Source organism: Halovulum marinum (assembly GCF_009697225.1).
Classification (GTDB): domain Bacteria; phylum Pseudomonadota; class Alphaproteobacteria; order Rhodobacterales; family Rhodobacteraceae; genus Halovulum; species Halovulum marinum.
The window spans coordinates 441471-496949 of sequence record NZ_WIND01000001.1; the positions used below are offsets into that span (position 1 = coordinate 441471).

At 67.8% G+C, this 55479-nt stretch carries 57 protein-coding genes (2 of these 57 running past the window's edge); 26 read left to right on the top strand and 31 right to left on the bottom strand.

Features of this window, described 5'->3' with window-relative positions:
• Positions 1 to 376 carry the 3' end of a transketolase-like TK C-terminal-containing protein gene (locus tag GE300_RS02250; RefSeq protein ID WP_154444486.1) on the top strand. 1982 nt of this gene lie to the left of the window's left edge, so only the last 376 of its 2358 coding nucleotides appear in the window; the start codon falls outside the window, past its left edge; the stop codon is at positions 374 to 376.
• 3 nt (positions 377 to 379) lie between these two features.
• Here GE300_RS02250 and GE300_RS02255 read toward each other — a convergent pair whose 3' ends face one another.
• The 7 genes from GE300_RS02255 to GE300_RS02285 all read right to left on the bottom strand — a co-directional run bounded on the left by GE300_RS02255 (position 380) and on the right by GE300_RS02285 (position 6822).
• Positions 380 to 1111, bottom strand: a complete 732-nt coding sequence (locus GE300_RS02255; RefSeq protein WP_154444488.1) for an SDR family oxidoreductase — start codon at positions 1109 to 1111, stop codon at positions 380 to 382.
• A gap of 28 nt (positions 1112 to 1139) precedes the next feature.
• On the bottom strand, positions 1140 to 1868 hold the full coding sequence (locus tag GE300_RS02260) for an SDR family oxidoreductase (RefSeq protein WP_154444490.1): 729 nt from the start codon (positions 1866 to 1868) through the stop codon (positions 1140 to 1142).
• Between the two features lie 87 nt (positions 1869 to 1955).
• Complete coding sequence (locus tag GE300_RS02265; RefSeq protein WP_154444492.1) at positions 1956 to 2714, bottom strand: SDR family NAD(P)-dependent oxidoreductase; 759 nt, start codon at positions 2712 to 2714, stop codon at positions 1956 to 1958.
• Positions 2689 to 4002, bottom strand: coding sequence for a class II D-tagatose-bisphosphate aldolase non-catalytic subunit (locus GE300_RS02270; protein WP_154444493.1), 1314 nt, complete (start codon positions 4000 to 4002; stop codon positions 2689 to 2691). The genes GE300_RS02265 and GE300_RS02270 overlap by 26 nt, the downstream gene beginning before the upstream one ends.
• On the bottom strand, positions 3999 to 4967 hold the full coding sequence (locus GE300_RS02275; protein WP_154444494.1) for a tagatose kinase: 969 nt from the start codon (positions 4965 to 4967) through the stop codon (positions 3999 to 4001). The genes GE300_RS02270 and GE300_RS02275 overlap by 4 nt, the downstream gene beginning before the upstream one ends.
• Positions 4967 to 5851 carry a sugar phosphate isomerase/epimerase family protein gene (locus tag GE300_RS02280; protein ID WP_154444495.1) on the bottom strand — a complete coding sequence of 295 codons (885 nt, stop codon included), beginning with the start codon at positions 5849 to 5851 and terminating at the stop codon, positions 4967 to 4969. The genes GE300_RS02275 and GE300_RS02280 overlap by 1 nt, the downstream gene beginning before the upstream one ends.
• Positions 5848 to 6822 carry a sugar-binding transcriptional regulator gene (locus GE300_RS02285; protein WP_154444496.1) on the bottom strand — a complete coding sequence of 325 codons (975 nt, stop codon included), beginning with the start codon at positions 6820 to 6822 and terminating at the stop codon, positions 5848 to 5850. The genes GE300_RS02280 and GE300_RS02285 overlap by 4 nt, the downstream gene beginning before the upstream one ends.
• Before the next feature lie 214 nt (positions 6823 to 7036).
• Here GE300_RS02285 and GE300_RS02290 point away from each other — a divergent pair, with 214 nt between their 5' ends.
• The 8 genes from GE300_RS02290 to GE300_RS02325 all read left to right on the top strand — a co-directional run bounded on the left by GE300_RS02290 (position 7037) and on the right by GE300_RS02325 (position 14188).
• Positions 7037 to 8488: an extracellular solute-binding protein gene (locus tag GE300_RS02290; protein ID WP_154444497.1), complete on the top strand. Its 1452-nt coding sequence runs from the start codon at positions 7037 to 7039 to the stop codon at positions 8486 to 8488.
• 144 nt (positions 8489 to 8632) lie between these two features.
• On the top strand, positions 8633 to 9505 hold the full coding sequence (locus GE300_RS02295; protein WP_154444498.1) for a carbohydrate ABC transporter permease: 873 nt from the start codon (positions 8633 to 8635) through the stop codon (positions 9503 to 9505).
• Positions 9506 to 9516: 11 nt separating this feature from the next.
• Positions 9517 to 10353, top strand: coding sequence for a carbohydrate ABC transporter permease (locus tag GE300_RS02300; RefSeq protein WP_154444499.1), 837 nt, complete (start codon positions 9517 to 9519; stop codon positions 10351 to 10353).
• Between the two features lie 4 nt (positions 10354 to 10357).
• Positions 10358 to 10609 carry a DUF2160 family membrane protein gene (locus GE300_RS02305; RefSeq protein ID WP_154444500.1) on the top strand — a complete coding sequence of 84 codons (252 nt, stop codon included), beginning with the start codon at positions 10358 to 10360 and terminating at the stop codon, positions 10607 to 10609.
• A 4-nt stretch (positions 10610 to 10613) separates the two neighbouring features.
• Positions 10614 to 11666 (top strand): NAD(P)-dependent alcohol dehydrogenase, encoded by a 1053-nt coding sequence (locus tag GE300_RS02310; RefSeq protein WP_154444501.1) that lies wholly within the window; start codon positions 10614 to 10616, stop codon positions 11664 to 11666.
• An 11-nt stretch (positions 11667 to 11677) separates the two neighbouring features.
• Positions 11678 to 12739, top strand: a complete 1062-nt coding sequence (locus GE300_RS02315; RefSeq protein ID WP_325063065.1) for an ABC transporter ATP-binding protein — start codon at positions 11678 to 11680, stop codon at positions 12737 to 12739.
• A gap of 32 nt (positions 12740 to 12771) precedes the next feature.
• Positions 12772 to 13482: an HAD family hydrolase gene (locus GE300_RS02320; RefSeq protein ID WP_154444502.1), complete on the top strand. Its 711-nt coding sequence runs from the start codon at positions 12772 to 12774 to the stop codon at positions 13480 to 13482.
• Positions 13483 to 13687: 205 nt separating this feature from the next.
• Positions 13688 to 14188: a DUF302 domain-containing protein gene (locus GE300_RS02325; protein WP_154444503.1), complete on the top strand. Its 501-nt coding sequence runs from the start codon at positions 13688 to 13690 to the stop codon at positions 14186 to 14188.
• Between the two features lie 335 nt (positions 14189 to 14523).
• Here the strand turns inward: GE300_RS02325 and GE300_RS02330 are convergent, their stop codons facing one another.
• From GE300_RS02330 to GE300_RS02340, 3 genes are all read right to left on the bottom strand, one after another.
• Complete coding sequence (locus tag GE300_RS02330) at positions 14524 to 15741, bottom strand: MFS transporter (protein WP_154444504.1); 1218 nt, start codon at positions 15739 to 15741, stop codon at positions 14524 to 14526.
• Between the two features lie 107 nt (positions 15742 to 15848).
• Entirely contained in the window at positions 15849 to 16331 is a 483-nt protein-coding gene (locus tag GE300_RS02335; RefSeq protein WP_154444505.1) for a cupin domain-containing protein, read from the bottom strand.
• A 145-nt stretch (positions 16332 to 16476) separates the two neighbouring features.
• On the bottom strand, positions 16477 to 17406 hold the full coding sequence (locus GE300_RS02340; RefSeq protein WP_154444506.1) for a LysR family transcriptional regulator: 930 nt from the start codon (positions 17404 to 17406) through the stop codon (positions 16477 to 16479).
• Between the two features lie 233 nt (positions 17407 to 17639).
• Here GE300_RS02340 and GE300_RS02345 point away from each other — a divergent pair, with 233 nt between their 5' ends.
• The 4 genes from GE300_RS02345 (at position 17640) to GE300_RS02360 (ending at position 21467) form a co-directional block, all read left to right on the top strand.
• The gene (locus GE300_RS02345) at positions 17640 to 18428 is read left to right on the top strand and encodes a sensor histidine kinase (protein ID WP_154444507.1); all 789 of its coding nucleotides are present in this window, start codon (positions 17640 to 17642) and stop codon (positions 18426 to 18428) included.
• A gap of 66 nt (positions 18429 to 18494) precedes the next feature.
• On the top strand, positions 18495 to 19331 hold the full coding sequence (locus tag GE300_RS02350) for a 3-hydroxybutyrate dehydrogenase (RefSeq protein WP_154444508.1): 837 nt from the start codon (positions 18495 to 18497) through the stop codon (positions 19329 to 19331).
• A gap of 96 nt (positions 19332 to 19427) precedes the next feature.
• Positions 19428 to 20225, top strand: coding sequence for a 3-hydroxybutyrate dehydrogenase (locus GE300_RS02355; protein WP_154444802.1), 798 nt, complete (start codon positions 19428 to 19430; stop codon positions 20223 to 20225).
• Positions 20226 to 20297: 72 nt separating this feature from the next.
• On the top strand, positions 20298 to 21467 hold the full coding sequence (locus GE300_RS02360) for a patatin-like phospholipase family protein (RefSeq protein ID WP_154444509.1): 1170 nt from the start codon (positions 20298 to 20300) through the stop codon (positions 21465 to 21467).
• Positions 21468 to 21504: 37 nt separating this feature from the next.
• Here the strand turns inward: GE300_RS02360 and GE300_RS02365 are convergent, their stop codons facing one another.
• Positions 21505 to 22176, bottom strand: a complete 672-nt coding sequence (locus GE300_RS02365) for a peroxiredoxin-like family protein (RefSeq protein ID WP_233416707.1) — start codon at positions 22174 to 22176, stop codon at positions 21505 to 21507.
• A gap of 53 nt (positions 22177 to 22229) precedes the next feature.
• Positions 22230 to 23153 (bottom strand): LysR family transcriptional regulator, encoded by a 924-nt coding sequence (locus GE300_RS02370; RefSeq protein ID WP_325063066.1) that lies wholly within the window; start codon positions 23151 to 23153, stop codon positions 22230 to 22232.
• Positions 23154 to 23193: 40 nt separating this feature from the next.
• Between GE300_RS02370 and GE300_RS02375 the strand changes: the two genes are divergently transcribed.
• Together GE300_RS02375 and GE300_RS02380 are read left to right on the top strand one after the other, a co-directional pair.
• Complete coding sequence (locus GE300_RS02375; RefSeq protein ID WP_233416708.1) at positions 23194 to 23844, top strand: RNA polymerase sigma factor; 651 nt, start codon at positions 23194 to 23196, stop codon at positions 23842 to 23844.
• Entirely contained in the window at positions 23841 to 24584 is a 744-nt protein-coding gene (locus GE300_RS02380; RefSeq protein WP_154444512.1) for a hypothetical protein, read from the top strand. The genes GE300_RS02375 and GE300_RS02380 overlap by 4 nt, the downstream gene beginning before the upstream one ends.
• Positions 24585 to 24609: 25 nt before the next feature.
• Here the strand turns inward: GE300_RS02380 and GE300_RS02385 are convergent, their stop codons facing one another.
• From GE300_RS02385 to GE300_RS02405, 5 genes are all read right to left on the bottom strand, one after another.
• Positions 24610 to 25317 (bottom strand): c-type cytochrome, encoded by a 708-nt coding sequence (locus GE300_RS02385; protein WP_154444513.1) that lies wholly within the window; start codon positions 25315 to 25317, stop codon positions 24610 to 24612.
• A gap of 57 nt (positions 25318 to 25374) precedes the next feature.
• Positions 25375 to 26670, bottom strand: coding sequence for a sulfite oxidase (locus GE300_RS02390; protein ID WP_154444514.1), 1296 nt, complete (start codon positions 26668 to 26670; stop codon positions 25375 to 25377).
• Between the two features lie 235 nt (positions 26671 to 26905).
• Positions 26906 to 28210, bottom strand: a complete 1305-nt coding sequence (locus GE300_RS02395; RefSeq protein ID WP_154444515.1) for a TRAP transporter large permease — start codon at positions 28208 to 28210, stop codon at positions 26906 to 26908.
• Positions 28197 to 28691 carry a TRAP transporter small permease gene (locus GE300_RS02400; RefSeq protein WP_154444516.1) on the bottom strand — a complete coding sequence of 165 codons (495 nt, stop codon included), beginning with the start codon at positions 28689 to 28691 and terminating at the stop codon, positions 28197 to 28199. The genes GE300_RS02395 and GE300_RS02400 overlap by 14 nt, the downstream gene beginning before the upstream one ends.
• Positions 28692 to 28767: 76 nt before the next feature.
• On the bottom strand, positions 28768 to 29748 hold the full coding sequence (locus GE300_RS02405; protein ID WP_154444517.1) for a TRAP transporter substrate-binding protein: 981 nt from the start codon (positions 29746 to 29748) through the stop codon (positions 28768 to 28770).
• 277 nt (positions 29749 to 30025) lie between these two features.
• On the opposite strand from GE300_RS02405, the gene GE300_RS02410 reads away from it, so the two are divergent.
• Positions 30026 to 30805, top strand: coding sequence for an SDR family NAD(P)-dependent oxidoreductase (locus GE300_RS02410; RefSeq protein WP_154444518.1), 780 nt, complete (start codon positions 30026 to 30028; stop codon positions 30803 to 30805).
• 187 nt (positions 30806 to 30992) lie between these two features.
• Here GE300_RS02410 and GE300_RS02415 read toward each other — a convergent pair whose 3' ends face one another.
• The 7 genes from GE300_RS02415 to GE300_RS02445 all read right to left on the bottom strand — a co-directional run bounded on the left by GE300_RS02415 (position 30993) and on the right by GE300_RS02445 (position 38808).
• Positions 30993 to 32192, bottom strand: a complete 1200-nt coding sequence (locus GE300_RS02415) for a mandelate racemase/muconate lactonizing enzyme family protein (RefSeq protein ID WP_325063067.1) — start codon at positions 32190 to 32192, stop codon at positions 30993 to 30995.
• Between the two features lie 55 nt (positions 32193 to 32247).
• Positions 32248 to 32991, bottom strand: coding sequence for a ribonuclease activity regulator RraA (locus GE300_RS02420; RefSeq protein ID WP_154444519.1), 744 nt, complete (start codon positions 32989 to 32991; stop codon positions 32248 to 32250).
• Positions 32988 to 34187, bottom strand: coding sequence for a mandelate racemase/muconate lactonizing enzyme family protein (locus GE300_RS02425; protein ID WP_154444520.1), 1200 nt, complete (start codon positions 34185 to 34187; stop codon positions 32988 to 32990). The genes GE300_RS02420 and GE300_RS02425 overlap by 4 nt, the downstream gene beginning before the upstream one ends.
• Positions 34188 to 34308: 121 nt before the next feature.
• Positions 34309 to 35403 (bottom strand): ABC transporter ATP-binding protein, encoded by a 1095-nt coding sequence (locus tag GE300_RS02430; protein WP_154444521.1) that lies wholly within the window; start codon positions 35401 to 35403, stop codon positions 34309 to 34311.
• 27 nt (positions 35404 to 35430) lie between these two features.
• Positions 35431 to 36282: a carbohydrate ABC transporter permease gene (locus GE300_RS02435; protein ID WP_154444522.1), complete on the bottom strand. Its 852-nt coding sequence runs from the start codon at positions 36280 to 36282 to the stop codon at positions 35431 to 35433.
• Entirely contained in the window at positions 36282 to 37217 is a 936-nt protein-coding gene (locus GE300_RS02440; protein ID WP_154444523.1) for a carbohydrate ABC transporter permease, read from the bottom strand. Before GE300_RS02440 ends, GE300_RS02435 begins: the two co-directional genes overlap by 1 nt.
• A 100-nt stretch (positions 37218 to 37317) precedes the next feature.
• Positions 37318 to 38808, bottom strand: coding sequence for an extracellular solute-binding protein (locus tag GE300_RS02445; protein ID WP_154444524.1), 1491 nt, complete (start codon positions 38806 to 38808; stop codon positions 37318 to 37320).
• 209 nt (positions 38809 to 39017) lie between these two features.
• Between GE300_RS02445 and GE300_RS02450 the strand changes: the two genes are divergently transcribed.
• Entirely contained in the window at positions 39018 to 39674 is a 657-nt protein-coding gene (locus GE300_RS02450) for a GntR family transcriptional regulator (protein ID WP_233416709.1), read from the top strand.
• A 301-nt stretch (positions 39675 to 39975) separates the two neighbouring features.
• Here the strand turns inward: GE300_RS02450 and GE300_RS02455 are convergent, their stop codons facing one another.
• Complete coding sequence (locus GE300_RS02455) at positions 39976 to 42093, bottom strand: protein-disulfide reductase DsbD family protein (RefSeq protein ID WP_233416710.1); 2118 nt, start codon at positions 42091 to 42093, stop codon at positions 39976 to 39978.
• A gap of 608 nt (positions 42094 to 42701) precedes the next feature.
• Positions 42702 to 42989, bottom strand: coding sequence for a DUF2933 domain-containing protein (locus GE300_RS02460; RefSeq protein WP_154444527.1), 288 nt, complete (start codon positions 42987 to 42989; stop codon positions 42702 to 42704).
• A 759-nt stretch (positions 42990 to 43748) separates the two neighbouring features.
• Here GE300_RS02460 and GE300_RS02465 point away from each other — a divergent pair.
• The 7 genes from GE300_RS02465 to GE300_RS02495 all read left to right on the top strand — a co-directional run bounded on the left by GE300_RS02465 (position 43749) and on the right by GE300_RS02495 (position 48559).
• Positions 43749 to 44207 carry a c-type cytochrome gene (locus GE300_RS02465; protein ID WP_154444528.1) on the top strand — a complete coding sequence of 153 codons (459 nt, stop codon included), beginning with the start codon at positions 43749 to 43751 and terminating at the stop codon, positions 44205 to 44207.
• 28 nt (positions 44208 to 44235) lie between these two features.
• Positions 44236 to 44568: a hypothetical protein gene (locus tag GE300_RS02470; RefSeq protein WP_154444529.1), complete on the top strand. Its 333-nt coding sequence runs from the start codon at positions 44236 to 44238 to the stop codon at positions 44566 to 44568.
• 38 nt (positions 44569 to 44606) lie between these two features.
• Positions 44607 to 45143 (top strand): cupredoxin domain-containing protein, encoded by a 537-nt coding sequence (locus GE300_RS02475; RefSeq protein WP_154444530.1) that lies wholly within the window; start codon positions 44607 to 44609, stop codon positions 45141 to 45143.
• A gap of 181 nt (positions 45144 to 45324) precedes the next feature.
• Positions 45325 to 45861, top strand: coding sequence for a cupredoxin domain-containing protein (locus GE300_RS02480; RefSeq protein WP_154444808.1), 537 nt, complete (start codon positions 45325 to 45327; stop codon positions 45859 to 45861).
• A 94-nt stretch (positions 45862 to 45955) separates the two neighbouring features.
• A complete protein-coding gene (locus tag GE300_RS02485; RefSeq protein ID WP_154444811.1) occupies positions 45956 to 47347 on the top strand; it encodes a multicopper oxidase family protein in 1392 nt (463 codons plus the stop codon).
• Positions 47344 to 47826 (top strand): c-type cytochrome, encoded by a 483-nt coding sequence (locus tag GE300_RS02490; RefSeq protein WP_407647662.1) that lies wholly within the window; start codon positions 47344 to 47346, stop codon positions 47824 to 47826. Before GE300_RS02485 ends, GE300_RS02490 begins: the two co-directional genes overlap by 4 nt.
• A gap of 1 nt (position 47827) precedes the next feature.
• Positions 47828 to 48559, top strand: coding sequence for a DsbA family protein (locus tag GE300_RS02495; RefSeq protein ID WP_154444531.1), 732 nt, complete (start codon positions 47828 to 47830; stop codon positions 48557 to 48559).
• Positions 48560 to 48591: 32 nt separating this feature from the next.
• Here the strand turns inward: GE300_RS02495 and GE300_RS02500 are convergent, their stop codons facing one another.
• Complete coding sequence (locus tag GE300_RS02500; RefSeq protein ID WP_154444532.1) at positions 48592 to 48798, bottom strand: heavy-metal-associated domain-containing protein; 207 nt, start codon at positions 48796 to 48798, stop codon at positions 48592 to 48594.
• Positions 48799 to 48937: 139 nt separating this feature from the next.
• Between GE300_RS02500 and GE300_RS02505 the strand changes: the two genes are divergently transcribed.
• Both GE300_RS02505 and cueR read left to right on the top strand, forming a co-directional pair.
• Entirely contained in the window at positions 48938 to 51454 is a 2517-nt protein-coding gene (locus GE300_RS02505) for a heavy metal translocating P-type ATPase (RefSeq protein WP_154444533.1), read from the top strand.
• Between the two features lie 13 nt (positions 51455 to 51467).
• Complete coding sequence (gene cueR / locus GE300_RS02510) at positions 51468 to 51887, top strand: Cu(I)-responsive transcriptional regulator (RefSeq protein WP_154444534.1); 420 nt, start codon at positions 51468 to 51470, stop codon at positions 51885 to 51887.
• A gap of 158 nt (positions 51888 to 52045) precedes the next feature.
• Here cueR and GE300_RS02515 read toward each other — a convergent pair whose 3' ends face one another.
• The 4 genes from GE300_RS02515 to GE300_RS02530 all read right to left on the bottom strand — a co-directional run.
• Positions 52046 to 53230: a M20 metallopeptidase family protein gene (locus tag GE300_RS02515; protein ID WP_154444535.1), complete on the bottom strand. Its 1185-nt coding sequence runs from the start codon at positions 53228 to 53230 to the stop codon at positions 52046 to 52048.
• 73 nt (positions 53231 to 53303) lie between these two features.
• Positions 53304 to 54260 (bottom strand): TRAP transporter substrate-binding protein, encoded by a 957-nt coding sequence (locus tag GE300_RS02520; RefSeq protein ID WP_154444536.1) that lies wholly within the window; start codon positions 54258 to 54260, stop codon positions 53304 to 53306.
• Positions 54261 to 54262: 2 nt separating this feature from the next.
• Positions 54263 to 55087, bottom strand: a complete 825-nt coding sequence (locus tag GE300_RS02525) for a creatininase family protein (RefSeq protein ID WP_154444537.1) — start codon at positions 55085 to 55087, stop codon at positions 54263 to 54265.
• 17 nt (positions 55088 to 55104) lie between these two features.
• Positions 55105 to 55479, bottom strand: the end of a protein-coding gene (locus GE300_RS02530) for a TRAP transporter large permease (protein ID WP_154444538.1). Its footprint extends 903 nt past the window's final position; the window shows 375 of its 1278 coding nt (coding positions 904-1278); the start codon falls outside the window, past its right edge — the gene reads right to left on this strand; the stop codon is at positions 55105 to 55107.

Here is a 55479-nt window from a genome sequence, read left to right on the forward strand (position 1 = left end):
CGAGGCCATCGCCGCCGCCGGGATGATCGGCGAGACGCGCCGCGACATCGGCGTGCTGGCGGTCACCTCGGCCGACCGGCTGAACGCGGGCTGGACCGCGGCGCAGCGCGAGCGCGCCCGCGGCAACGCCGCCGCCCGGTCCCATGCCGAGACGCTGCTGGGTGCGCTGCCCCGCCATTGCAGCATCGTCACCGTGATCGACGGGCACCCGGCGACGCTGGCCTGGCTGGGGGCGGTCGCCGGGCACCGGACCGTCTCGCACGGGGTCGAGCATTTCGGGCAGACCGGCACCATCGGCGATCTGTACCGCCACTTCGGGATCGACCGGCAGGCGATCGCGCGCTCGGTCCGGGCGCTGACCGCCGGCGCGCGCTAGGCGTCAGCGCGCGGTGTTGCCGCCGTCGACGGCGAGGTTGGCGCCGGTGACGATCGCCGCGGCGTCCGAGCAGAAATAGAGCGCGGCGGCGGCGACCTCCTCGGGCCGGGCAAAGCGGCCCACCGGGATCTCGCGGCGGGCCCGCTCGCCCTTCTCTCCGGCCCAGCCGACCAGCGCCATCGGGGTTTCGACCACCGTCGGCGAGATCGCGTTGGCGGTGATCCCGTGCCGCGCCCATTCCAGCGCCATCACCTTGGTCAGGTTGATCAGCCCGGCCTTGCTGGCGCCATAGGCGGCGTGCTCGTCGATGCCGACGACGCCGGCCTGGCTGGCGATGTTGACGATCCGCCCGCGTCCCGACCGCTTCAGCCACGGCAGCGCGGCGGCGGCGACCAGCCAGGGCGCGCGCAGGTTGATCGCCATGGTCCGGTCCCAGTCCGCGATCCGGGTCTCGGCGGCGGGAAAGACGATGCCGAAACCGGCGTTGTTGATCAGCAGGTCGATGCCCATGTCCGCGCCGATCCGCGGCACGGTCGCGGCGACCGCGTCCGGGTCGGCAAGATCGACGGTGTATGCCCGGTGCTGGTGGCCCAGCCGCGCGGCCAGCGCGCCGGCGTCCTCGCGGTCGACCAGCGCCAGCCGCGCGCCGGCGGCGGCGAACGCCTCGGCCAGCGCGCCGCCGATCCCGCCGGCGGCGCCGGTGATCAATGCGGTAAGGTTGCCCAGATCGGTCATCGTCGGCTCCTCGCCCGGCGGCCTGGCGTCAGATGTCGAAGTTCGACGGCAGCACGATCATGTCGCGGATCGTCACGTTGCGCGGCCGCGACAGCGCGAACACCACCGCGTCGGCGACCTCGGACGGCTCGATCAGCGCGCCGTTCTCCTTCGCCTTGCGCAGGTTCTCCTCGGGCCAGTCGGCCAGCAGCGCCGAGATCACCGGGCCGGGCGAGACCTGGCCGACGCGGATGCCGTGCTTCATCAGCTGCCGGCGCATGGTCTGCACGAAGCAGGTGATCGCCCATTTCGAGCCGGAGTAGACCGGCTCCCACGGGATCGCGGAATGTCCGGCGACCGAGCAGGTGACCATGATGTCGCCGCTGCCGCGCGCGGTCATGTGCGGGATCACGGCATGCACGTTCTTCATCACCGCGTTGACGTTCAGGTTCAGCATCCGGTCGATCGTCGCCGGGTCGGTCTCGGCCAGATCGCCGCCGATGTAGGTGCCGGCGTTGCAGTGCAGGATGTCGATCCGCCCCGTCTTGTCGAGGATCTGCGGAACCATCGCGTTGCAGCTGTCGGCGTCGAGCAGGTCGGTGACCTGCGCGATGCAGGCCGCGCCGTGCCGCTCGGTCAGCGCCCGCAGTGCGGCCGCGTCGCGGTCGACCAGCACCACGGTCGCACCCTCGGCCAGCAGCGCCTCGGCGGTGGCGAGCCCGATCCCCGAGGCGCCGCCCGTGATCGCCGCCACCTTACCATCGAATTTTCCAGTCATCTCGTTGGTCCCTTGGTTCATACGAATGTTCGGACGCACGGGAAGCCGACAAGGCCGTCGAGGCCCCGCGTCGTCAGCTCGGTTCGCTCAGTGGGTGATGTAGCCGCCATCGGCCACCAACGTGGCGCCGGTGACGAACGAGGCGGCGTCCGAGGCCAGGAACAGCGCGCAGGTGGCCATCTCCTCGGGCTCGCCGAACCGGCCCATCGGCGTGCTGTCGCGCCAGACCTTGCTCATGGCGTCGTCGGCCATGCCGCCCTCGGCCATGCGGGTGCGGATGTAGCCGGGGGCGAGCGCGTTCACCCGGATGCCGCGGCCGGCGTATTCGAATGCCATCACCGTGGTCATCTGGTGTATCGCCGCCTTCGACGAGTTGTAGGCGACCTGCAGCTGCGGCTTGTTCGCGACATAGCCCGAAATCGAGCCGATGTTGACGATCGCGCCGCCGCCCTGCGCCAGCATCGGCGGGATCGCCGCACGGGCGACGCGGAACGGCGCGATCAGGTTGGTGTCCATGATCCGGGCCAGGCGCTTGTCGTCGAAATCGTGGAAATCGCCGCCGTCGGCGACGCCGGCGTTGTTCACCAGGATGTCCAGCCGGCCGAACCGGTCCAGCGTGGCCTGCACCAGCCGCTCCGGCACCGCGGGGTCGGTGACGTCGCCTTCGGTGAAGGCATAGCCGTCGCGGTTGGTCAGCTCGCGGCTTTGGGGCGTCTCGGAGCGGGCGCTGAGCATGCATTGCGCGCCGGCCTCGCCGAACAGCCGGGCGATGGCCAGGCCGATACCGCGGTTGCCGCCGGTGATCAGGGCGGTCTTGCCGTCAAGTCGGAAGGCGTCGAGGGACATGGGTCTGCTCCTGTGTGTGGGAATGGCATGCGGCGTGATAGGTGGCCAGGCGCTGGCCGACGCAGCGGATCAGCAGCGCCTGCGGGTCGAGCGGCCGGTCGGCGAGGTCGGCGGCGGACGGCAGGTGCTGCCAGAACAGCGGCAGCGGCACCGGCACCCCCTGCAGCGCGTCGGTCAGCCGCGCGACCGCCTGCTGCGCCTGCGGGGCCGACCAGTAATAGCGGATGCGGTCGGACAGAGAGTAATGGCGCAGCACGCGCTGCCGCGCCGGGGGGCCAGGATAGTGCCGCGCCCAGTGCCCGAGGGCGGCGGTCATCAGCGCCTCCATCGCCGCCTTCAGCGGCCGCTCGCCATAGTCCGGCAGCAGGTCCGAGGCGATGGCGTCGAGCCCGTAGAGCGCCTCGCGCAGCACGAAGGTCAGCTCCGGGCCGACCTTGAGGATGGCGAAGCCGTCCCGCACCAGCGCGGTCAGCGGCCCCTGCCCCTGGTAGTCGGTGGAATGCGCCTCGAACACCAGGCCCGGCAGCGCGTCCAGCGTCGCCGCCAGGGCTGCCGCCGCCGGACGGTCGTAGGCGACGACGTTGACGTTGCCGAACTCGACGCCGGGCTGGACCACCAGGCCGAGAACGCGGCCGAACGCCTCGGCCAGCCCCGCCGCGGCGAACGCCGCGCGGTGCACCGCCACGGTCTGGCGCGCGGCCTCGGGCGCGGTCGGCGGGATTGCCTCCAGCGCGTGGTCGGCGCCGCCGGGCGGCGGCACCTCGGTGCCGATGACGTAGCGCGGCGGCGGGTGGCCCGCCGCGCGGGCGGCGCCGTCGGCCGCCGCCGCCAGCCGCGCCGCGCGCCCGGCGGTGGCCGTGTCGTCCAGCGCCGGCGGCTCGCCCGCGCAGCCCATCGACGCGTCCAGGTGGATCTTGGCGAACCCGGCGGCGGCATAGGCGGCGACCATCGTCTCGGCCTCGGCCATGGCGGCGCCGGCCGGGCGGTCCCGCCACGGGCTGGGGCCGAGGTGGTCGCCGCCCAGCACGATCCGATCGGCCGGGCAGCCCTCCTCGCCCGCGATCCGCGCGACCAGGGCGGCGAAGTCGACGGGCGTCATCCCGGTATAGCCGCCGCGGTGGTTCACCTGGTTGCAGGTCGACTCGATCAGCACCGTCGCGCCGGTCTCGCGGCCGTGGCGCAGCGCGGCGCGCAGCACCAGCGGGTGCGCGGAGCAGACCGAGGTGATGCCGCGCGGCGTGCCGGCGCGATGCAGTCCGGCCAGCTGGTCGAGCGTGACGCGGGTCATCGGCGCGGGGTCCCGGCAATGAACGTGTCAAGCTCGGCGCGGCTGCCGGCGCCCTCCATCGGGCCGCGCACGGTGACGTTCCGCGCCCCGGCGGCGGCGGCGTAGGTCAGCGCCCGGTCCGGGTCCATGCCCAGGCGGCGGCAGGCCACATAGGCGCCGCCGAAGCAGTCGCCGGCGCCGGTGGGGTCGATCTCGTCCACCACGAAGGCGGGCGCGTCGTGGCGCGTGCCGTCCGGCAGGAACACCGACGCGCCGTCGGCGCCGCGCTTGAGTGCGATCTCGGCGACGCCGCGGGCGAACAGCCGGGCGATCGCCTCGGCCTCGCCGTCGACGCCGGCGGCGCGCTCCAGTTCGTCGCCCGAGGGCAGCAGAAGGTCGCAGCGGTCGACCAGCGCGGCGAAGCGGGCCTCGGTTTCGGCGTCGAGCCGCAGCTCCTTGCGGATGTTCGGATCGACCGACAGCGTGCCGCCGCGGGCCCGCACCGCCTCCGCCGCGCGCGCGATCACCGCCGCTGCGGACGGCATCGACAGCGCCGAGCCCATCACGTGCAGGTGCCCGGCGCCGCTCATCAGCGCCGCGACCGCGCCGGTCCAGGACAGCCGCGCCGCCGCGGAGCGGGCGATGTTGTAGACGAAGTCGCGGCCGCCGTCGGCGCGGTAGCGCACGAAGGCGCTGCCGGTCGGGTGCTCCGGGTCGATCGCCACCGCCGAGACGTCCACTCCGTCCGCCGCCAGCCGGTCCAGGTTGAGGCGGCCGAAATCGTCGTCGCCGACCGCGCCCACCATCGCCGCGGCGCCGCCGATCCGGCCGCACTGGGCGATGAAGATCGCCGGCGCGCCCGAGGGGTACGGCCCGACCAGCGGCTGCGCGGCGCGGAAGCCGTCGCCCCGGGTGGTGGCGACGATCTCCGCCAGGATCTCGCCGACGGTGACCGTGGGCCCGAGGCTGTCGGGGGCGAGCGGCATCAGGCGCGCCCGTTCGCCGCGCGGCGGCGCCGCGCCTCGGCGTGCTTCAGCTCGATGAACTGCCGGGCGTGCGCCGCCAGCGGGTCGTTCTCGGTCCAGGTGTCGCGCCAGATCGCACAGGCCAGCGACAGCCCCTCGTCGACCACGGCGGTGGAGAAGCTTTCGAACACCACGTCGCGGTCGTAGCCGATGTCCAGCAGCGCGTCGAAGATCGGCTCCCACCGGATCGTGCCGCAGCCCAGGTAGCCGCGGTTCGACTCGCCGATGTGGAAGTATCCCAGCCGGTCGCCCGCCATGCGGATCGCCTGCGCCGGATCGGCCTCCTCGATCTGCATGTGGAAGGTGTCGAGGTGCAGCGTCACGTCCGGGTTGCCGCAGTCGTCGAGGAACTTCAGCCCCTGCGCGGTGGTGTTCAGCAGGTTGCTCTCGAACCGGTTCACCAGCTCCAGCGTCAGCATGATGCCGGCGTCCGTCGCCTCGGCGCCGATCTCGGCGATCACCTCGGCGGCGGTCTTCCAGCCGGTTTCGGTGGGCTGGCGGTCGTACTTGGCGTGCGCGGAGTAAAGGATGCCGCCCAGCTTGTCGCCACCGATGTCGCGCACCGCCCGCACCGCGTCGGACAGCATCGCCCGGCCGGCCCGGATCGCGTCCGGGTCCCCGGACGAGATGTCCTTGTCGCGCGGCAGCCCCATGGTGACGCCGATCTGCACGTCGAGCGCGCGGCTTTTCCGCGCCAGCCGGTCGAGGTCGAACAGCTCGGGCCGCAGGTAGGCGAACTCGATGCAGCGGTAGCCGTGCGCGGCGCTTTTCTCCAGCGCCATTTCAAGACCCTCCTGGGTCTGCCCGCCGGTCCAGACGAAGGAATGGATGCCCAGCCGTCTCATGTCGTCTCCTCGTTCGCCGCGCCGGCGATCAGCAGGTCGGCGGTGACATCGTCGGTCACCAGCGTGTCGATCAGGCCGGCGCGCGCGGCGGCGCGGATGATCTCGACCTTGTGCGGGCCTGCGGCGGCCATGATCTTCAGCGGGATGCGCGCCACCGTCTCGATCGACACACCGACCGTGCGCGCGTCGATCGGGTGCCGGATCGGCCGGCCGTCCCTGTCCAGAAAGCGCCCCAGCACGTCGCCGATGGCGCCGGCGTCGGTCAGCATCTTCGGCGTCACCTCGCTCGGCAGCCCGTTGGCGACCAGGAACGACCGCGGCGAGACGTCGCTGGCGGTCATGACCGCCGCGTCCAGCGTCTCGAGCTTGGCGAAATGCTCCTCGAACAGCTCCTGCGACAGGAACGCCGCGCGGTCGACGCGCTCGGACAGGTAGACCGGCGCGGCCAGCAGCGAGTAGTTCGAGCCGAAGCGCTCGGCCAGCGACGAGGCGATCGAGAACGAGTTGAACGCGGTGCCGCGCGTGGTGCCGCCCAGCATCGAGACGACCTCGATGTCGGGGTGCGAGATGAACGGCAGCCGCCGCACCGCGCATTCGATGGTCACCCCCCACGACACCCCGATGCGGCGCCATGCCCCCTCGCGCAGCGTGTCGATCAGATAGCTGGCCAGCGCGGCGCCGACGGCGCGGTGGTAGTCGTAGGCGTCGCGGTTCGCCGGGGCGACCAGCGCCTTGGTCACGCCAAGCACCCGGCACAGCGCCTGCTGCGCCTCGATGCGCGGCAGGAACGGCGAGTCGATCTCGATCCGCACCATGTTCCGCGCCCGCGCCTTCTGGATCGCCTGGTTCACCCGCAGACGGGTGACGCCCATCAGCTTGGCGACCTCGGCCTGGGTCATCTCGTTGATGAAATAGTGCCAGCACACCTCGCTGATGAAGGCGTCGCTGTCTTCGAGCGCATCACGCGGCATGGCTGTCCTCCCGGGCGGCAAGCCACGCCGAAGCCGGCGCCGCCCGGATCGAAAATGCCACGACATACAGGTGTCATTCAAGCAATACATTTGAAAATTTTCCCTTGAACCGACTCCCGCACAGATGCATCCTTGCATCGGGGAGCGACGGATGCCGATGCTTGGGGAAGCTTCGCGTCGGCGCGCGGTCCCCGCGTACAATCGGGAGGACCACATGAAAACCGCATTCAGGGCCGGCGCGTCCGCGCTGGCGATCGCATTGGCTGCCGGCGCCGCGTTCGCGCAGGAGCTGCAGATCGAGAACGAAAGCTGGTGGCAGGAGGCCGGCGCCAGGTTCGACGGCGTCACGCTGCGCGGTGTCACCGAATCGACCCCGCCGTCGAATTTCATCTCGGACGTGCTGGCGCCGAAGTTCGAGGAGTTGACCGGCATCCGCGTCGACGTCGAGACCACGTCCTGGGACCAGATGTACGACAAGGCGATCAAGGACATGGAGGCCGGTACCGGCATCTATGACATGATCTACATCGAGCAGGACATCGTCTACGCCTACCTTGCGCGCGACTTCCTGGTGAACATCTCGCAGGCGCTGGAGGAAAACCCGGATCTGAAGGCGGCGGGATATGCCGAGGAGAATTTCACCACCTTCGCCGACAACTTCCGCGGCGAGGACGGGGATCTTTACGGCATCCCGATGGAAGCCTTCATCAAGATCTACCTCTACCGCACCGACCTGTTCGGCGACGAGGAGATCCGCGCCGCCTTCCAGGAGCAGACCGGCCGCGAGCTGGAGCCCGCCAAGACCCACGAGGAATACGCCGAGATCGCGCAGTTCTTCACCAGCTGGTTCCAGGACAAGGGCGAGGACGTCTGGGGTTCGACCGCGCAGGCGCACACCGGCCACCCGGCGTCCTGGTACGAATTCTTCGAGTCCGTCGCGCCGACCTTCGGCGTCTACAACTGGGGCATCGATCCCGACAACAACTACGCCGCCTCGGTCGAGAACGGCGGGACGATGAACTCGGACGAAGCCAAGGAGGCGATGACCTGGTGGCTGTCGATGCGCGACATCGCGCCGCCCGAGTCGGTGCAATCCACCTGGACCGAGGTCGCCACCACCTTCGCCGCCGGGCGCGCCGCGCAGGGCCTGGTCTATGGCGAGAACGCCGCCTGGATCGCGACCGACGATACCAAAAGCCGCGTCGTCGGCAACGTCGGCGTCGCGCTGCCGCCGCTGGCCGAGGGCGTGATGGAGGCCGCCGAGTCCGGCGAGGGCTACATCGGCTACTACGACGGCGGCGCCTTCGGTCTGCCGGTGACCTCGAAGAACCAGGACGCCTCGCTGCTGTTCCTGCAGTTCATGGCGCTGCCGGAAGTGCAGGAGGAATGGGCGATCGCCGCGCCGCGGATCACGCTCGACTCGACCTATGATTCGCCGAAGGTCGCCGAGCTGAACGAGGAACTGGGCGGCTACTACGACATGCTGCGCGACCAGGGCTACCTGTTCAAGGGCGCCCCGGCCTATCCGTTCCACGCGCAGCTGCGCGAGGCCACCGCGCCGATCTTCTACCAGATCCTGACCGGCGATCTTGGCGTCGACGAGGGCCTCGACCAGATGGCCGCCACCGCCGAGCAGGAACTGTCCGACCTCGGCTATCGCCAGTAGGACGGAACCCTGAGGGACGGGCCGTCGCCAGCCGGCGGCCCGTCCCGGCACACGCGTCCCGGCACACGCGCCCCGGCACACGCGTCTCGACCCGCCGGGCCGGCGCGCCGGTGACATGCATCGAAATCGCGGGAGGTCAGGCCGATGCAATCCAACAGACTGGGCTGGATACTCCTTGCGCCCTCGCTGCTGATCCTGTTCCTGTTCGGGGTGGTGCCGTTCCTGTATGTGGCGTGGCTGTCGTTCCACCAGTGGAACCCGTTCGCCGCCAACCCCGACATCATCTACAACGGCGCCGAGAACTTCCGGCGCCTGGTGTTCGACGCCGCCTTCCTGGCCTCGCTGGGGGTGACCATCGCCTTCGTGTTCTTCGCGGTGGTGAGCGAGCTGATCCTGGGCTACGTGCTGGCGCAGGCGTTCATGAAGGACTTTCCCGGCAAGGCGATCTTCCGCACCATCCACACGTTGCCGCTGATCATGGCGCCGATCATCGTCGGCTCGATCTGGAAGCTGATGACGACGCCGTCGATCGGGATCATTCCCAACCTGCTGGACACCTGGTTCGGGCTCGACCTGAACATCGGCCAGAGCGCCGCCGCCGCGTTCGCCGTCACCGTGATCATGGACGTCTGGCACTGGACGCCGCTGGTGACCTTGACGCTGATCGCGGCGCTGGTGTCGCTGCCGCCCGACCCGTTCGAGCAGGCGCAGATCGACGGCGCCAACAAGCGGCAGATCTTCTGGCACATCACCCTGCCGATGATCGCGCCCGCGGTGGTCGCGACGGTGTTCATCCGCCTGATGGACGCGCTGCGCACGGTGGACGAGGTGCTGATGCTGACCGGCGGCGGGCCGGGCTCGGCCACCCGCTACCTGGGGGTGCACATCTTCAAGGAGGTGTTCCCGCGCACGAACTACGGCTACGGCTCGGCGATCTCGGTGATCGTCCTCTACCTGACCATCGTCGCCTGCTGGCTGCTCTATGTGAGCATGCTCGCGCCGCGGAACCAGAAGTGAGGGGCTGATCGATGAAAAAGCGCAATCCCTGGCTGCAGACGCTGTTCTGGATCTTCGTCAGCTTCCTGACGCTGTTCCCGATCTACTGGCTGTTCGTGGTCTCGGTGAAGCCGGCGGTGGACCTGTTCACCACCCCCGAGATCCTGCTGAGCGAATTCTACTGGCAGAACTACGTCGACGTCTGGACCGACCGCACGCTGCGCGGCTACATGATGAACTCGCTGATCATCTCCAGCGGCAATGCGCTGCTGAGCACGGCGCTGGGCTTCTTCGCCTGCTACGCGCTGACGCGGTTCCGCATGGGCGGCAAGGAAAGCATCTTCTTCTGGACCATCACCAACCGGATGGCGCCGCCGGCGGTGTTCCTGCTGCCGCTGTTCCTGCTGATGACGCAGGTCTACCGGGTTGGCGACTTCACCCTGCTGGACACCCGGATCGGCATGATCCTGGTGTACTGCACCTTCAACCTGCCGTTCGCGATCTGGACGCTGCGGCCGACGCTGGACGGCATCCCGCGCGAGCTGGACGAGGCCGCCTTCGTCGACGGCGCGTCGAGCTGGAAGGTGATCTCCGAGATCGTCTTTCCGCTGTGCCGGCCGGGCCTGGCGGTGACGCTGATCCTGACCTGGGTCTTCGCCTGGAACGAATACCTGCTGGCGGCGACGCTGACCAACTTCAGCGCGCGCACGCTGACCACCGGGCTGTCGGAATACGTCACCACCACCGGCACCGAATGGGGCATCATGGCCGCGATCTCGGTGTTCACGCTGATCCCGGCGCTGATCGTCTTTACCCTGGTGCAGCGGCACATCGTGGCCGGCCTGACCTTCGGCGCGGTGAAAGGATAGCATCATGGCCGATCAGAAAGACCTCGAGACGCCCATCGACATCCTCGAGCCGGACGAGGACACCGGGCCGGCGCCCGGCGCCGCCGGCTTCCTGCCGATCGAGACCAACTGGTTCGACCGCATCTTCATCTCGGTCGTGATCTGGGTCGCGCTGTCCCTGTTCTGGCTGCGCTTCATCGAACCGGCCGGGCTGTCGCTGAACTTCGCCCACGTCATCGCCGTGATCCTCGGCATCTTCATCGTCTGGAAAGGGTGAACCCATGAAATCGCTCGTTCTCGAGAAAAAGGACGTCCTGAGCCTGCGTGACTTTCCCGCCATCGACCGCGCCGAACAGGCGCTGGGCCCGCGCGACGTCCGCATCAAGCTGCACACGGTCGGCATCTGCGGCTCCGACGTGCACTACTACACCCACGGCCGGATCGGGCCGTTCGTGGTGAACGAGCCGATGATCCTCGGCCACGAGGCGTCGGGGACCGTGATCGAGACCGGAGCCGACGTCACCACCCTTGCCGTCGGCGACCGGGTCTGCATGGAGCCGGGCGTTCCCGACCCGAACTCCAGGGCGACGCGGCTGGGCATGTACAACGTCGATCCGAACGTCCGGTTCTGGGCGACGCCGCCGGTGCACGGCATCCTGCGGCCGACCTGCGTCCACCCCGAGGCGTTCACCTTCAAGCTGCCCGACAACGTCAGCTTCGCCGAGGCGGCGATGGTCGAGCCGCTGGCCGTCGGCGTGCACGCGGCGACCAAGGCGCGGGTGAAGCCGGGCGACATCGGCGTGGTGATGGGCGCCGGCCCGATCGGGCTGGTCACCGCGCTTGCCGCGCTGGCCGCCGGCTGCGCCCGCGTCTACGTCACCGACCTGGCCGAGAAGAAGCTGGAGATCGCCGCCGCGCTGAGCCCGGCGATCACCCCGGTCGACGTCAGCCGCGAGGATCTGGTGGCGCGCGTCAAGGCGGACACCGACGGCTGGGGCGCCGACGTCGTCTGGGAGGCCACCGGCTCGCCCAAGGCGGCGGCGGGCGTGTTCGAGCCGCTGGCGCCGGGGGGCTGCGTGGTGATGATCGGCGGCCAGCCCGACCCGATCAGCTACGACGCCGGCGCCGCCATGGTGCGCGAGGCGCGGGTCGAGAACATCTTCCGCTACGCCCACGTGTTCCCGCGCTGCGTCGCCATGCTGTCCTCGGGCACGGTCGACGTGAAGCCGCTGATCACCCGCACCTTCGACTTCGACGACAGCGTCAAGGCGTTCGAGATCGCCGCCTCCGCCCCGCCGGCGGACGTCAAGATGCAGATCGAACTGCCGCAATAAGGAGTGCCGTCGTGGCCGACGTCAGAATCGACAATGTAATGAAGCGCTACGGCAACGTTCAGGTGATGCACGGCGTCTCGGTGGACATCGATGACGGCGAGTTCGTCGTCCTTGTCGGCCCGTCGGGCTGCGGCAAGTCCACGCTGCTGCGGATGCTGGCGGGGCTGGAGGAGATCTCGGCCGGCAGCATCGCCATCGGCGGCAGGGTGGTGAACGAGGTGCCGCCGAAGGAACGCGACATCGCCATGGTGTTCCAGAGCTACGCGCTCTACCCGCACAAGACGGTGTTCGACAACATCGGCTTCCCGCTGAAGATGGCCAAGCGGCCGAAGGCCGAGATCAAGGACAAGGTCGAACGCGCCGCCGGAATCCTGGACCTCGGCCACCTGCTGGGCCGCTATCCCAAGCAGCTGTCCGGCGGCCAGCGCCAGCGCGTCGCCATGGGCCGCGCGATCGTCCGCGACCCGCAGGTGTTCCTGTTCGACGAGCCGCTGTCGAACCTGGACGCGAAGCTGCGGGTGACGATGCGGGTCGAGATCAAGGAACTGCACCAGCGGCTGAACACCACCATCGTCTACGTCACCCACGACCAGATCGAGGCGATGACCATGGCCGACAAGATCGTCGTCATGCGCGACGGCCGGGTCGAGCAGATCGGCGCGCCGCTCGATCTCTACGACAACCCGCAGAACGTCTTCGTCGCCGGCTTCATCGGCTCGCCGTCGATGAACTTCGTGCACGGAAGGATCGCCGCGAACGGCGCCGCAAAGCAGTTCGTCTCGGAAAGCGGGCTGACGCTGCCGGTGCCCGAGACGCCGGCCGCCGACGGCCAGGAGGTGACCTACGGCATCCGCCCCGAGCACATCCGGATCGGCCCCGAGGGCATACCGATGAACGTCGTCGTGGTCGAGCCGACCGGCTCGGAAACCCAGGTGTTCGCCAAGGCCGGCAAGGACCTGATCGACGCCATCGTGAAGGAGCGGATCACCGCCCGGCCGGGTCAGCCGCTTGGTTTCGTCATCGATCCCGCCGCCGTACACCTGTTCGACCGCAAGACCGAACAGCGTCTCTGAGTCCCACCGTCCGCGGGACGCAGGCATGGAGCATGACCGGTATTCGCGCCGTGATATTCGATCTCGACGGGTGTCTCGTGGACAGCGAGCCGCACTCGCTCGAGGCGCTCGCGGCCGAGATGCGCGCGATCGGCCTGACAGACGCCAGCGCCGGGCAGATCCGCACCCACTTCCTGGGCGTGTCGATGACCGACATCTGCCGGCACATCACCTGCAGCAGCGGCGTCGCGGTGCCGGAGGATTTCGTCGAGCGGGTCGAGACGCGGCTGTTCGCGGTCTACGCCGAGAAGCTGCGCCCGATCCCGGGCGCCGGGGCGCTGCTGGACCGGCTGGAGGCGGCGGGCATCGGCATGGCGATCGCCACCGGCGGTTCGGTGCGGCGGATGCAGCGGACGCTGGAGCTTGGCGGGTTCGCCGCGCGGTTCCGGCTGCGCGGGTTCAGCGCCGATCACGTTGCCCGCGGCAAACCGGCGCCGGACCTGTTCCTGCACGCCGCCGAAGCGCTGGGCGTGCCGCCCGCGCACTGCGCCGTGCTTGAGGATTCGCCGCATGGCGTGGCCGGGGCGCGGGCGGCGGGGATGGCCGCGGTCGGCTTCGTCGGCGGCTCGCACCTGGACGGGGTCCGCGCCGCGCATCGCGCGACGCTGGCGCGGGCCGGGGCCGATCCGGTGCTGGACAGCCTCGGGCCCGCGTTCGAGGCGCTGACCGGCGGCGGCCGCGCCGGGGGGAAACGGCAGAAGTAGACCGACGCCGTTCGGGGCGACGCGAAACCGGCGCGCCGGGCAGGAATTCCCCGCCGCGATGATCGACCGCGAACCCCTGCGCAGTGCGATAGCGCGGCGGTATGGAACCCAGACCCACTCGGCATTTTTCCGGGCGCGCGCGACGGCGCAGGTTGTCGGGGCCACCCGCCCCGTGACGGGCGCCGGGAATCGCAGGAGGACAAAAATGCCATCAATCACGCGCAGCGCGCTGCTCGCGGCCGTCGTCGGGCTGGGGATGACCCTGCCGGCGACACAGGGACTTCGGGCCGTCGCGGCCACCGTCGCCCTGGAGGGCGACGGCATCGTGACGCTGAAAAGCGCCTACGACATGCAGGACACGATCGACCGGCTGAAGGCCGACATCGCCGACAAGGGCATCGTGTTCTTCTTCCAGGTCGACCAGTCGGCGCTTGCCGGCGCCGCCGGGATCCAGTTGCAGCCGACGACGCAGCTGAATTTCGGCAACCCGGCACTGGGCTCGCTGTTCATCACCGCGCGGCCCGAGGCGGGGCTGGACTGGCCGGTACGGGTGCTGGTCAGCCAGGATGACGGCGGTCAGGTCTGGGTCAGCTACACCGACTTCGCCTGGATCGCCGCGCGGCACGGCATCACCGACCGCGATGCCGAGTTCGCCAAGGCGACCGAGGTCATCACCTCGATCGCCGCCAGCGTCGCCGCGCGATAGCGCGGCGCCGGGGATCGGCCGCCGCATCGTCTCTCCCCATGCGCGGCCGATCCGAGATGCCGGCCGGGCCAGGCGGCGCATCGCTCCCGCCCGCGCCGGGCTCGCCCGCCGCGGATCGCCCGGCCGGCAATTGCTCCGGAACCTCCGATGCTTGTGCGAGCCGCGCTGATCGCGGCATGGGGCGCTGCCGTCCGACCCGGGGCAGCCCCTACGGACGCTGCTGTCGGTCGCGCCCTGCTCCCGTTGACGGGCCGCGGCGCGCCGAAGCCGGCGCCGGCGCCATGCAACGCGCGCGGGGTCGCTGCGCCCCGCGCGCGAAGCTGCCCGTCCGCGGCTCAGCCGGGCTGCGCCGCCTCCGTCAGCTGCATCCGCACGGCCAGCAGCGCGGCGGCCAGCAGGGACACGCCCACCGCCGCCACGCAGGCGGTCCAGCCGAGCCGGTCATAGACCTGGCCCAGCACCGCCGCGCCGGCAATCCCGCCGAGATAGTAGCTTGCCAGGTAGAGCCCGCTGGCCGCCGCGCGGTCGGAGCTGGCGGCACGGCCGACGAAGCCGGTGGCCACCGCCTGGGCGAAGAACGTGCCCACGCCCACCAGCACCATCCCGCCCAGCACCGCCCACAGAGACGCCGACACGATCAGCGGCAGCCCCGCCGCGGCGACCGCCAGCCCCGCCCAGACTGCCCGGCGCGTGCCGACCCGCACCGCGGTCCGGCCGGCGAGCGGCGTGGTCAGCATCGACGGCAGGAACACCAGATAGACGACGCCGAGCATCATCTGGCCGACGCCCAGCCGTGGCCCGGACAGTTCGAAGTTGACGTAGGTGAAGATACCGATGAAGGCGAACAGGATCAGGAAGCCGATGCCGAACGCCGCCCGCAGCGCCGGGCTGCCCAGGTGCTGGCCCCAGGCGGCAAGCGGCGAGCGCGGCGCGCCGGGCGACGCCATCACCGCCATGCGGTCGAGAGAAACCAGCACCAGCGCCGCCCCCGACAGGTTCAGCATCGCGAACAGGTAGAAGCTGGCCGAGAGCCCGTACATGTCGGCCACCGCGGCGGCGACGAAGCGGCCAACCAGGTTCGAGGCGACGACGCCGGTGATGTAGGCGGCCAGCGCCCTGGCGGTATCCTCGGCGCTGCAGTGCTCTGCCAGATAGGCCATGGTCAGGGTGAACGCCGCGGCCATGAACACCCCCTGCGTGAGGCGCAGCGCGGTGAAGCTCGCGAGATCCGGCGCCACCGCCAGCAGCGAGGTCGGCACCGCAAGCAGCGCCAGACTGACCCAGATCCCGGTGCGCCGGTTGATGTGGCGGCTGACCAGCGCCACCGCCAGGCAGGAGACCGCCATGCCGATGGTGCTGGCGTTGACGGCGAAGCCGATCGCCGCGCGCGACACCTGGTAGCGGGTGAGCAGCGACGGCAGGATTGCCTGCGCCGCGAACAAGTCGACCAGTGTCAGGAAGCCGATCACCCCGACGACGACCGAGCGCATATGGGCCGCGTGGGCCGGCTGCATCCGCATCCCGGCGGGGACAGGTGAATTGGGATAGCTCATCGCACGCTTTCCTCGCAAGCCGCCGCCGGCCGGCGCGCCGACGGCGGCCGCGGCGCGGCGGCGCGGGCGTCGCGCCGTCCGCCCGTACGGCGAACGGCGCTGCGGCCCTACATCTGGTTGGGGTCGGTCGCCTCGGGGAAGATGTCCGCCGACAGCAGCACGACGGGCGCGTCGGTGGTGTTCTCCCACCAGTGCGCGGTGGTGTGCACCTCGGTCGCGACATCCCCCGCCTTGTGCACGATCGGAACCGCGCAGGTGTTGCGGTGCTCGATGATTTCCCCCGACACGATGTAGATGATCGCCGGCCGCTCGCCATGGCTGTGCCAGGGCACGACGCCGCCGGGCTCGATCTCCAGCCGGCGCAGGCGGAAGCTGGCGTGGTCCAGCATCGGCGCCTCCTCGGCCAGGTCGATCGAGCCGATCACCGTGTCGGTGACGCCCTTCGCGCCGGCGTCGCTTTGCACGTTGCTTTCGGTGACGGTCTGGCCGCCGGGGCATTCCCCGGCCTGGGCGACCGTCGCCACGGATGCGGCGCCGACGGTCAGGGCGCTGCAGGCGGCGATGCGGCGAAGAATGGTTTGAAACGGCATGTCGAAGCTCCTCTTGCATGGCTGGAGGCTGCGGGGCTCGATCCCCGATCAGCACAAGCCTGAGAGTGCCGAATGCCCCGGCGCGGGTGAAATGCCGGATGGGCGTTGTTTCGATACGCGCCGTGCATGACGGCGCGGGCCGGGCTCAGGCGTCGGCGCGGGCCGGCACGCGTGCGGCCGGCGCGTCGACCTTGCCGTCCCAGGGCTGGCGGCGCGCGGCATGCACGAACGCGCCGACCGCAGGGCTGTGCGGCCGGCCGCGGACGGTGACCAGCTGCACCAGGCGCACGACCTCCGGCTCGACCAGCGGACGGATCGCCAGCCCGGGCAGCGCGACCGCGTACTCGGGGATATAGGTGAAGCCAAGCCCGGCCAGCACCATGTTCTGGATCCAGTCGTCGCGGCCGCTGGTATAGGGCCGCTGGAACTCGATCCCGCCCAGGCGCTGGCGGATGTCGCGAAGCTGCTGGTAGAACTCGCAGTTGGCCCGGCCCAGATAGCGGCGCCGGTTCAGATCGCGCATCCGCACCACGGGCCGCGCCGCCAGCGCATCGTCCGGCGCCAGCGCCACCACGAACCTCTCGCGAAACAGCGGAATGCCGTGCAGGCGCGGGTCCAGCTGTTCGGGCCGCGCGGAAATCGCCAGGTTGATGTCGCCCGCGATCAGCCGCTCTTCGATATCGTCCGCCGAGCCATCCTCGAGCCGGATGTCGATCTGCGGGTGCCGCCGGGCGAACCCCGCGAACAGCGACACCAGGCGCGCCGGGCCGATGGTGCACAGCAGGCCGACGCCCAGCGCCGCGTCGGCAAGCTTCGCGTAGGAGCGCGCCTTCAGCTGCGCCGCCTCCAGCTGGGCGATCACGGTGGCGAAGTACGGCAGCATGATCCGGCCGAACTCGGTCAGGTGGGTATTGCCGCGCTCGCGGTGGATCAGCGGCCCGCCCCCGAGCTTGTCCTCGAGCGCCTTGATGGCGCGGGTCAGGGCGGGTTGCGAGACGTTGCACACCTCGGCCGCGCGGGTGAAGTTCAACGTCTCGCTCAGGGCGATGAAATAGCGCACTTCCTGGAACTGCATCGGGGCCTCCCGGGCGGTTGGCGGGCTGGATCCAGCATCCCCCGCGGCACCGCCGGCCCAGGATACCGATCGGCGATGATTTCCATGCATGGAAGGTATCGACCGCCCGCCTCCGGGGCCGCCGGAAGGTCGATAACGTCGCGCTATGGAAACCGTGCAGTAACAATATTTCCCCCGCAGCCGGGTCGGCGGCAATCTTGCGGCAACCAAACCGCTTCGGAAGGACGGCCCAGATGCAAGCCGACATCCAGATCCAGACCCCCCGCCGTGGCGCCCGTCCCGGCGCGTCGCGCCGGCCCCGCCCCGGCGACAGCGACGGCGTCACGCACGCTCACCATCCCGGTGCGCTGGCCATCGTCGCGCACGACCTGAAGGGGCCGCTCGCCAACCTGTCGCTGCTGGTCGACGCCATCGGCATCGAGAATGCCAAGGCGCCGCGGCCCCGCCTGACCGAACTGACCGCCCGTGCCGACGCGCTCGTCGACCGGCTGCAGGGCGTGCTGATGGGGCTGCTGGACCGCACGCGCCTGCATGGCGATCCGCTTGCCGTGGTCGCGCAGGATGTCGATCTGGCGCAGCTGATCGCCCGCGCCGTGGCCGGCAACGCGCCGCTGGCGGCCGAGCGCCGGGTCCGGGTCGTCGCCGACGACACCGGTCCGCTGTGGATCCGGGGCGATGCGGAAACCCTGCTGCAGGCGCTGGACAACCTGGTCAACAACGCCGTCAAGCACGCGGCGCCGGGCGGCATCGTCGCCTGCGAGGCCACGCGAATCGACGACGGCGGCGTGGCGGTTCTTGTCCGCGACGACGGACCGGGATTGAGCGACGGCGATCTGGCCCGCGCCTTCCGCCCGTTCACCCGTCTCAGCGCGGTGTCGGACGCCACCGCCCCCGGCAGCGGGCTGGGCCTCTGGATCGTCCGGCTGATCGCCGAGAACCACGGCGGCCGGATCGACGCCGCCAACAATGCGGACAGGCGCGGCGCGACCTTCACGCTGCGTCTGCCGCGGGGCCGGAGCTGAACCGGCCGCCGCCGCGCCCCGGCGCACCCCGTACGCACCACGAAATCTTTGCAAACGAGGAATGAGATGCAGGAACACGTTCTGAAGTCCCGGACAGCCGACGCCGCGGCAACGGAAAGACCGCTTCGCGGCAGATCGGCGATCGTCACCGGCTCCACCAGCGGCATCGGCCTGGGGATCGCCCGTGCGCTTGCCGCCAAGGGCGTCAACGTGATGCTGAACGGGTTCGGCGAGGCCGACGCGGTCGAGGCGCTGCGCAGCGGTATGGTCAAGGACCACGGCGTGGCGGTCGCGTACGCGCCCGCCGACATGGCGCGACCCGGCGAGATTGCCGCGATGGTCGAAGACTGCGCCCGGACCTTCGGGCAGGTCGACATCCTGGTGAACAACGCCGGCGTCTTCCACGTCGAGCCGGTCGAAAGCATGCCCCCGGCGCACTGGGACACGACGCTTTCGATCAACCTGACGGCAGCCTACCAAGCGGTTCGCGCCGCGCTTCCCGGCATGAAGGCGCGCGGCTGGGGGCGGATCATCAACATCGCATCGGCGCTGGGCGTGGTCGGCGCGCCGAACGCCGCCGCCTACGCCGCCTCGAAGCACGGCGTCGTCGGCCTGACCCGCGCCGTCGCGCTGGAGGTTGCCGACCAGGGGATCACGGTCAACGCGATCTGCCCCGGTTATGTGCTGACGCCGCTGATCCGGCACGAGATCGGCGAGACCGCCAAGCTGCGCGGTGTCAGCGAGGAGCAGGTCAAGACCGATTTCCTGAGCGCGACGCAGCCGACGGGTCGTTTCGTCGAAACCGGCGAAATCGGGGCCCTCGCCGCGTTCCTGTGCAGCGCAGATGCCGCCTCGATCACCGGCGCCGCGCTGCCCATCGACGGCGGCTGGACCGCCCGCTGAGCCACCATCCCTTCATCGCAGGACAGGACCATGACCACGACAACCATTCGCCCCCCCGCCCCGACCGCCGGCACGCGGCCGGAACCCGCCGATGCCATGGCGACCGGCCGCGGCCTTGCCGGCAAGGCCGCCGTCGTCACCGGATCGACCAGCGGCATCGGCCTGGGCATCGCCCGCGCCTTTGCCGGCGCCGGCATGAACGTGATGCTGAACGGTTTCGGTGACGCAAGCGAGATAGAGCGCACCCGCAAGGATATTGCGGACGAATTCGGCACCACCATCGCCCATGACGGCGCGGACATGACGCGGCCGGAGCAGATCGCGGCGATGATCGAACGGACCCGCGCCGAATTCGGCCGGCTCGATGTCCTGGTCAACAACGCCGGCATTCAGCACGTCGCGCCGATCGAGACCTTCCCGCCCGAGAAATGGGATGCGATCATCGCCATCAACCTGTCGTCGGCATTCCACGCCACCCGCGCGGTCGTCGCCGGCATGAAGGCGCAGGGCTGGGGCCGGATCATCAACGTCGCCTCGGCCCACGCCCTCGTCGCCTCGCCGTTCAAGTCGGCCTATGTCGCGGCCAAGCACGGCGTGCTCGGGCTGACGCGGACGGTGGCGCTGGAGGTCGCCGAGCACGGCATCACCGTCAACGCGATCTGCCCCGGCTATGTGCTGACGCCGCTGGTCGAGAAGCAGATCCCGCAGACCGCGAAGGCCCGCGGCCTGACCGAGGACGAGGTGATCCGCGACGTGCTGCTGCATGCCCAGCCGACGCGCCAGTTCGTGACGACCGAGCAGCTGGGTGCCCTGGCGGTGTTCCTCTGCACCGATGCCGGGGCATCGATCACCGGCACCGCGCTGCCGGTCGAGGGCGGCTGGACCGCGCAATAGGCGCGCAGGGCGGCCCTGCCCCCAAGGGCCCACCGACAACAGCTTCCGGATGGAAGAACAGGAGCAATCGAGATGAACAAACACAGCAAGGCGAAATCCAACGGATCGGCGCTCGGCGAGCTGTCCGCCGAGGTCGGTCAGGTCGTGCTGGTGCTTCAGGGCGGCGGCGCGCTCGGCGCCTATCAGGCCGGGGTCTACGAGGCGCTGCACGACGCGGGGGTCGAGCCCGACTGGGTCATCGGCACCTCGATCGGCGCGATCAACGCGGCGCTGATCGCCGGCAACGCGCCCGGCGACAGGCTGACCGCGCTGCGCGACTTCTGGCAGCTGATGTCGCGCCGCGGGATGCTGGACCCGGTGCTGGAGCTGCTGCCCGCCGCGCCGCCGCTGGCGTTCTGGTCGACCCTGTTCGGCGGTCAGAAGGGATTTTTCGAGCCAAATCTTCGGGCGTTCATGGGCGCGCACATGCCGCTTGGCGAAGAGCACGCCGGCTACTACTCGACCGCGCCGCTGCGCGAGACGCTGGCCGAACTGCTGGACGTCGACCGGCTCAACCACAGCACGCCACGGCTGACCGTCGGCGCGGCCGAGGTCTGCACCAGCATGATGCACTATTTCGACAGCCGCGACGGTGCGCTGTCGATGGACCACATCCTCGCCTCCGGCGCGCTGCCGCCCGCGTTCCCGGCGGTGCGGATCGACGGCAAGCTCTACTGGGACGGCGGCATCCTGTCGAACACCCCGACCGAGGTCGTGTTCGACGACAACCCGCGGCGCAACTCGCTGATCTTCGCGGTGCACCTGTGGAACCCCGTCGGCGAGGAACCCGGCACGATCTGGGAGGTGATGCACCGCCAGAAGAACGTGCAGTATTCCAGCCGCGTCGCAAGCCACATCGCGCGCCAGAAACAGGCGCACCGGATGCGTCACATCATCAACGATCTTGCGGCCTATCTGCCCGAAGGCGCGCGGGCCCGGCCCGAGGTGCGCGAGTTGCTGTCCTACGGCTGCCAGACGCGGATGCACGTCGTGCGGCTGCTGGCGCCCAGCCTCGAGCGCGAGGACCAGACCAAGGACGTCGATTTCAGCTGGAACGGCGTCCGCAAGCGCTGGCAGGCCGGCTACGAGCACACCAGCAAGGCGCTGCAGCGCGCGCCGTGGCGCGAGGCGTTCGACCCGCTCGAAGGGGTCATCCTGCACGACGCGCCCGAGCCGGACGAGCTGCTGCGCGCCACCGCCTGAGCGCCTCGCGCGGCGGCCGGACGCGGCCGGCGCGCGATCAGCGCCGCCGGTCGGTGGCCCGCCGCGCCGTGTCCAGCGCGCGCAGCAGGTCCTCGATATCCATTCTCTTGCGGTAGTCCGGGTCCACGAACCGCCCGCGCACCGTGCCGCTGCGGTCGACGACGAAGATCGCCGGGATCGGCAGGATCCAGTGGTCGTTGGCGTGGAAGCCGGCGATGTCCCAGCCGGCGTGGAGCATCGCCGAGCGCTTCTCGTCGTCGAGCTGGATCGCGAGGCCGAGCGCCAGCGCATAGCCGTTGTCCAGATCGGTCAGGATCGGGCAGTCGGCGGCGGCATCCGCCTTCAGCGCCGCATTGAATTCCTGAACCTCGGGGGTAAGGATCGCCAGCCGCCCGCCGCGCAGGCGGATCTCGGGCTCGACCCCGGCCAGGGCATCGGCGGTGATCCGGCAATACGGGCACCAGTGCCCGCGCAGGAAGGCGACGACCACCGCGCCCGCCTTGTGCAGTTCTTCGAGGCTGACCAGCCGACCGGTCTCGTCCGGCAGCACGAACGGCGGCATCACCTCGCCGATCCCGGGCGCTTCGGCGCCGGCGCCGGCCGCCCGCAGCCGGTCCACCATCCGGTCGACGACCTGAGCGAACTGCGGCGCCAGCCGGCGCACGTCGTCGGCCATGACGGTCAGCCGCTGCTCCAGCGGGGCGTCCATGTCGCGACAGCGCCGGGTACAGTCCATGAGCTGCGTTGCTAAAGACGCGCCGGTCACGACACATGCTCCACTGAACGGTGCGGCGGCGCCGGCAACCTTCGGTGCGACCAGTCCCGGGACCGCAGCAGGCAGATCAGCGTCCGCGCCGCGACCGAATGCTGCCGGCCGAACACGGTGCAGGCCCGCACCGGGCTGCGCATCGCATGGTCCCGGATCCCGCCGATCATCAGGTCGGCATCGCACGGCCGGCCCAGCGGCCAGATGCCCAGCCCGAAGTTCGCCCGCACCAGGCTGGGAATGTCCTCGATCGCGTCGACCTCGTGCCGGGCCACGGTCTGCACCCCAAGGGTCCGCATCTCCATCTCGATCGCATCGATCACGCCGCATTCCGGGACGCTGAGGAAGCGCTCGCTGGCCAGATCGGGCAGCGCCGCCGGCATTCGCCCGGCCAGCCGGTGCCGACGGGTCAGCAGCAGCCCGAACGCCTGCTCGAACAGCGCCCGGGTCTCGAACCGCTCCCATTCGTCGGGCAGCGGGTCGGCGATGGCCACCTCGGCGTCGCCGTTCTTCAGCCGCAGCGCGATCTCGCGCGCCGAGCCGCGGAAGATCTTCACCTCGATGCTGGGAAACGCCGTGCCCAGTTCGGCGAGCACCGGGGCCAGCAGGTCGATGTCGATCATCCGTGACAGCGCGATGCTCAGCGGCGCATGGCCCTCGTGGTGAAAACTGCGGGCCAGAACCTTCGCATGCTGGCTGGCCTCGAAGCACTGTCGCAGCGACGGCAGCACCGTGCGTCCGAACTCGGTCAGGTGCGTCAGCTTGCGCTCGCGGCGGAACAGCGCGCCGCCAAGCTCGCCCTCGAGCTGGGAGATGGCGCGCGACAGCGCGGGCTGCGAGACATGGCATGCTTCTGCTGCGGCCGTGAAATTGAGGATTTTCGAAAGCGCGAGGAAATAGCGAATCTGGTGAAGTTCCATCGAAAACACCATCCCCGCGCAGGCCCACAAAGGCGTGCTCTTGACCGAGTCGAAACTGCCCTTCAGCAACAAGTCTATAAGGTATCCGGCCACATTCCCACGATTAGGCGCCGGTGCGCCCGCGACGCCCGCCGCGCGGCCCGCCGGTTTTGACGCCTCTGGCAAAGTGCTGCATGGTCCCGCGATGGCGTCCCTGTCCCAGATGGAAATCCTGCTGCCCGCGCTGCGCGCCTACGCGATCTCGATCGCATCGTCGCGGCACGATGCGGAAGATCTGGTGCAGGATGCGATCGAGCGCGCCCTGCGGTCCGACGGCAGGCCGGCGCGGCTCGAGGAACTGCGGCCGTGGATGTTCCGGGTGATCCGGAACCTGCACTACGACGAATTGCGAAAAATTCGCGTGCGCAGGGAATATCTGGCGGCCGGGAAACGTCTGTCTGACGGGGCCGGCGCGACGCCGGACGTGGCGCGGGACATCCTGATCCGACGGGCCTTCGAGAAACTGCCGCCCGAGGTTCGCGAGGTTCTGTTCCTCGTCGATGTCATGGGGCTTAAGTATGCGGAGGCCGCGCAGGTCATGGACGTGCCGCAGGGAACGGTGATGAGCCGGATCAGCCGGGCCCGCAGGGCATTGCTGCGCCTTGTAGAGGGCGGTGCGACCGAAGATGCAAAGGCGATGCGAAAGCGATGAGTGACCTGACGGACCGGGACTGGGAACTGGTCAGCGCCTATCACGACGGCGAACTGGCGCCCGAGGCGGCGCGCGGCATCGAGGCCCGGCTGGCCGCGGAACCGGCGCTTGCCGCCGCGCTGGCCGGCGTCTGCGAAGTCTCGGCCAGCCTGTGCGCCATGCGCCCGCTGCCCGCGCAACCGCCGGCCGCCGCGACGCCGCCCGCCCTCCGCGCGACCGCGAACCGCCGCCCGCTGACCTGGCTGGCCGCGGGCGCGATCGCGGCCGGGCTGCTGGTGGCCGTGGTCGTCGGTACCGGGCAGTTCGCGCCCGAGACGCCGCTCGATGCGCATCTTGAGCTTGCCGGGCAGCCGTTCGCGGTGGATCGGACCGATGTCGCGACGATCGCGGCGTCGGCCTCCGACGACTGGCCCGACCTGAGCGCGGCCAACCTGGTATCGGTCACGCGGCGCGCGTTCGGGGACGGGACGGTGGCGCACTACGCCGGCCGCAACGGGTGCCGCCTGTCGTATTTCCGCGGCACCGCCGCGCTGCCCGGCACGGCGGTCCGGGACGCGCAAAGCGCCGTCTGGGCCACCGCCGACGGGCTGCGCCACGGCATCATCGCCACCGGCATGGACACGGAAAAGTTCGCCGCCATCTCGGCCTACCTGCAGGCGGTCACGCGCCGGGAGGCCGCAAGCGGCATGTACGCCGCGCTCGAAACCGCGACCGAGGCCGCCACCCCGTGCGTGGGGTGACGGCTGCGCGGCCCGGACGGCGGGCTCAGTTCGCCGCGGGCTGCGGGAAGTTCGGCCGGCCCTCGTTGTAGTGCGCGGCGAGATAGTCGAGGATCTCGGTCCGTTCCGGCTCGTCGATCTCGGCCATGCCCTGCTCCTCGACCATCCAGTCCAGAAGCTCGTCCCATTTCTTCCGGCTCAGCCCCTGCTGCGCCACGATCATCTCCGAATGGCAGGCCGTGCAGGCGTAGTAGGTCGCCTCGACGCCGGGTGCATCGACGAGCACGCCGAACTCGTATTCCTCGTCCGCGTCGGCCGCCGCGGCGGGATCGGCGGCCGCCAGCGACAGCGGGTTGTCGGAGAAGGTATTGAGATAGGCGATCAGATCGGCGCGGTCGGCCTGGTCCTTCAGGCCGGCAAAGCCCATCCTGGTGCCTTTCACCGCGGCCCTGGGCGCGGCCAGAAACGCGTCCAGCCGGGCAGGTGTCCATTCTCCGCCATGATCGCGCAGCGCGCCCGAATACTTGAAGCCGTCCGATGCGGCCACCGGCCCGCCGACGACGCCGTAGAGGTTCGGGCCGGTCTTCCGGCTGCCGCCCTGCTCGACCGTGTGGCAGGCCTTGCACTTCATGAATACGCGCTCGCCCTTGGCGATATCGGCGTTCGACAGCGCCGCGTCGATGTCGGCCAGGCCGGGGGTGGCGGCGCCGAACGCGGTCGCAAGCAGGCAGGCTCGCAAAACTGCGAAGGTCATGTTCGTCTCCTGTGGGGAAGCGTGCGGGGCGGTCGCTGGCCGGCCGCCCCGCCTGGTTCAGCTCGCGCGGATGCCGACGCGGTGCATGGTGTTGTTGAGATAGCCCTTCGGGTTCCAGTCGATGGCGAACGGCTGCATCTCGCCGGCGCTGTCGGTGGCGCGCGCCCAGATCTCGTAATAGCCGGCCTGGGGCAGCGTCACGTCGGCGCGCCAGTTCTGCCAGGCACCGCTGTTGACCGGATCGTCCAGCTCGGCCGTCATCCAGGTGGTGCCGAAGTCGATCGAGATCTCGACCTTGTCCACCGTCCGGTCGCCGGACCAGGCGTGGCCGCGCACCGGCGTCGCCATGCCGGTGTCGGAATTGTTGGCCGGGAAGGTGACCAGCGACTTCACCGGCATCCGCTCGATGATGACGAAATCCTCCTCCGGAACCTCGTCGCCGGGCGCGACCGGATACGCCGGCACGCGGTACGACGTCCCGGTCATCTTCGGCCCGTCGTGGACCTGGTCGCGCAGCTGGATGCGCGTCAGCCATTTCTGGGCAGTGGACGCAGGCCAGCCCGGCACGACCAGGCGCAGCGGCGCGCCGTTCATCGGATGCAGCGCGCCGCCGTTCATCTCGAACGCGATCAGGATGTTGTCGGTCATCGCCTTCTCGATCGGCACCCCGCGCGAGATCGGCAGCTTGTCCGGATCGCCCGACAGATGCCCGTCGGCGCCGTAGTGTGCGGTATAGACGACGCTGGGCTGCACGCCCGCCTTTTCGAGGACGTCCTTGAGGCGCACGCCGGTCCATTCGGAACAGGCCACCGCGCCGTAGGTCCACTGGTTGCCCGTGGCGGGCGGGTTGAAGAAGCCGCGGCCGTTGCCGCCGCATTCCAGCGTCAGCGCCATGGTCACCACCTCGAACTGCTCGCGCAGATCCGCGATCGTCAGCTCCAGCGGGGTATCGACGAAACCGTCGATGGTGAGCGTCCAGGTCTCGGGATCGACCTCCTCGGGCGGGATGCCGTTGTTGCGGATGAAGTGGCGGTTTGTCGGCGTGATCGCGTCGTCCAGCAGCTCCGGCGGGGTCTCGGCGTTGACCGGACGGTCGTTCAGAAGCGTCAGCCCGTCCTTGCCGACAAGCACGTTGTCCTGCGCCATCGCCGCCGGAACGAAGCCGATCGGCATGTTCCGGTGGAACGGGATCGAGGTGCCGACCATGGCCGCCATCGTCGCCAGCCCGGTGCGCCGCAGGAAGCCGCGCCGGTCCGGATTTGCGACCCGCCCGAAGAAGTCCCTGTCGGCCTTCTCCGGATCCTGCGCGAAGAACTCCCGCACATTGGGTTTTCTGTCGTCATCGAGCGCCATGGTATCCTCCCTGATTGGCGACGGTCATGTTGTTGTTCATCATCGTTTCAGGATGGACGTGCGAGGCGGGGGATTTATTCCCCGCGCGCGCGTTTTTCGGCGGGCCCTCATGCCGGCCGCAGGGCTTGCCGGACGCGGCAAGGTCCAGGCTCCGGCGCGGCGGAACGGTGCTGTTGCGCGATTTCGGCCCGGGCGAGGGGGCGCGGGCGCCGCGCGGCGCCCGCGCGGCGTTCCGTCACTGCACGAAGTTGGGCATGAGCCAGCGCGGCAGCGCCAGGATCAGATCCGGCGCCAGGATGATGATCAGCAGCACCACCAGCATCGGCAGCAGGATCACCGTCACGTCGCGCAACGCGTCGATCAGCCGGATCTGCCCGATCGACGCGGCGATCAGCAGGCACAGCCCGTAGGGCGGCGTGACCAGCCCGAACGCCAGGCTGATGACGCCGATGATCGCGAAGTGGATCGGGTGCATGCCGACGTGCTGGGCCACCGGGAACAGTACCGTGCCGAGAATGATGATCGCCGGGATCGCGTCGATGAACATGCCGATCAGCAGGAAGGCCAGCGCGCTCATGATGCCGATGCCGACGATGCCCAGGCCCATGGCCTCGATCTGGGCGACCAGCGCCGCGGGGATCTTGAAATACGCCAGGCTCCAGCCGAAGGCCGACGCGGTGCCGATGCAGAACAGCGTGATCGCGGCGAAGCGGGCGCTGTCGTAAAGCACCTTGGGCAGCTCGGACGGCTTGATCGAGCGGTAGACGAAGACCCCCAGGACCAGCGAATAGATCACCGCCACGACCGAGGCCTCGGTGGGGGTGAAGAACCCGCCGACGATGCCGCCGACGATGATGATCGGGGTCATCAGCGCCAGCGATGCGCCGCCGACGGCGCGCATCAGCTCCCAGAAGGTGGCGCGGGCGTGGATCGGATAGCCGCGCCGCCGGGCGTAGATGTACACGGTCAGCATCTGGCTGCCGGCGATCAGGATCCCCGGCACCACGCCGGCCAGGAACAGCCCGCCGATCGAGACCGACATCAGCCCGCCCCAGACCACCATCAGGATCGACGGCGGGATGATCACGCCCATCACGCTCGAGCAGGCGGTGATCGCGACCGCGAACGAGCTGTCGTAGCGTTCCTTCTTCATCTGCGGGATCAGCAGCGAGCCGATCCCCGCCGCGTCCGCGGTCGACGAGCCCGAGATCCCGGCGAACAGCATCGAGACCACGACGTTCACGTGCCCCAGACCGCCGGGCAGATGGCCGACCATGGCGCGCGCCAGCCGGATCAGCCGGTCGGTGATGCCCGAATGGTTCATCAGGTTCGCGGCCAGCAGGAAGAACGGCACCGCCAGCAGCACGAAGGCGTTGTAGCTCTTGAACATCTCGCGCATCAGCAGGATCGGGGTCAGCCGTTCCTCGATGAAGAATACTGGTACGACGGCAAGGCCCAGGGCGAAGGCCACCGGCACCCGCAGGAAGACCAGGATGCCGAACGTCCCGAACAGGATCGCGGCGACTTCAGCCGGTCCCATGGGCGTCTCCTTGGCGAAGGTTGATGTAGTCGCTCCAGATCCGCTCGAGGGTGAAGATCGTCCACGTCACCCCGGCGACCGGCCAGGCGATGTAGATCGCCAGCATCGGCAGCCCGGAAATCTCGGACACCTGCCGCGAGCCGAGGATGCCGAAATCCCAGCCCCACCAGATGAACGACAGCGCCATGAGAAGGATCGCGACGTTGACGAACATGCGCGCGGCGAACTCGCGCCAGCGGCTGGCGCTGTGCGGCAGCACGTCGACGTCGAAATGCGTGCCGTCGCGCACCCCGATCATCGCCCCGATCATGATGATCCACACGAAGCAGAAGCGCGCGATCTCCTCGGTCCAGATGTAGCGCGGGATGATCCCGGTGTACCGGCTGAGGATCTGCATCGCCACCGGGATGATCAGCGCGCCCATCAGCGCGGTGATCAGGATCTGCAGTAAACGGTAGTAGCCGTCGAGCAGCCAGCGCATGGTGCCTCGCATCCGGAATCGCGCTTCAGGGAAGGTGCGGCCCGCGGTGCCGGGGCACCACGAGCCGCAAGGAAGATTACTCGACCGCCTCGATGGCCTCGAGCACGTCGAGCGCACCAAGCTCTTCGGCATAGGCGCGCTTCACGGGTGCGGCGAGTTCAAGCAGCTTGTCGCGTTCGGTGAACTCGTGCGTCTTCAGATAGCCGGCCTCTTCCATCGCCGCCAGCTTCTCGCTGTCCTGGCCGCTTTCGATTTCCCGGCCCAGCTTGCCGGCCGCCGCGCCGGCCTCCAGCACGCAGGCCTGCTCCTCTTCGGTCAGGCGCTGGAACGTGGCCTCCGAGATCGCCAGCGGCCGCACGGTGATCGCGTGCTGGGTCAGCGAGATCTCCGGCCCGACCTCGTAGAACTTCATCTGCTCGATGCCCGCCGCCTCGTTCTCGGCGGCGTCGATCACCCCGGTCTGGATCGCATTGTAGACCTCGGAATAGGCGATCACCGAGGGCGCGGCCTTGATCGCCTCGAAGATCCGGGTCTGGATCGGCGCGCCCATGACGCGCATCGGCAGGCCCTCGAGTTCTTCCATGTTGGTGATCGGGCGGTTGACGATCAGGTTCCGGGTGCCGCCGCCGGCATAGCCGATCAGCCGCACGTTGGCCTGCTCGAGCACGTCCTGGGCCAGCGGCTCCAGCGCGCCCTGCTCGATCGCCGCGTTCCAGTGGTCGAGGTCGCGGAACAGGAACGGCATGTCCATCAGCGGCGCCTTCTGCGAGAAGGTGGACATGTGCGACGGGCTGACGATCGCGTAGTCGACCGCGATGCCCTGGCTCATGTTCTCGAAATAGTCCTTCTCCAGCCCCAGTTCCGAGTTCAGGTGCAGATTGAAGGTCAGCGATCCGCCCGAGCACTCGCCGGCCAGCCGCTCGAACTCGCGCAGCGCCTTGGTGAAGGCGTGACTTTCGTCGAACTGCACGGCGCCGACCAGCTCGGTCGCCAGCGACGGCACCGCCGTCAGCGCCAGAAGGCCGCAGCCCGCTGCGGCATTCGCAATGAATTTCATGATTTACCTCCGGTTGTGTACCGGCCGCCGTTCGCGCCGCGGCCATTTGTGAATGGTAGTATGGTATTAGGTTGCAACGTCGTGCAACACTTGTTCACTTGTTTTCGCGCATCGGCCAGCCCGGCCGCGACCCGGGGGCAGCCCCGGTCGGGTGGTGTGGGGGGACGGAAGACGGCTTCGGGGTCGGCGGACATCGCGCCGCGCCGGAAGCCGCCCCGGCCACCTGCCCTGCGACGCGACGGAAACACACGGAATTGCCCGGAACAGGAGTTCGACCATGTCCCTTGCCGCCTGCAGATTTCCCGAGTTTGACGGAAAATCGGTATTCATCACCGGTGCCTCGACCGGCATCGGTGCCGCGCTGGCCCGCGCCTTCGCGGCGCAGGGCGCGCGGGTGGGGGTGCACTACAACGCCAGCAAGGATGCGGCCGAAGCGCTTGCCAGGGAAATCGGCGCGGCCGGCGGGACCGCGACGCCGGTGCGCGCCGACGCGCGCGATTCCGCGGCCCTCGCGGCCGCGGTCGAGGAGGTGGCCGAGACGTTCGGCGGGCTGGACGGGCTGATCAACAACGCCGGGGGCATGGTCAAGCGCGTGTCCTACGCCGAGGTGACGGACGACGACTACCAGGCGGTGATGGATCTGAACGCGCGGTCGATCCTGGCCGCGTCGCGGGCCGCCTTCCCGTACCTGAAGAAGCAGGGCGGGTTCGTGATCAACACGACGTCGGTCGCCGCGCGCAACGGCGCCAGCGGCGGGGCCGGCCTCTACGGCTCGTCGAAGGCGTTCGTGTCCAACGTCACCCGCGGAATGGCGAAGGAATGGATCGCCCACGGCATCCGCGTGAACGCGGTCGCCCCGGGCGTGATCACCACGCCGTTCCACGAACGCTACTCGACCCAGGCGCAGCTCGACGCCATGCTCGCAACCGTGCCGCTGGGCCGGCTCGGCGTGGCCGAGGAATGCGTGGGCGCCTACCTGTTCCTCGCCTCCGCCGAGCTTGCGGGCTACATCATCGGCCAGACGATCGAGGTGAACGGCGGCCAGCTGATGCCGTGAGCCACCCCGGGCCGAAGGCTCGAAGCCTTGCCCGGCACACTTTCGCGACCGGAGTCGCGGCAGGCTGTCCCCGGGTGGCCCGCCAGCCGGAGCGCGGGCCGGCCCGGACCCCGGCGCGCGCGACGGCTTCGGTTCCGGCCGCCCCCCTCGGCGAGCATTCCCGGACCGGGCCTTCGCAGCGACCGGCTCAATCGAAGAAATCGCTGTCCCCCTCGGTAAGGTGCTTGCGCGCCTCCTTCTCGATCAGGGTCACGCCGATCCCCGGCCGGTTGGGCACGTCGATCCGGCCGCTCCTGACCGGCACGCCGTCGAAACCCTCGGTAAGGTCGTACCAGAACGGCTCGAACCGCGCCGGGTACTCGAAGGCGATGAAGTTGTCGGGCAGCGTCGCGCAGACCTGGATCAGCGCCGCCAGCCCGAAGATCCCGTTCGCGGTGCCGTGCGGCGCGATCGCGATGCCGTGCAGGTCGGCATGCTCGGCCACCCATTTCATCTCGGCGATGCCGCCCACGTCGCAGGGGTCGGGGCCGATCACGTTCACCGCGTGGCTTTCGATCAGGTGCTTGTAGTTCTGCCGCAGGTAGATCTGCTCGCCGGTGTGGATCGGCGTCGTCGTCGCGTGGGTCACGTCGCGGTAGACGTCGTGGTTGACGAACGGCGAGTAGTCGCCGGTGATCATGTCCTCGATCCACAGCAGGTTCAGCTTCTCGACCGCGCGGGCGAACTTCAGCGCGTCCTGCGGCAGATAGCCGGGACCGGCATCCACCGCCATGCCGTACGCACTGCCCAGCGTCTCTTTTGCGGCGGTGACGCAGTCGACCAGGTGGCGCATGCCGTCCTCGGTCAGCACGCCCTTGTGCGGGTACGGGAACGGCGCGTCGGGCTGCACGTCGCCGTAGAAGAAATCGGGCACGTCGCGGGCCATCGCCGAGTGGAACGAGGTCGGCAGCTTGAACATCCGGAAGCCTTCGGGCAGCGATTTGGCGTACTCCGCCCAGGTGACGTAATCCTTCGGGGTGTGCCCCACGTCCATCTCGTGGTGATAGAGCGTGCGATAGGTGCGCACCTGGTCGCGGACCTTGCCGCCCAGCAGGCGGTAGACCGGCACGTTCGCGGCCTTTCCGGCGATGTCCCACAGCGCGTGCTCGATGGCGCTGACGGCGGCGCCGAAGGGCTTGAAGCCGCCGCGCACCCGGATCCGGCGCATGACGCGCTCGACGTCGCGGGGGTCCTGGCCGACGATCCAGTCCTTCAGCTGCAGGACCAGCGACTGGACATAGGGTTTCGGGGTCTCGATCTGGCTCCAGCCGGTGATGCCCTCGTCGGTGGTGATGCGGATGACGGGGCTGCTGGCGATGACGGCGCATTTCAGGTCGGTGATCTTCACCGCGCGTTCCTCTTCCTGTTCCGGTGGTGGCTGGCCGGCGGCACCGGCCGCTGCCCTACTTGGCCTTCCCGGCCTTCCACGCCTCGTACTCGGCCCAGGCGTCGGTGCCTTCCTTCATCGGGTAGTAGCGGCGCAGGTCGCCGCCTTCCTCGAGCTTCATGCGCGAGAATTCCTCCCACTCGACATGGCCCTTCGCCCGGCCCAGCAGCTTGTCGACATGGCCGATCGGCACCACCACGGCGCCGTCGTCGTCGGCGATGATGATGTCGCCGGGCGCGACATAGCAGTTGCCGCAGGCGATCGGCACGTTGACCGCGTAGGGAAAGATGCTGCGCTGCGTGTGGTAGTTCGGCGTGACGCCCTTGATCCAGCAGCCGATGTCGACCTTCTGGATGTTCGGCCAGTCGCGCAGGCAGCCGTCGATGATCACCCCGCTGCCGCCGCGGCCCTTGAGATAGGTCATCATCATCTCGCCGAACACGCCGCTGTCCATCTTGCCGCGGGCATCGACGACCACGACGTCGCCCGACTGCGCATGATACAGCGCGTGGCGGTGCAGCTGCGATTCAGGGTCCTTGTATTCGCTGTCCTCGTAGACGTCCTCGCGCAGCGGCATGAACTGCAGCGTCAGCGCCGGGCCGACGATCGACCGCCCCGGGGTCCAGCTTCTGACCCCCTCGATATGGGTGTTGCGCAGGCCGAGGCGGTGCAACTCGGCGCTGGCGGTCGCCGCGCCGATGCCGCGCAGCGACTCGATCACCGACGGGTCCGGGCGGGTGATGTCGGGCGTGTGGGTCATTCGAAGAAATCCTTGTCGTCGTCCTTGAGGTACTGCTGCGTCCGGTCGGGGCTCAGCTCGACGCCCATGCCGGGCCGGTCCCAGACCTGGATCATCCCGTCCTTGACCAGCGGGTCCGGCAGCCCGTCGACGATGTCGAACCACCAGTCCGGGCGCCCGGTCGGCAGCTCGAACCCGATGTAGTTCAGCGGCATGGTACAGCTGACCTGGACCAGCGCCGCCAGCCCCAGCAGGCCGTTGCCGGTGCCGTGCGGGGCCATCATGATGCCGTGCAGATCGGCGTATTCGGCGATCCACTTGATCTCGGCCAGCCCGCCCACGTCGCAGGGGTCGGGGCCGATCACGTTGACCGCGTGGCCCTCGACCAGCGCCTTGAAGTTCTGCCGCAGATAGATCTGCTCGCCAGTGTGGATCGGGGTCGTGGTCGCATGGGTCACGTCGCGGTAGATGTCGGCGTTGACCCAGGGCGTGTAGTCGCCGGTGATCATGTCCTCCAGCCACATCAGGTTGAACGGCTCGACCGCCCTGGCGAAGCGCAGCGCGTCGATCGGCGTGAAGCCTGGGCCGCAATCCAGCGCCAGCCCGACCTCGTCGCCCAGCACCTCCTTCATCGCGGCGACGCAGTCGACCAGGTGCGCCATGCCGCGCTCGGTCATCAGGCCGCTGGCGGTGAAGCCGTGGAACGGGTTCGGTTTCTGCACCTCGCCGTAGTGGAAGTTCTCGACCTGGTCCTTCATCGGACTGTGGAAGGCGACGCCCATCTTGACGAAGGAAAACCCGTGCGGCAGCGCCTTCATCTGCCGGGCGGCCTCGGCATAGTCGTCCGGCGTGGTGCCCTTCATCTCGGTGCGGATCGCACCGTTGTAGACCCTGACCTTGTCCCGGACCTTGCCGCCCAGCAGCTTGTAGACCGGCACCCCCGCCGCCTTGCCGGCGATGTCCCACAGCGCGTGCTCGATCATGCTGATCGCCGCGCCCCAGGGCTTGAAGGCGCCGCGCCGGCGGATGCGCATCATCACCCGCTCGACGTCCGTCGGGTCCTCGCCGAGGATCGCGTCCCTGAAGTGCAGCACGAAGGGCTTGAGGAAGGGCTTGAAATACTCCCCTTCGCCATAGCCCGAGATACCCGCGTCGGTGACGATCCTGACGACCGGGTTGTCGCCGATCACAGCGCATTTCACGTCGATGATCTTCATTGTTCCTCATCCCGTTGGGTCTTGCCGCGCCGTCATCGGCCCGCTCGGGGCGACGCCGGCCACGTCGCGGCAGTGGTAAAGCTGTCGGCGGCCCGGAGGGGCGCGCAGCGACCGCCGCCGGTCAGCCGGGCGGCAGTCTCTGCTCGGTTACCGCGTCGAAAAGATGCAGCCGGTCCTGGTCGAACTCGATCCAGACCGGCTGGTCGGCCCTGATCCTGCGCTGCGGGTCCAGGCTGATGACGAAGGTCTTGCCGCCCACCTCGACGTGCGCATAGGTCAGATCGCCGGTCGGCTCGACGGTGTAGATCTTCGCCGCGATGCAGCCGGGGGCGGCCTCCTCGTGCAGGATCAGGCTGCTGTGCCGCGCCCCGAGGATCACCGCGTCGCCCGAAGCGCGCCGCGCGCTGGCGGCGTTCCGCGGCGACAGCGCCAGCTCCCAGCCCTCGCCGGCGGCCTGCACGGCGCCGCCGTTCTCGACCACCCGCGCGGGAAGCAGGTTCATCGCCGGGCTGCCGACGAACCCGGCGACGAACACGTTCGCCGGCTCCTCGAAGACCCGCTCGGGCGTATCGTACTGCTGCAGCACGCCGCCGCTCATGACCGCCATCTTGTCGGCCATGGTCATCGCCTCGAGCTGGTCGTGCGTGACGTAGATCACCGTCGCGTTCAGATCCTGGTGAAAGCGCTTCAGCTCGGCGCGCATCTGCACGCGCAGTTTGGCGTCCAGGTTCGACAGCGGCTCGTCCATCAGGAAAACCTGCGGGTCGCGCACCAGCGCGCGGCCCAGCGCGACGCGCTGCTGCTGGCCGCCGGACAGCTCGCGCGGGCGGCGGTCCAGCAGGTGGGTGATGTCCAGCAGGCGCGCGGCGTCGTTGACCTTCTCCTCCAGCTCGCGCTTCGGGACCTTGCGCATGCGCAGCGGAAAGCCGAGATTCTGCCGCACCGTCTTGTTCGGGTACAGGGCGTAGTTCTGGAACACCATCGCGATGTCGCGATCCTTCGGATCGAGATCGTTGATCTGCCGCCCGCCGACGCGGATCGCCCCGCCGGTCAGATCCAGCAGCCCGGCGATCAGGTTCAGCGTGGTGGTCTTGCCGCAGCCCGACGGCCCGACCAGGGCGACGAACTCGCCATCCTCCACGGTGAAGGATACGCTCTTGACCGCCTCGAACGAGCCGTATCGCTTGACCACCTCCTGGAATTCAACCTGCGCCATATCGGGTCCTGCTCCGTCGATTGCCTGTCATGCCTTCACCGCGCCTTCGGTCAGAGCCCGGACGAAATATTTCTGAAGTATCAGGAACATGGCGACCACCGGCACGCTCATGATGAACGAGGCCGCCATCAGGCCGGGCCAGTTGGTCGCGTATTCCGTGAAGAACCGCTGCAGACCGACCGGCAGCGTCAGCTTCTGGTCGTCGTTGAGGAAGGTCAGCGCGTAGACGTACTCGTTCCACGCGGTGATGAACGAATAGATCGCCGTGGCGATGATCCCCGGCGCCGACAGCGGCATGACGATCAGGTAGAACGCCTGGAAGCGGGTGCAGCCGTCGATCCGGGCGGCCTGCTCCAGCTGCACCGGGATGTTGTCGTAGAACCCCTTCAGCAGCCAGATCGACAGCGGCAGCCCGAAGGTCAGATAGGTGATCACCAGCGAGGAATAGGTGTTCACCAGCCCCATCCAGCGCATCATGATGAACAGCGGCATCAGGAACACCACCGCCGGGAACATGTTGCGGAACAGCACCGAGAAGAACAGCGCCTTGCGCCCCGGAAAGCGGAACCGCGAGAACGCGTAGGCCGCGGGCACCGCGACGGCGACGCCGAGGATGGTGGTCACCGTCGAGACCATGATCGAGTTCAGCAGATACCGCAGGAACTGCCGGCCGACATCGTTCTGCGGCGACAGCAGGCGGACGTACTGCTCGGTCGTCGGGTTCTTCGGGTACAGGTCGGGCGGGTATTGCAGCGCCGCGAACTGCGACTTGAACGAGGTGATCAGCATCCACAGCAGCGGCGTGACTGCGTAGATCAGCAGGAACACCAGGAAAATCCAGCCGAACACGTGCCAGCGGGTGATACGACGCTTGTCCATCAGTGAGCCTGCCTGTCTTCGTCGCCCGTAAGCGCCTTCACATAGAAGTATCCGATCACCACCATCACCAGGAACAGGATCACCGAATAGGCGCTGGCGATGCCGAAGCGGATCCGGCCGAAGGCGATCTGGTAGATCTGCGTGATCCAGATGTCGCTGGCCCCGGCCGGGCCGCCGCCGGTCATGATCCACGGTATGATGAAATGGTTCAGGTTCTGCACGAACAGCAGCAGCACGGTGATGATCAGAACGCCTTTCAGATGCGGCAGCGTGACGTGCCAGAAGCGGTGGAACGCGCCCGCGCCGTCGACCCGCGCCGCGTTCAGCAACTGGTCCGGGACGGTCTGCAGACCGGCCAGGATCATGATCATCGCGAACGGAAACTCCTTCCAGACGTTGACCACGATCAGCGACGGCAGAACCATGTCGATGTTGTCCAGCAGGTTCAGCTTGCCGTCGATCAGCCCGAGATCGAACAGGACCGCGCCGAGCACGCCGAAATCGCTGTGGTAGATCCAGCGCCAGATGTACGACGCCGCCACCGCGCTGATCACGAACGGGATCAGCAGCAGCCCGCGCAGCAACCCGCGGCCCATGAACTCGCGGTTGAGCACCAGCGCCGCGCCCAGGCCGAGGATCAGCGCGAAGAAGGTCGACCAGACCGTCCACACGATCGTGTTCCACGTCACCTGCTGAAAGCTGTCGCTGCCCAGGACGGTGGCGTAGTTGTCGAAGCCGTTGAAGATCTTCTCGGACATCGCCAGGCTCGGCGGCGTGCGGAAGAACGACAGGTAGAACGTGTAGTAGATCGGGTAGGCGATCACGAGCATCATCACGCCCAGCGCCGGGAGGACATAGAGATAGTCCCAGCGGTGATCGATGATCTGCCCGATCAGCCCCCGGGAGGAGGGCTCGCTTCGGTGCGGCCGGCTCATGCGAGAAAACTGCCTTCGTGGGAGGGGGGTGGAGGCGCCTCGTTGCGAAATGGCGCCCGCCGCGGGGGCGGGCGCCGACGACCTGCGACCCGGGTACGGGTCACATTCCGTCTAGGAGGCTCTGGATCTTGCGCTCGGCGTCCGCCGTCGCTTCCTCCACGGTCATCTTCTCGGTCAGCGCGTTCTGCAGCATCTCCGGGATGATGATGTTCATGATCTCGGGGCTTTCCGCCACCGGCGGGAACGGGATCCCGCTGGGCAGCATCGAGGTCGAGACGTCAAGGAACTTGATCGTGTCCAGCCGCTCCTTCATCCACTCGGTCTCGAACCCGCGGGTGTTGCCGGGGTTGGAACTGACCCACGCCAGCTTGGTCGACCATTCCGGCCCGGTCATGAAGCAGATGAGGGCTTTCGCCGCCTCCATGTCCAGATCGCCGTCGATATTGTCGGGGTTGAAGATGTGGACATTCGATCCGCCGAACACGACCGCGCGGCGGTCGGCGCCCTTCGGGATCTTGCCGTAGCGCATGTTGTTCACGACCTCCATCGCCGCTTCCTTGTCGCTGCCGGTCGCCCGGCTGGCGCGGTCGAGCATCGTCGCGTACTCGGAGGGGTGGGCGATCACCATCGCCAGCTGGTTCGCAAGGAACGGGTCCTGGTTCTCGGTCTGGGTGTTGGTCAGCGCCGACACCGGCACCGATTTGTCGCGCACGTACATGTCATAGTAGTTCTGCACCGCGCGCCGCGTGCCGTCGCTGTCGATCCAGGTCTCCTGGTAGGTCGGGCTGTCCGCCGCCTCGTCGAGCGCGCCGCCGCCTTCGCCCCAGACCATCGGCATGAAGCGGAACGGCGTGTTGCCGGCGTTCACCCGCGCGACCAGGCCGTAACCGTTCTTGCCGGTCTTTTCCTTGATCTGCTTGGAATAGGCGACGACCTCCTCCCAGGTGTCCGGTGCCTTGTCGGGGTCCAGCCCGGCTTCCTCGAAGATGCCGGCGTTCCAGATGAAGGCCATGGTCTCGTTGTTGGTGGGGATGCCCCAGGTCTTGCCGTCGAGCGTCACCGACTTCATCGCGCCCGGCCAGAAATCGTCGGAATCGTAGCCGACGTCCTCGGGGGACAGCTCGCTCAGCTGCCTCTTGGCGGCGAACTCTGATCCCCAGAGGATCGGCAGCCGGGCGACATCCGGCGCGGCATTGCCCAGCGCGGCGGTGCGCAGCTTGTTCAGCATGTCGTTGTAGCCGAGGTTCTGCGCGTTGATCTCGATGTTCGGATAGGTTTCGGCGAGCGCGGCCCAGAACTCCTCGTACATCTCGTGCTCGAGCTGGGGACTGGCCTCGTTCGGGCCGACATACCAGTAATCCAGCTCGCCCTCGTAATCGAGCGGGACGATCTTCGAGCATTCCGCGGCGGTGTCGACGGTGGTCTTGCCGGCGATGCTCCGGACATGTTCGGGGGTCCAGGTCTCCGGGTCGATCCCGGTCTTGTTCGCCTGGGCGGCCACCGGTGCCGGCAGAACCAGCGCCGACGAGGTCAGCAGCGCGCAGGCGATACCTTTCAGGTTTCGCTGCCGTGCAGCATTTTTCAGCAACATATCGTCCTCCCGTTGAAATTATCGTACTTTTTTGATACATGAAAATGCGCGTTACCAATCAAGTCAAGGATTTTCTTGCAGAAGACCGGGACCGGAACGGACTTCCTGCGCATGCACGGGCTTCATGCTCGGCGGGACCGACAGACGTGCGGGACGGGCGTGCAGGAATTGCCTCGATGGCGATCAGGCGTGGAAAAGGTGCAAATGCAATGCCCGAGCATCAGGACAACATCGCCGTGGACGAGGCCACGCTCTACGAGCAGCTGCTCGACGGCGTGGCCAAGGGGGTCTACGGCAGCGGCACCAGGTTGAGGATCCACGAGATCGCGAAACGCCACGGGACCAGCATCAACCCCGTCCGCGAGGCCCTGCGGCGGATGGAGGGCGAAGGACTCGTGCGGTTCGAGAAGAACCGCGGGGCGACGATCACCAGGCTGGACCGGGCCGCGGTCGAGAACATGTACGAACTGATCACGCTGATCGAGCCGCACCTGATCGCCGGTTTCGCCGAAAGCTGCACCGCCGAGGACGTGGCCGAGGTCGAGCGGATCCAGGCCCGGCTGCGCGAGGTGCCCCGGATCGACAAGCCGCGGTTCAGCGCGCTGGACATGGAACTGCATCTTGCCATCGTCACCAAGCACTACAACGACCGCGCGGTGCGGATCTGGCTCACGCAGCGGCACCTGCTCAACATCCTGACCCGCCGCAACGGGCTGACACGGACCCGGCACCAGGACATCATCCGCGAACACGACGAGCTGATCGAGGCGTTCCGCGCCCACGACGCGGCCCGGGCCACCGAGGTGATCACCCGGCACATCGACGGCGCCGGGCGGGCGCTCAGGTTCTACCTCGACATGGATTGACCGAACGACCCGCATGCGCGATCACCAGCGGCCCCGGCCGGATCGGCAGGGGCGGTGGCCGGGCAGGCCCTCGCGGATTGACGTGGTTTTATGGACCTCGGCGACGCGCCGGGCGCGGAAACCGCCGGCGCATCGACGTTCCGGGCGGCAGACTGCACCGACCATGCAGGGCGCGACCGGCGATATCCGACGAGGCCAGGGTGCCGGAGCGCGATGCCGATCCGCTGCGCGAGAATGAGCAGCGGCAAGGAGAACGGCGTTCTCGGTGCGGAGAGAAAGGTGCTAAAGACGTCCCGTCCCGCTATTGTCTTACGGCGACCCTGCCCGATCCGGCGTCCGACAAGGCTTTGAGGACGTCCTCGGTTGACAGCAGTTCCGGCAAGACGATGCCATCCGGGGCGGCAGGTCCGTACACGGCGTTGAACGGTATCGCGTAGCGCCCGAAGCTTTCCAGATAGCGCGAAATGGATTCGTCGGGACGCGTCCAATCCGCCTGCATTGCAACGATCCCGGGCTCACGCAGCCGCGAAGCGACAGGCTCCCGGTCGAGAACCAGCGCCTTGTTCGCCTTGCAGGTCAGACACCAGTCGGCGGTCACGTCCACAAAGACGACCTGCCCGGTCGAGACCAGGCGCGCGATCTCGGACCTGTCGAATTTGATCCAGTCGGTTGCAATGGTTGTCGGCGAACGGTCTGTCTCGGACAGGGATCCGGCCATGACCAGCGCCGCCGCGGCCAGGATCGCAGCCCCCGGAACTCTTGCAACCCCGGGTATCCGGCGAAGCGACAGCAATGCCACGGCACCAAGGCTGGCCAGCCCGACCCAGAGGGCGGCGTTCTGGCCCGCCACGCCGCCCAGAACCCAGAAGAGCCAGGCCGCGGTGCCCGCAAGCGCCATGCCCAGCACGATCTTGAGCACGATCATCCAGCGGCCGGGCCTTGGCAGGCGGCGAACGAGTTGCGGAAACACGGCGACGACGAGGTATGGAAGGGACAAGCCGATCCCGAGGGCCGTGAAGATCACCGCGATGTCGATGGCGCGCCCGGCAAGCGCGAAGGCGATCGCCGTGCCGAGGAAGGGGGCCGAACAGGGCGTTGCGAGAATGGCGGCGAAGGCGCCGGTCGCGAAGTCGCCGCCATAGCCTGCACCCCCGCCGGCGCGCGCGAGCCGGTTCTGCCACGAGGACGGCAGCGCGATCTCGAACAGGCCGAGCAGGTTGGCCGAAAAGATCACCAGCACGACCAGCATCACCGCCAGGAAGACCGGGTTCTGAAATTGCAGGCCCCATCCGACCGTCAGCCCGAACCCCCGCGCGGCAATCGTCGCTGCGGCGAGAACCCACATGAACGCCAGGACGCCGAGCGCCGAGACGGCGAAACCGGTTCGGACGCGTGCCGGGGACAGGCCGCCGGATTTGACGGCGGAGGAAAGCTTGATCGACAGCACCGGCAGCACGCAGGGCATCACGTTCAGGATCAACCCGCCGAGAAAGGCGACGGCGGCGATCCACGCCAGCTCGCCCAGACCCGGCACCACTGCAGCGATGCTGAAGGGCGGCGCGGGTGCAACGTCGGCCAACGCAGGCTTCAGCGTGGCCGCGCGGTCGCCGTCGGTGATCGTGACCTGGAACTCCGCCGGGTCGGATGCAGCGGCCAGTATCGGCAACCGGGCCCAGACCAACCGCCCCCCTTCCCCCACCCGGATGTCCGGCTTTCCGAACGCGGTCCCTTCGCCCAGTTCGGGGAACACATCAGGGGCGCTGAATGGCAGGTTGCTTCTGGCGGTCAGCGTCAGGGCCGTTCTTTCATCATCCAGATGGGCGGAGGTGATGCTGATTCCGGTACCCGTGCCGTCATCGGGGACACGGGCCGCGTAGTCCGAAATCAGCCCTGCGGCCTCGGTGTCGATCCCGCTGGCTCGCGGCAACGTCAGCGAAAGCTCGAAATCCTGCGGAATGCATACCGTCGAACAGACCAGCAGGTTCACGCGGGCGCGGAGGTCGACCGGCGCCCCCGGCTCATTCAACAGGATCTGAATCGGAAAGACGACCTCGTCGCGATAGCCGAAATTCTCGATCCCGAAGGCTGTGAACCGCTCGGGTGCGGGCCAAAGAAACTCGGCCGCCTTGATGTTCTCGGACCCCGCCCATTCGATCGACGGCGGACGACCGACCTCACCCGGAGAGCGCCAGTAGGTCTTCCAGCCCTCGCCGAGTTGCAGCTGAAGGCCGGCGGAGATCGATGTTGCGTCCGGGTTGATACCGTTCTCCGCGGTGATCAGGCGGGCCTCCACCGCGGGATCGCTGTAACGCTCCGATCCGGCGGCCGCGACCGACGTTGCGGCCAGGAGGCTGGCGAAGACGGCGGAAACCAGACAGCAGAACACCCGACCATGATCGGCAATGATCCTCTGGCTCAAATTTGCTGACATATCAAAGCCCAGCCTTCTTCTCGTTCTCCCTCGACCGGATCCTGAACCGTTCGCTCGCCGACTTCGCCTCGGAATACGGCCCGAGCGATCACCATTGCGTGCGTACCGGTGAAGGCGCGCAGGTGCGGCACTGTTCTCGAGGTCGGGATGAACGCGTTTGCAGTTATTGTCCGAGACCGATTGGCCATGGTCGATACCGATTTCATCCGCAAGGGCTTCCGGGTGCTCTCCGGCTCCGGACCGGGCACAAGGCGAATGCCACCGTACGAAACGGCCGGTTCGGAAACGCCCGGACATGCCCATCGTCCCCGAGACATCAGATCGGCTTTTCTACGCTCATTCCGGATTGCATCGCTTCCTGACCCGGCCTTGCAGGGACCACGAAACCCTCGCGGCCACCTTCACATTCGAGAACAGCCAGTCCGTTCGGCTGGATCTCGCTTACCACACACCCCTGTGGCATCCGCGGATCGCTTCCACTGGTTGTCAGGCGCGTCGCATCTTCCGCGAAGCACTGCTGCAGTGCCGTTGAACATCCGCCCAACACAACAAGAAGCAGGACGGCGGAAGCTCTCCGGACCCGCGACATGCGGGGTCTACTCGGCTGCAACTCTAGCGGCTGCTCGATCTTTCGGCGCCTCGTGTTTGTCTTCGGCATCGCCCGGCTTTCCATGACAGGATTTTCCCATGAAGCGATGCATGACCAAATGGGCTCCGACACAAAGAAGAAGCGGCGCGAACGCGATCAGGCTGTCGGCCGCGCCGGAAACCCGTCCCGCTGCGAGGTAGGCAATGATCGGCAGGAGCATTACCGCGCAGCATGCCCACATACCATATTTCATAAGCCTTTCCGACCCGGTTCGGGCAGCCTTCTTGTCATCCATGATATCTTCGCTCGCTTCTCTGATAGCCTGCGTGATCCCGCTACCGCGTTCCAGTACGGGAAGGTAAAGGTTACAAAACGATACAAAGATCACTGTTATGTCAGGACCACCCTGCTTGACCTTCCTGCGCTGGAAGCCGGTTAACCCCCCACCCAACAGGCAAGAGATCAGGAGCAAACGTGCGATGGTGCAGCAGGCACTCATTCCAGGTGGCCGCGGTCATTTCCTCGCGGCCGCGGTCAGCGGCAGGATCGGCTTGGCAGCGGCGTCGACATGCCGTGCGCAAGAAGCCGCGACGATGCAGCGCAATGTTTCGGGTTTTCTCACGCGTGAGTGGAAACCCGCCTCGACGCGATGCGCAAGCTAGTCATGTCGGGCCATATCGACGATAGTGCTGCGGCATCGGCCCGGCGACGGCATCATGCCCGTCTCTCCGACCGCGGTACCGCCGTCTCGGCTACTCGGAACTCGGCTTCAAGGAGGAAGCGCCGGACCGGCACCGAAGGCGTCGGTGCCAGGGCGCAATCCTGGCGTTCCGAAATACGAGCCGCCTGACCCGGATAATCCTCTAGCCATTCGAGCCATGCCGACTTGGCAGGACTAGCGCATCCCCGGAATGATACCCGCAAGATTGGCAGGACATCGTCGAATGCCGCATCGGCCGCTGCAACAATCCTATAGTGAACTTTTCGACAGAACGCCGGTGGGAACACAGGTGACGTTGAACCGAGCCAAATAGAAACCGCGAAAGACTGCTAGATGAACAAAATGCTTCTTGCCATTGTCGCCTTCCTCCTGGTCGGTGGATTTGCGGTATACTGGAACGCAACCCAAACCCGCCAGCAATCCGCCGGTCAATCCATGGAGCCGCCGGATACGGAAGGAATTCCACAAGGGGCGCCGCTTGCGAATGTGACAATTCCAGCAACGCTTTCCGCAGAGGCGCAGATGGGCAAACGCGGTTTCGAGGCAAGATGCGCGGAATGCCACGGAACAAATGCTGCGGGACAGAATGGCGTTGCGCCGCCTTTGGTACACAAAATATATGAACCTTCACATCATTCCGACATGGCTTTCGTCTCGGCAGTGAAGAACGGAGTCAGGTCCCATCATTGGAGCTTTGGCAACATGCCCCCATTAGAAGGTCTTACCACGGCCAATGTCAAAATGATCGCGCGCTATGTGCGCGAATTGCAGCGGGCGAACGGCATCAACTGATGCGTACGGCGCTGACAGGACGGCCTTGGTGGGACTTTTTCGCGCGGTGGTGCTTGTACTTTATGTTGCGTTCTCCGCCATGGCGACCGCCGGCATCGAGGATGTACCTGGTGTTCATCAGGACCACGCCGCGGCGGTGTCCCTTGATGGTTCCGCTCGTGTCGCGACGGCCGGACACGACCTTCGGGAAAGCCATTGCCATTCCGAGCTCGACTGTTTCCTGACCGCACTGGCGCCGGATCCATTGTTCCGGATGTCCCGGCTTGCCCAACGGGAGCGAAAAGTCTGGCCGGAGGAACGGCATGGCTCCATCGCGTTTTCGCCTCGACTGCCGCCTCCGCGCCCGTCCGCAGAGACCTGAAGGCAGGCATACGGAACGTGAAACTATGGAGCACAAAGATGCAGTACAAAACCACCCTCGGCACCGCCCTTGCCGCTTGCGCGCTTGCGGTATCCTCGTCGTTCGCCCTGGCCAGCCCAGGTCACGGCGACAAGCCCGACATCGGCCAGTCCGGTGACGTATCGAGTATTGACCGTGTGATCGAAGTCGAAATGACCGAGATGAAGTTCACTCCTGAAGACGTCGAGATCGAGAAAGGTGAGACGGTCAAATTCATCGTGTCCAATGAAGGACGAGCCGTGCACGAATTCAATCTCGGCACCGAATCCATGTGGGACGATCACAGGGGCGAGATGCGCAAGATGATGAAGGCTGGCCTGATGACCGTGCGCGAATTGCGTCACGATAAGATGATGGCGGCCGGAATGATGCATGACGATGCCAATAGCGTCCTGCTGGAGCCGGGTGAAACCGCCGAGATCATCTGGACCTTCAGCGGCGATGCTGAAATCGGCTTCGCCTGCAATGTCCCGGGACATCGGGCGGCTGGCATGGTCGGCACATTCAGCACCGGCGGAGCAGACGTCAGCAGCTAAGAAATACCGGGCGGAACGGTTTGTTGACCGTTCCGCCCGACCTCAGAGAGACGAAGTGCAAGGTTGGCACACACGCAATTGAGACGTACAGGGTTGGCAAACGGCTTGCCCAAATGTCCCGAGAAGCCACGCATGGAAGTATCTTCGGGATCGTGACTTCCAACTAGGAGCTGTGAAGAACATGGTCTGTTCAATCTCCGGGTTCCGCTTCATTGCGTCGGGTGTCGGATTGCTTGCGGCAGCGGGCGCCGCGGTTGCGTCCCCCGGTCACGGTGAGGGTGCGAATATCGGTCAGACAGGCGATATTTCGCACATCGACAGGGAGATCGAAGTCGAGCTGGGGGAGATGTATTTCGACCCCGGCATTTTCGATGTCGAGAAGGGCGAAACGGTAAGGTTCGTGATCAGGAACGTAGGGCGCGTGGTCCATGAGTTCGCAATCGGTACTGATGACATGCATGATACGCATGCCAACGAATTCCGGGCGATGATGAAGGGCGGGATGATGACGACGCGCCGCCTCGACCATGACAAGATGCGCAGCCAGGGCATGATGCATACCGACAGGAATGCCCGGCTTCTGGAGCCCGGTGAAACAACCGAGTTGATCTGGACCTTCAGCAGCGATGCCGAAGATATCCTGATCGCGTGCAGCGTGCCCGGCCACCGCGCCGGGGGCATGGAAGCCAAAATTGTCTTCACTGGCGACCATTCCTGACGTCTCAACTCGATGCCCCGCGGCGCTCGATCCGCCGCAGGCCGACGAAGTTTTCTCGCCGAGATACCCGGTATCAGGGAAGGAAAAGGACACGATGACGACACGGCGGGATTTCCTATCGCACAGCGCGGCAGCGGCCGCAGCCCTTGCCTTGCCGAGGATTGCGCGCGCCGCGACGCCGCAGTTCGTCGAATTCAAGGCCCGGCCGGCTGCGGTCCAGCTGGCACCGCCGTCCTATCCGAAGACGGAAATCTGGGGCTATGGCGGCGGAATGCCCGGCCCGGAGTTGCGGATCGCGCAGGGCGCTCGTGTCCGGCGGACGTTTCTCAACGAATTGCCGCAGGCAAGCTCGGTTCACTGGCACGGCATCCGGATCGACAACGCGATGGACGGCGTCGCGGGGCTGACCCAAGCCGCTGTCGAACCGGGCGCAAGCTTCGACTACGACTTCGTCGCGCCCGATGCCGGAACCTATTGGTATCACGCGCATAACAGGTCGTTCGAACAGGTCGCCCGGGGGCTTTACGGCGCGCTGATCGTCGAGGACGCAGAGGCTCCCGATGTGGATCGCGAAGAGGTTCTGATCCTGGACGACTGGCTTCTCGATCCCGACACCGCACAGATCGATCCCGACTTCACGTCACGCCACGATCGCAGTCACGCCGGCCGACGCGGGAATTTCATCGCGACCAATGGGAAATATGATCTGGCGCTGGATGTGCGGCAGAACGAACGCCTGCGCCTGCGGCTGATCAATGCCGCCAATGCGCGGATCTTCGTCCTGTCGCTGGCCGGGATGGAGGGCTGGACCATTGCCCTTGACGGGATGCCGCTGGACTCGGTGGAGCCGTTGGACGACGTGCTCGTTCTCGGGCCCGGCCAACGCGCCGACCTGATCGTCGACGTGACCGCCGATCCCGGAGAGACTGCGCATCTGGTGCGGATCGAAGACCGGGAAGGTATGTCACAAGTGGCCTTTCCCGTAAGCGGCACGGCATCGGCCGCGCGCCGCGCCCCCCCTGCCACCCTGCCCCGCAATCCGGACGTACAGGTGCCGGATCTCGAAAGCGCGGTTTCGGTACGCCTGAACATGCAGGGCGGCGCGATGGGAACGCTGGATGCGGCGGTCCTGAACGGCGAGCGCAAGACCTTCCGGGAACTTGTCGATGCCAACGAATTCTGGGCATTCAACGGTACGATCGGAATGACCGAGACACCACTTGCCGACGTGGCAATCGGACAGGCGGTGAAGCTCGAAGTCTACAACGACACCTCCTTTCCGCACGCGATGCACCTGCACGGAATGCATTTCCGCGAGATCGGCCAGGACGGTGCCCTCGGACCGCTCCGCGACACGCTTCTGATGTTCGGCGGCGAGACACGGACGATCGGATTTGTGGCCGACAATCCGGGCGACTGGCTGTATCACTGCCACATGCTCAGTCACGCGGCTTCGGGCATGATGACCTGGATGAGAGTGACGTGATACCAAGCTACCTGAAACTGTCGGTAGTCGTCCTGGCCGCCGCCGCCGCCGCCGGTGGCTGGCTCATCAGCAGGTCCGGTACGCGGCCCGAAGCCATGCCGGAGGCTGTCGACATCGTTCGGGGCGAAGAGCGCTATGGAGAATTCTGCGCCTCCTGCCACGGCGCGAACCTGGAAGGTCAGCCGGACTGGCGATCGCCCGGACCCGACGGCATTCTGCCGGCACCCCCGCATGACGAGACGGGGCACACCTGGCATCACGCCGACGGCGTGTTGTTCGACTACGCGAAACTGGGCGGGAAGGCTGCGCTCGGACGTCAGGGCCTCGAATTCGAAAGCGGCATGCCCGGATTTGGCGACCAGCTGTCCGATGCCGAGATCTGGAACATTATCGCCTATATCAAATCGACCTGGCCCGAGCGTCAGCGCGACATCCAGGCCGCACGAAGTGCTGCCTCGCTACAGCAGGAAGGAAACTGAAATGTCTCGTATTCCGATCACGGCAATGGCAATTGGCCTGGCGATTGCCCCGTTCGCGTCAGCCGCTCAGGACCTGACAGACGAGCGGATCAAGGAGCTTGCCTTGCAAGCCATTCGGGAGAACCCGCAGATCGTCATGGAAGCGGTGCAGATCCTGGAGGCCGAGCAGGCCGCCGCCAAGGCCGACGCGCAGACCGAGTTCCTGAGTGATCAACGTCAACTGCTCGAACGGGACCCGAATGCGCCGGTCCTCGGAAATGCGGACGGGGATGTCACCGTGGTCGAATTCTTCGACTACAATTGCCCCTATTGCAGACGTGCCATGGCGGAAGTCCAGGGGCTGCTGGACGGCGACGAGAATGTCAGGCTGGTCTATCGGGAATGGCCCATTCTCGGCGACGGTTCGATCTTTGCCGCCAAGGCCGCCCTGGCCGCGCGCGAACAGGGCAAGTACGAGGAATTCCACTGGGCGCTGATGGGGATGCAGGAACGCGCCGAGGAAGCCTCGGTCATGAGGATCGCGCAAGAGATCGGGCTGGACGTCGAGCGGCTGCGCTCCGACATGGATGCGCCGGAAATACAGGAACACATCGAAACCTCGATGCGCCTGACGCAGGCGCTTGGCTTCAACGGCACGCCTTCGTTCGTGATCGGGGACAACCTCGTACCCGGCTACGTCGAGAAAGAGCGGCTCGAAACCCTGGTCGACGAGGTTCGCGAAGCCGCCAAATAGCCTGACCGCGCAGACTCTGTGCCGGCCGCGGGTCAGCCCGCGGCCGGCACCGCCACGTCGTATCCAGCATTACGGATCGCTTCGGACACTGCCCGGTCGCTGAGAAAACTCTCGACCGAAACCGTTCGCGTGTCGAGATCACAGGCAACGGTCGCGGTCGGATCGATTGCCTTGATCGCCTTTTCGATTGTTGCGGTGCAATGCCCGCAGCTCATGTCCGGCACGTTGAAACTACTCATATCCGCCTCCTTTCATTTTCGAGTCAGATGACCGCTTCCAGTGCGGGAAGGTCAAGCGCAGAAAAAATTTTCCGCGAGGATTGACCTTCCAGCTAGGGGAAGCCCTACATGTCATCCCCGAGAGACGAAGGAGATCTTCATGCCAACCACACAAGACCTGCGGGTCTCGATCCAGAACATGTCCTGCGCGTCCTGCGTCGGCCGGGTCGAACGCGCGCTCTCGGCCCTGCCAGGCGTCGACAACGTGAAGGTGAACCTTGCCGCCGAGACGGCGCAGGCCCGGATCGACTCGGACGCCCGGATACCCGAGCTGATCGAGGCGCTGGACCGGGCCGGCTATCCGGCCCGCACGCAGACAGTGCGCCTGAACGTCTCATCCATGTCCTGCGCCTCCTGCGTGGGCCGCGTCGACAAGGCATTGGCGGCAGTACCGGGGGTTCTGGACGTCAACGTCAATCTCGCGTCGGAGACCGCGACCGTAGCGTTCGTCGACGGCGCCGTCGATCTGACTGCCCTGCTGAAGGCCGCCGAAGCGGCGGGCTATCCGGCAGAGGTGGCCGGCGATGCATCGGTGGAGGATCGCGGCGCGCGCAAGGACGTCGAGGCCCGCGTCCTGGCCCGCAAGACGGCGTTCGCGGCGGCGCTGGCGCTGCCGGTCTTCCTGCTCGAGATGGGGTCGATTCTGGTGCCGGGGATGCACGACCTGATCGCCAATTCGATCGGTCAGCAGACGAGTTGGACGATCCAGTGGCTGCTGGTGTCCATCGCAATGGTCTGGCCCGGCCGGCACTTCTACACCAAGGGCTTCCCGGCCCTGTTCAAGGGCGCGCCCGACATGAACAGCCTGGTGGCGGTGGGCACCGGGGCGGCGTATCTCTATTCCATAACCGCGCTCTTCGCGCCGGCGCTGCTGCCCGAGACGGCCCGCGCGGTCTATTTCGAAGCGGCGGCGGTGATCCTCGCGCTGATCCTTCTGGGCCGCTGGCTGGAAGTGCGGGCGAAGGGCCGCGCCGGGGCCGCGATCCAGAAGCTGCTGGGCCTTCAGGCCCGCACCGCGCGGGTTCTGGTGGACGGTGAGCCGCAGGACGTGGCGATCGAACGCATCCGCGCCGGTGACATCCTTGTCGTGCGGCCCGGAGAACGCGTCGCCGTGGACGGTGAAGTGACCGAAGGCAGCGCGCATGTCGACGAGAGCATGATCACCGGAGAGCCGGTTCCCGTGGCGAAGTCCGAGGGCGATCTCGTTACCGGCGGCACGGTGAACGGCACCGGCAGCTTCCGCTTTCGCGCGACCCGCGTGGGCGCGGACACGACGCTCGCGCAGATCATCCGCATGGTCCAGGAGGCCCAGGGCGCCAAGCTGCCGATCCAGGGTTTGGTGGACCGGATCACGCTGTGGTTCGTGCCGGCCGTGATGGCGCTGGCCGTGTTGACAGTGCTGGTCTGGCTGCTGGTCGGCCCGGCGCCCGCGCTCTCCTACGCACTGGTGGCGGGCGTTTCGGTGCTCATCATCGCCTGCCCCTGCGCGATGGGGCTGGCCACGCCCACCTCGATCATGGTCGGCACCGGGCGCGCGGCGGAAATGGGCGTGCTTTTCCGCAAGGGCGACGCTTTGCAGCAGCTGACCGGCGTGGACGTGGTGGCGCTTGACAAGACCGGCACCGTGACCGAGGGCCGCCCCGAACTGACCGACCTCGTTCTGGCCAACGGCTTCGAGCGCGCCGAGGTTCTGGCCCTCGTCGCGGCGGTCGAGGCGCAGTCCGAACATCCCATCGCCGAGGCCATCGTGCGTGCGGCGCAGGCCGAGGGCGTGGCGCGTCACGAGGTCGAGGGCTTCGACTCGATGACCGGCTTCGGCGTGCGGGCCACGGTCGCTGGTCGTGAGGTGCTGGTCGGCGCGGATCGCCTGATGACCCGCGAGGGGCTCAGCGTCGAGACGCTGGCCGAGACCGAGCACCGCCTGGCCGAACAGGGCCGGACTGCGCTGTTCGCGGCGGTGGACGGGAAGGTCGCGGCGGTCATCGGGGTGGCCGACCCGGTCAAGCCGGCCAGCGCCGCCGCGATCGGTGCGCTTCACGACCTCGGCCTGAAGGTCGCGATGATAACCGGCGACAAGCGCGAAACGGCCGAGGCGATCGCCCGCGAAACCGGCATCGACCATGTGATCGCGGGCGTCCTGCCCGACGGCAAGGTCGCCGCGCTCGACGATTTGCGGGATGCCGGTCAGCAGATCGCCTTCGTCGGCGACGGCATCAACGACGCGCCGGCGCTCGCCCATGCGGATGTGGGCATCGCCATCGGCACCGGCACCGACGTGGCGATCGAGTCGGCCGACGTGGTGCTGATGTCCGGCGACCTGCGCGGCGTGGTGAACGCCTTCGAAGTATCGCGTCGGACCATGCGCAACATCCGCCAGAACCTGTTCTGGGCTTTCGGCTACAATGTCGCGCTGATCCCGGTCGCGGCGGGCGTGCTCTACCCCGCGTTCGGGCTGCTGCTGTCGCCGGTCCTGGCCGCCGGTGCAATGGCGCTCAGTTCGGTGTTCGTGCTGACGAACGCTCTGCGGTTGCGCCGGGTCCGTCCCACCATGGACGAAGCCGGTTCGGCCGGCCCTGAAAAGCCTTCGCTATCCCCTGCCCCTGTCGCAGCTGAATAAGGAGGACCAGACGATGAACATCGGAGATGTCGCCGCCCTTTCGGGTCTGCCGGCCAAGACGATCCGCTACTACGAGGATATCGGACTTGTGAAGCCGCTGCGCAGCCCGAATGGCTACCGCGCTTTCCGCGAGAGCGACGCGCACAAACTCGCGTTCCTGGGCCGCGCCCGCGCGCTTGGCTTCAGCATAGAGGACTGCCGCAATCTCCTTGCACTCTACGAGGACGAGGACCGGGCCAGCGCCGAGGTGAAGGAGATCGCCGAGCAGCATCTCGAACGGATCGACGAAAAGATCGCAGAACTGCGGGAGATGCGTGCAACGCTGGCGCACCTGGTGAACGCCTGTGCCGGTGATCACCGACCGGACTGCCCGATCCTTGCGGACCTTTCCACGAAAACCCGCGATGAAGAACGACTCGAGAAAACGGCATAGCCGGATCCGCGGACGTGGCTGGGCCGGAACCGAGGGCGATCGCGCGATCGCCGTCCTGCCCCCAGCGTCGCGGCAACAGAAAAATGGCCCGGCGACTGCCGGGCCAGTGACGTCCGCGGGAAAGAGAACGCGGACGCGAACACGCGGGAAGAACGCGGCTACATCAGCCGCAGCGCGGCGGCCGACAGCACCTTGACCGCGGTCGCGATGCAGCGCTCGTCCAGGTCGAAGTCGCTGCGGTGCAGCATGGTGGGGCGCGGCGCATAGCGCGAGCCGATGCGCAGGTGCGCGCTGGGGATCCGGGTCGAGAACTCGGCGTAATCCTCGCTGCCCATCGAGCCGCGCGGCAACTCGATGACGTTCTCGTCGCCCAGCATCCGCGCCGCCTCGTCGGTGACCAGCGCCAGGATCTGCGGATCGTTCACCACTGGCGGCACGCCCTGCAGGAAGGTCGGCGTGCAGTCGACGCCGTGCATCTCGCCGACGCCGCGGCAGATCCTCTCGATCGCCGCGCGCACCTGCTCGCGCACCTCCGGCGACTGGCTGCGGGTGCTGCCCTGCAACCGGACGGTGTCGGGGATCTGGTTGCGCGCGGTGCCGCCGGCGATGCTGCCGATGGTGACCACGGCCGCGTCGAGCGGCGCGATCTCGCGGCTGACCACGGTCTGCAGCGCCGAGACCAGGCTGCCGGCGGCGACGATCGGGTCGCGCGCCAGATGCGGGTGCGCGCCATGACCGGAGCGGCCGCGGATCTCGACGTCGAACGGGTCGGTCGAGGCGAAGGCGGTCTGCGGGTGCCAGCCGACGGTGCCGCCATCCAGCGGCGGCCAGTTGTGATAGCCCAGCATCACCGCGGGCCGGGCGTCGTCGAACAGCCCGTCGGCAAGCATCGCGCGGGCGCCGCCCAGGCTTTCCTCGGCGGGCTGGAACACCACCACCAGCCGGCCGGGTAGCGAGTCCGCCAGCCGCGCCATCACCGTGGCCACGCCCAGCGCGATGGCGGTATGCGCGTCGTGGCCGCAGGCGTGCATCTTGCCGGGATTGCAGGACTTGTAGGCGGGATCGGCGCTTTCCTCGATCGGCAGCGCGTCCATGTCGCCGCGCAGCCCGACCAGGCGGCCTGGGCCGCTGCCGATCATCGCCGCGATGCCGGTCTTGGCGATGCCATCGCGGTACGGCACGCCCAGCGCCGACAGCCGCTCCTTGACCAGCGCCGAGGTGGCGATTTCCTCGAACCCCAGTTCGGGGTGGGCGTGCAGCGTGCGCCGCACCGCGATCAGGTCTTCGGCGATCTGGTCGGTCAGCTCGGCGATGCGGGCGCGCAGGTCGGTGTCATCGGTCATTCGGGCATCCGGAGATTGGTTCGGTGGCCGCCCCGGCTTGGGGTCCGGGGCGGCCGGTCGCGGGACGAAGGGCTCAGTATTCCTTCTTCCCGATCTCGACGATGGCGTTGTAGGTGTCCTCGTCCCAGACGTTGCGGCCCAGCGTGTCGCGGACCGACTGCGTCGCCTCGATGAACGGCTGCTTGTCCGGGTGGGTGATGGTCACGCCGGCCTGCTCCATCTCGGCGATCTGCTTCTCGGCCTGCTGCGGCAGCAGCTCCTCGATCACTGCGGTCGAGGCGTCGTTGGCGTCGCGCAGCAGCTGCTGCTCGTCCTCGGGCAGGCCGGACCAGAACTGCTCGCTGATCATGACGTAGGCCGGCTTGTTGATGTAGTCGACTACCGCGATGCCCTTCTGCACCTCGAAGAACTTCTGCGCGTAGATCGTCTCGATCGGGTTCTCCTGGCCGTCCACGACACCGGTCTGCAGCGCGGTGTAGACCTCGGCAAAGGCCATCGGCGTGGGATTGGCGCCCAGCGCGCGCAGCGATTCCACATAGTAGTCGCGCTCGGGCGCGCGCAGTTTCAGCCCGCTCAGGTCGTCCATCGATTCGACGACCACGTTGGCGCTGATCTGGCGCGGGCTGCGCGGCATGAAGCCCAGCATCCGGGCCTGGCGCTCGTCGACCAGGCGGGCGTTCCATTCTTGGCCGAAGTCGGTGGCCAGCACCTCCTGGTAGTTCTCGATCCCGTTCATCAGGTAGGGCAGCGCCAGGTACTCGATCTCCTTCAGGCCGGGATCGCCGCTGGCCAGCATCTGGGTCGAGCCCAGCGCCATCTGCGCGAACACCTCGCGCGGGGTGCCCAGCTGGTCGCCGGGGAACAGGGTCACGGTGTGGTCCGAGCCCTCCTCGACGACGCGCTTGAACTCGACCGCGCCCTCGTACTGCGCCTCGCCGGGCTGCGCCCAGAGCGCGTAGCGGATTTCCTCGGCCGCCACCGGGCCGGCGCCGACGATCAGCGTGGTGCAGAGCAGTGCCTTGAGTTTCATTGTCAGTTTCCCCTGTTGTTGGACGTGGGCACGGTCGGGTCCACCGACCGCATGTGCTCGACCAGGGCCGTGCAGGCCCCGACGAGATGCTGGACGATCCGGGCGCCGATCTCGGGCGTGGACCGCCGCGGATCGCCCCCGGCGATGCCGTTGGAGCAGTGATCGTCGACGTTGACCGCCAGCCCGACGTCGAGCCCGTCGAAGCCGACTGCGCCCAGACCCCTGGTGGGCAGATCCAGCAGCCGGCCGAACCGGTCGTCGATCTCGATCAGGTCCATGCGCGTCAACTCGGGCACGTAGTGCAGCGCGACCGAGGTCACCGGATCGCCGCCGTGGGCGAAGGCGCGCTTGCCGAACTCGCCGTGCAGTTCGGTCCACAGATCGTCGGGCACCGAGCGCCACAGGTTCACGCACGGCACCAGCAGGCCGCGCTCGCGCCGGACGGCGCGGATCACCTGGTCGATCAGCGGATAGTTCCCGCTGTGCCCGTTCAGGATCACCAGCCGGGTCAGCCCGTGGTCCATGAAATTGTCGAGGATGTCGCGCAGCGTGGCGCGGAACGCGTCCGCCGACAGCGCGATGCCGCCGGGCACCGACCGGAAGTAGTCGGCATGGCCGAACGGCAGCGTCGGCGCGGCGATCGCCCCCGACGCGGCGGCGACCTCGGCAGCCAGCGCGCGGGTCAGCATGAAGTCGCCCATCGGCGCCATCGGTCCCTGGATCTCCTGCGAGCCGAGCGGGATCAGGATCACCGGGTCCTCGGGCAGCCGGTCGCGGAATTCCGGGTAGGTCATCTCTTCCAGCAGGTGCTTGCGCTTGGCGGACATGGATACTCCTTGGGGCGTCAGCCCCCGAACACGAGGTTGGGCAGGAACAGGCTGATGCCGGGGAACAGCACCAGCAGCGTCAGCGCCAGGAACAGCGGCACATAGAACGGCAGCATGGCGCGCACCATCTGTCCGTGGCTGATCCGGGCGATATCCTGCGCGATGAACATCAGCACCCCGACCGGGGGCGTGGCGCCGCCGATGATCAGGCTGAACACCATCAGCACGCCGAAATGCACCGGGTCGATGCCGAATTCCAGCACTACCGGCACCAGGATCGGCGTCAGCACGATCTCGGCCGACGAGGCGACCATCAGCAGCCCGACCACCAGCAGCATGCCGACGATCACGAACAGCGCGATCACCGGGTTCTCGGACACCGTGGCGATGGC

What these genes read in the sequence shown, in the direction of transcription:
- GE300_RS02335 (WP_154444505.1), bottom strand. Translation starts at nt 16,331, where the DNA reads ATGCCGTTTCAAACCATTCTTCGCCGCATCGCCGCCTGCAGCGCCCTG.
- GE300_RS02400 (WP_154444516.1), bottom strand. Translation starts at nt 28,691, where the DNA reads ATGCGCTGGCTGCTCGACGGCTACTACCGTTTACTGCAGATCCTGATC.
- GE300_RS02465 (WP_154444528.1), top strand. Translation starts at nt 43,749, where the DNA reads ATGAACAAAATGCTTCTTGCCATTGTCGCCTTCCTCCTGGTCGGTGGA.
- GE300_RS02480 (WP_154444808.1), top strand. Translation starts at nt 45,325, where the DNA reads ATGGTCTGTTCAATCTCCGGGTTCCGCTTCATTGCGTCGGGTGTCGGA.
- GE300_RS02290 (WP_154444497.1), top strand. Translation starts at nt 7,037, where the DNA reads ATGAAAACCGCATTCAGGGCCGGCGCGTCCGCGCTGGCGATCGCATTG.
- GE300_RS02330 (WP_154444504.1), bottom strand. Translation starts at nt 15,741, where the DNA reads ATGAGCTATCCCAATTCACCTGTCCCCGCCGGGATGCGGATGCAGCCG.
- GE300_RS02505 (WP_154444533.1), top strand. Translation starts at nt 48,938, where the DNA reads ATGCCAACCACACAAGACCTGCGGGTCTCGATCCAGAACATGTCCTGC.
- GE300_RS02340 (WP_154444506.1), bottom strand. Translation starts at nt 17,406, where the DNA reads ATGCAGTTCCAGGAAGTGCGCTATTTCATCGCCCTGAGCGAGACGTTG.
- GE300_RS02475 (WP_154444530.1), top strand. Translation starts at nt 44,607, where the DNA reads ATGCAGTACAAAACCACCCTCGGCACCGCCCTTGCCGCTTGCGCGCTT.
- GE300_RS02265 (WP_154444492.1), bottom strand. Translation starts at nt 2,714, where the DNA reads ATGTCCCTCGACGCCTTCCGACTTGACGGCAAGACCGCCCTGATCACC.
- GE300_RS02450 (WP_233416709.1), top strand. Translation starts at nt 39,018, where the DNA reads ATGCCCGAGCATCAGGACAACATCGCCGTGGACGAGGCCACGCTCTAC.
- GE300_RS02320 (WP_154444502.1), top strand. Translation starts at nt 12,772, where the DNA reads ATGACCGGTATTCGCGCCGTGATATTCGATCTCGACGGGTGTCTCGTG.
- GE300_RS02355 (WP_154444802.1), top strand. Translation starts at nt 19,428, where the DNA reads ATGGCGACCGGCCGCGGCCTTGCCGGCAAGGCCGCCGTCGTCACCGGA.
- GE300_RS02395 (WP_154444515.1), bottom strand. Translation starts at nt 28,210, where the DNA reads ATGGGACCGGCTGAAGTCGCCGCGATCCTGTTCGGGACGTTCGGCATC.
- GE300_RS02445 (WP_154444524.1), bottom strand. Translation starts at nt 38,808, where the DNA reads ATGTTGCTGAAAAATGCTGCACGGCAGCGAAACCTGAAAGGTATCGCC.
- GE300_RS02425 (WP_154444520.1), bottom strand. Translation starts at nt 34,187, where the DNA reads ATGAAGATCATCGACGTGAAATGCGCTGTGATCGGCGACAACCCGGTC.
- cueR (WP_154444534.1), top strand. Translation starts at nt 51,468, where the DNA reads ATGAACATCGGAGATGTCGCCGCCCTTTCGGGTCTGCCGGCCAAGACG.
- GE300_RS02435 (WP_154444522.1), bottom strand. Translation starts at nt 36,282, where the DNA reads ATGGACAAGCGTCGTATCACCCGCTGGCACGTGTTCGGCTGGATTTTC.
- GE300_RS02365 (WP_233416707.1), bottom strand. Translation starts at nt 22,176, where the DNA reads ATGGACGCCCCGCTGGAGCAGCGGCTGACCGTCATGGCCGACGACGTG.
- GE300_RS02280 (WP_154444495.1), bottom strand. Translation starts at nt 5,851, where the DNA reads ATGAGACGGCTGGGCATCCATTCCTTCGTCTGGACCGGCGGGCAGACC.
- GE300_RS02275 (WP_154444494.1), bottom strand. Translation starts at nt 4,967, where the DNA reads ATGCCGCTCGCCCCCGACAGCCTCGGGCCCACGGTCACCGTCGGCGAG.
- GE300_RS02500 (WP_154444532.1), bottom strand. Translation starts at nt 48,798, where the DNA reads ATGAGTAGTTTCAACGTGCCGGACATGAGCTGCGGGCATTGCACCGCA.
- GE300_RS02300 (WP_154444499.1), top strand. Translation starts at nt 9,517, where the DNA reads ATGAAAAAGCGCAATCCCTGGCTGCAGACGCTGTTCTGGATCTTCGTC.
- GE300_RS02485 (WP_154444811.1), top strand. Translation starts at nt 45,956, where the DNA reads ATGACGACACGGCGGGATTTCCTATCGCACAGCGCGGCAGCGGCCGCA.
- GE300_RS02270 (WP_154444493.1), bottom strand. Translation starts at nt 4,002, where the DNA reads ATGACCCGCGTCACGCTCGACCAGCTGGCCGGACTGCATCGCGCCGGC.
- GE300_RS02310 (WP_154444501.1), top strand. Translation starts at nt 10,614, where the DNA reads ATGAAATCGCTCGTTCTCGAGAAAAAGGACGTCCTGAGCCTGCGTGAC.
- GE300_RS02255 (WP_154444488.1), bottom strand. Translation starts at nt 1,111, where the DNA reads ATGACCGATCTGGGCAACCTTACCGCATTGATCACCGGCGCCGCCGGC.
- GE300_RS02385 (WP_154444513.1), bottom strand. Translation starts at nt 25,317, where the DNA reads ATGACCTTCGCAGTTTTGCGAGCCTGCCTGCTTGCGACCGCGTTCGGC.
- GE300_RS02495 (WP_154444531.1), top strand. Translation starts at nt 47,828, where the DNA reads ATGTCTCGTATTCCGATCACGGCAATGGCAATTGGCCTGGCGATTGCC.
- GE300_RS02460 (WP_154444527.1), bottom strand. Translation starts at nt 42,989, where the DNA reads ATGGATGACAAGAAGGCTGCCCGAACCGGGTCGGAAAGGCTTATGAAA.
- GE300_RS02405 (WP_154444517.1), bottom strand. Translation starts at nt 29,748, where the DNA reads ATGAAATTCATTGCGAATGCCGCAGCGGGCTGCGGCCTTCTGGCGCTG.
- GE300_RS02285 (WP_154444496.1), bottom strand. Translation starts at nt 6,822, where the DNA reads ATGCCGCGTGATGCGCTCGAAGACAGCGACGCCTTCATCAGCGAGGTG.
- GE300_RS02525 (WP_154444537.1), bottom strand. Translation starts at nt 55,087, where the DNA reads ATGTCCGCCAAGCGCAAGCACCTGCTGGAAGAGATGACCTACCCGGAA.
- GE300_RS02420 (WP_154444519.1), bottom strand. Translation starts at nt 32,991, where the DNA reads ATGACCCACACGCCCGACATCACCCGCCCGGACCCGTCGGTGATCGAG.
- GE300_RS02430 (WP_154444521.1), bottom strand. Translation starts at nt 35,403, where the DNA reads ATGGCGCAGGTTGAATTCCAGGAGGTGGTCAAGCGATACGGCTCGTTC.
- GE300_RS02410 (WP_154444518.1), top strand. Translation starts at nt 30,026, where the DNA reads ATGTCCCTTGCCGCCTGCAGATTTCCCGAGTTTGACGGAAAATCGGTA.
- GE300_RS02515 (WP_154444535.1), bottom strand. Translation starts at nt 53,230, where the DNA reads ATGACCGATGACACCGACCTGCGCGCCCGCATCGCCGAGCTGACCGAC.
- GE300_RS02520 (WP_154444536.1), bottom strand. Translation starts at nt 54,260, where the DNA reads ATGAAACTCAAGGCACTGCTCTGCACCACGCTGATCGTCGGCGCCGGC.
- GE300_RS02325 (WP_154444503.1), top strand. Translation starts at nt 13,688, where the DNA reads ATGCCATCAATCACGCGCAGCGCGCTGCTCGCGGCCGTCGTCGGGCTG.
- GE300_RS02380 (WP_154444512.1), top strand. Translation starts at nt 23,841, where the DNA reads ATGAGTGACCTGACGGACCGGGACTGGGAACTGGTCAGCGCCTATCAC.
- GE300_RS02360 (WP_154444509.1), top strand. Translation starts at nt 20,298, where the DNA reads ATGAACAAACACAGCAAGGCGAAATCCAACGGATCGGCGCTCGGCGAG.
- GE300_RS02440 (WP_154444523.1), bottom strand. Translation starts at nt 37,217, where the DNA reads ATGAGCCGGCCGCACCGAAGCGAGCCCTCCTCCCGGGGGCTGATCGGG.
- GE300_RS02350 (WP_154444508.1), top strand. Translation starts at nt 18,495, where the DNA reads ATGCAGGAACACGTTCTGAAGTCCCGGACAGCCGACGCCGCGGCAACG.
- GE300_RS02345 (WP_154444507.1), top strand. Translation starts at nt 17,640, where the DNA reads ATGCAAGCCGACATCCAGATCCAGACCCCCCGCCGTGGCGCCCGTCCC.
- GE300_RS02305 (WP_154444500.1), top strand. Translation starts at nt 10,358, where the DNA reads ATGGCCGATCAGAAAGACCTCGAGACGCCCATCGACATCCTCGAGCCG.
- GE300_RS02295 (WP_154444498.1), top strand. Translation starts at nt 8,633, where the DNA reads ATGCAATCCAACAGACTGGGCTGGATACTCCTTGCGCCCTCGCTGCTG.
- GE300_RS02260 (WP_154444490.1), bottom strand. Translation starts at nt 1,868, where the DNA reads ATGACTGGAAAATTCGATGGTAAGGTGGCGGCGATCACGGGCGGCGCC.
- GE300_RS02370 (WP_325063066.1), bottom strand. Translation starts at nt 23,153, where the DNA reads ATGGAACTTCACCAGATTCGCTATTTCCTCGCGCTTTCGAAAATCCTC.
- GE300_RS02390 (WP_154444514.1), bottom strand. Translation starts at nt 26,670, where the DNA reads ATGGCGCTCGATGACGACAGAAAACCCAATGTGCGGGAGTTCTTCGCG.